The organism is Streptomyces sp. NBC_00846 (genome assembly GCF_045207325.1).
In the GTDB taxonomy this organism is placed as follows: Bacteria; Actinomycetota; Actinomycetes; order Streptomycetales; family Streptomycetaceae; genus Streptomyces.
Window position 1 is genome coordinate 2,010,093 of sequence record NZ_CP108846.1, and the last position, 56,788, is coordinate 2,066,880.

52 protein-coding genes, 1 tRNA gene, 3 pseudogenes and 1 riboswitch (2 of these 57 only partly in view) are annotated in these 56,788 nt (G+C 69.9%); of the genes and pseudogenes, 31 read left to right on the forward strand and 25 right to left on the reverse strand.

The features are described from left to right. Nucleotides 1-333 carry the 5' portion of a nuclear transport factor 2 family protein gene (locus OG936_RS09305; protein WP_406493837.1) on the reverse strand. It extends 72 nt beyond the left edge of the window, so 333 of the gene's 405 nt are visible here — the first part of the coding sequence; its start codon is at nt 331-333; the stop codon falls past the left edge of the window. Between the two features lie 213 nt (nt 334-546). Here OG936_RS09305 and OG936_RS09310 point away from each other — a divergent pair. Next, nucleotides 547-648, forward strand: a pseudogene (locus tag OG936_RS09310) (glycosyltransferase family 2 protein); the annotation flags it as partial. Between the two features lie 153 nt (nt 649-801). On the opposite strand, the gene OG936_RS09315 reads toward OG936_RS09310, so the two are convergent. After that, complete coding sequence (locus OG936_RS09315; protein ID WP_266745905.1) at nt 802-1,035, reverse strand: ferredoxin; 234 nt, start codon at nt 1,033-1,035, stop codon at nt 802-804. After that, entirely contained in the window at nt 1,035-2,495 is a 1,461-nt protein-coding gene (locus tag OG936_RS09320) for an aldehyde dehydrogenase (RefSeq protein WP_383750723.1), read from the reverse strand. The genes OG936_RS09315 and OG936_RS09320 overlap by 1 nt, the downstream gene beginning before the upstream one ends. 259 nt (nt 2,496-2,754) lie before the next feature. Between OG936_RS09320 and OG936_RS09325 the strand changes: the two genes are divergently transcribed. The 7 genes from OG936_RS09325 to OG936_RS09355 all read left to right on the forward strand — a co-directional run bounded on the left by OG936_RS09325 (nt 2,755) and on the right by OG936_RS09355 (nt 10,677). Then, nucleotides 2,755-3,807 carry an MBL fold metallo-hydrolase gene (locus OG936_RS09325; protein WP_406493839.1) on the forward strand — a complete coding sequence of 351 codons (1,053 nt, stop codon included), beginning with the start codon at nt 2,755-2,757 and terminating at the stop codon, nt 3,805-3,807. A gap of 59 nt (nt 3,808-3,866) precedes the next feature. Continuing rightward, nucleotides 3,867-4,002, forward strand: a riboswitch (cobalamin riboswitch). 109 nt (nt 4,003-4,111) lie between these two features. Continuing rightward, nucleotides 4,112-5,386, forward strand: a complete 1,275-nt coding sequence (locus tag OG936_RS09330; protein ID WP_406493841.1) for a hypothetical protein — start codon at nt 4,112-4,114, stop codon at nt 5,384-5,386. After that, nucleotides 5,383-6,096, forward strand: coding sequence for an SCO2322 family protein (locus OG936_RS09335; RefSeq protein WP_406493842.1), 714 nt, complete (start codon nt 5,383-5,385; stop codon nt 6,094-6,096). Before OG936_RS09330 ends, OG936_RS09335 begins: the two co-directional genes overlap by 4 nt. Then, a complete protein-coding gene (locus OG936_RS09340; RefSeq protein ID WP_406493844.1) occupies nt 6,093-7,247 on the forward strand; it encodes an energy-coupling factor transporter transmembrane component T in 1,155 nt (384 codons plus the stop codon). The genes OG936_RS09335 and OG936_RS09340 overlap by 4 nt, the downstream gene beginning before the upstream one ends. Continuing rightward, nucleotides 7,244-8,974, forward strand: a complete 1,731-nt coding sequence (locus OG936_RS09345; RefSeq protein WP_406493846.1) for an ABC transporter ATP-binding protein — start codon at nt 7,244-7,246, stop codon at nt 8,972-8,974. Before OG936_RS09340 ends, OG936_RS09345 begins: the two co-directional genes overlap by 4 nt. Beyond that, nucleotides 8,971-9,828, forward strand: a complete 858-nt coding sequence (locus tag OG936_RS09350) for an ECF transporter S component (RefSeq protein WP_406493847.1) — start codon at nt 8,971-8,973, stop codon at nt 9,826-9,828. The genes OG936_RS09345 and OG936_RS09350 overlap by 4 nt, the downstream gene beginning before the upstream one ends. A 207-nt stretch (nt 9,829-10,035) precedes the next feature. Continuing rightward, nucleotides 10,036-10,677, forward strand: coding sequence for a hypothetical protein (locus OG936_RS09355; RefSeq protein ID WP_383750741.1), 642 nt, complete (start codon nt 10,036-10,038; stop codon nt 10,675-10,677). A gap of 65 nt (nt 10,678-10,742) precedes the next feature. On the opposite strand, the gene OG936_RS09360 is transcribed toward OG936_RS09355, so the two are convergent. Both OG936_RS09360 and OG936_RS09365 read right to left on the reverse strand, forming a co-directional pair. Beyond that, nucleotides 10,743-11,066, reverse strand: coding sequence for a hypothetical protein (locus OG936_RS09360; protein WP_406493849.1), 324 nt, complete (start codon nt 11,064-11,066; stop codon nt 10,743-10,745). 145 nt (nt 11,067-11,211) lie between these two features. Further along, nucleotides 11,212-12,381, reverse strand: a complete 1,170-nt coding sequence (locus OG936_RS09365; RefSeq protein ID WP_383750745.1) for a steroid 3-ketoacyl-CoA thiolase — start codon at nt 12,379-12,381, stop codon at nt 11,212-11,214. A 281-nt stretch (nt 12,382-12,662) separates the two neighbouring features. Between OG936_RS09365 and OG936_RS09370 the strand changes: the two genes are divergently transcribed. Then, a complete protein-coding gene (locus OG936_RS09370; protein WP_406493851.1) occupies nt 12,663-13,922 on the forward strand; it encodes a cytochrome P450 in 1,260 nt (419 codons plus the stop codon). Between the two features lie 54 nt (nt 13,923-13,976). Further along, on the forward strand, nt 13,977-14,999 hold the full coding sequence (locus OG936_RS09375) for an AEC family transporter (protein ID WP_406493853.1): 1,023 nt from the start codon (nt 13,977-13,979) through the stop codon (nt 14,997-14,999). A gap of 177 nt (nt 15,000-15,176) precedes the next feature. Here the strand turns inward: OG936_RS09375 and OG936_RS09380 are convergent, their stop codons facing one another. Next, nucleotides 15,177-17,171, reverse strand: coding sequence for a bifunctional glycosyltransferase 87/phosphatase PAP2 family protein (locus tag OG936_RS09380; RefSeq protein WP_406500381.1), 1,995 nt, complete (start codon nt 17,169-17,171; stop codon nt 15,177-15,179). A 424-nt stretch (nt 17,172-17,595) separates the two neighbouring features. Between OG936_RS09380 and OG936_RS09385 the strand changes: the two genes are divergently transcribed. Next, nucleotides 17,596-18,072, forward strand: coding sequence for a GNAT family N-acetyltransferase (locus OG936_RS09385; protein ID WP_406493855.1), 477 nt, complete (start codon nt 17,596-17,598; stop codon nt 18,070-18,072). Between the two features lie 77 nt (nt 18,073-18,149). Here OG936_RS09385 and OG936_RS09390 read toward each other — a convergent pair whose 3' ends face one another. Beyond that, nucleotides 18,150-20,195 carry a DHA2 family efflux MFS transporter permease subunit gene (locus OG936_RS09390; RefSeq protein ID WP_406493856.1) on the reverse strand — a complete coding sequence of 682 codons (2,046 nt, stop codon included), beginning with the start codon at nt 20,193-20,195 and terminating at the stop codon, nt 18,150-18,152. Nucleotides 20,196-20,519: 324 nt separating this feature from the next. Between OG936_RS09390 and OG936_RS09395 the strand changes: the two genes are divergently transcribed. Beyond that, nucleotides 20,520-21,182 (forward strand): HAD-IA family hydrolase, encoded by a 663-nt coding sequence (locus tag OG936_RS09395; RefSeq protein WP_406493857.1) that lies wholly within the window; start codon nt 20,520-20,522, stop codon nt 21,180-21,182. A 93-nt stretch (nt 21,183-21,275) separates the two neighbouring features. On the opposite strand, the gene OG936_RS09400 is transcribed toward OG936_RS09395, so the two are convergent. Continuing rightward, on the reverse strand, nt 21,276-22,010 hold the full coding sequence (locus OG936_RS09400) for an ABC transporter permease (RefSeq protein WP_406493858.1): 735 nt from the start codon (nt 22,008-22,010) through the stop codon (nt 21,276-21,278). A 267-nt stretch (nt 22,011-22,277) separates the two neighbouring features. Here OG936_RS09400 and OG936_RS09405 point away from each other — a divergent pair, with 267 nt between their 5' ends. The 3 genes from OG936_RS09405 to OG936_RS09415 all read left to right on the forward strand — a co-directional run bounded on the left by OG936_RS09405 (nt 22,278) and on the right by OG936_RS09415 (nt 24,589). Then, nucleotides 22,278-22,922, forward strand: a complete 645-nt coding sequence (locus OG936_RS09405) for an HNH endonuclease family protein (protein ID WP_266745921.1) — start codon at nt 22,278-22,280, stop codon at nt 22,920-22,922. 151 nt (nt 22,923-23,073) lie between these two features. After that, a complete protein-coding gene (locus OG936_RS09410; protein ID WP_406493861.1) occupies nt 23,074-23,598 on the forward strand; it encodes a DoxX family membrane protein in 525 nt (174 codons plus the stop codon). A gap of 307 nt (nt 23,599-23,905) precedes the next feature. After that, on the forward strand, nt 23,906-24,589 hold the full coding sequence (locus tag OG936_RS09415) for a DedA family protein (protein ID WP_406493862.1): 684 nt from the start codon (nt 23,906-23,908) through the stop codon (nt 24,587-24,589). Here the strand turns inward: OG936_RS09415 and OG936_RS09420 are convergent. From OG936_RS09420 to OG936_RS09430, 3 genes are all read right to left on the reverse strand, one after another. After that, nucleotides 24,576-24,800 (reverse strand): DUF2277 domain-containing protein, encoded by a 225-nt coding sequence (locus OG936_RS09420; RefSeq protein ID WP_406493863.1) that lies wholly within the window; start codon nt 24,798-24,800, stop codon nt 24,576-24,578. The genes OG936_RS09415 and OG936_RS09420 overlap by 14 nt on opposite strands. Nucleotides 24,801-24,861: 61 nt before the next feature. Further along, complete coding sequence (locus OG936_RS09425) at nt 24,862-26,214, reverse strand: DUF1254 domain-containing protein (protein ID WP_406493864.1); 1,353 nt, start codon at nt 26,212-26,214, stop codon at nt 24,862-24,864. A gap of 57 nt (nt 26,215-26,271) precedes the next feature. Then, on the reverse strand, nt 26,272-26,706 hold the full coding sequence (locus OG936_RS09430; RefSeq protein ID WP_383760966.1) for a hypothetical protein: 435 nt from the start codon (nt 26,704-26,706) through the stop codon (nt 26,272-26,274). Nucleotides 26,707-27,211: 505 nt separating this feature from the next. On the opposite strand from OG936_RS09430, the pseudogene OG936_RS09435 reads away from it, so the two are divergent. The 3 genes and pseudogenes from OG936_RS09435 to OG936_RS09445 all read left to right on the forward strand — a co-directional run. Beyond that, a pseudogene (locus tag OG936_RS09435) lies at nt 27,212-27,334 on the forward strand (MerR family DNA-binding transcriptional regulator); the annotation flags it as partial. A 186-nt stretch (nt 27,335-27,520) separates the two neighbouring features. Continuing rightward, a complete protein-coding gene (locus OG936_RS09440) occupies nt 27,521-27,595 on the forward strand; it encodes a 50S ribosomal protein bL37 (protein WP_015034725.1) in 75 nt (24 codons plus the stop codon). Nucleotides 27,596-28,060: 465 nt separating this feature from the next. Next, complete coding sequence (locus tag OG936_RS09445; protein WP_406493866.1) at nt 28,061-29,011, forward strand: N-acetylmuramoyl-L-alanine amidase; 951 nt, start codon at nt 28,061-28,063, stop codon at nt 29,009-29,011. A gap of 522 nt (nt 29,012-29,533) precedes the next feature. On the opposite strand, the pseudogene OG936_RS09450 reads toward OG936_RS09445, so the two are convergent. Beyond that, nucleotides 29,534-29,728: pseudogene (locus OG936_RS09450) on the reverse strand (SRPBCC family protein); the annotation flags it as partial. A 502-nt stretch (nt 29,729-30,230) separates the two neighbouring features. Here OG936_RS09450 and OG936_RS09455 point away from each other — a divergent pair. The 5 genes from OG936_RS09455 to OG936_RS09475 all read left to right on the forward strand — a co-directional run bounded on the left by OG936_RS09455 (nt 30,231) and on the right by OG936_RS09475 (nt 33,881). Further along, a complete protein-coding gene (locus tag OG936_RS09455) occupies nt 30,231-31,061 on the forward strand; it encodes a hypothetical protein (protein ID WP_406493868.1) in 831 nt (276 codons plus the stop codon). Then, nucleotides 31,058-31,420, forward strand: coding sequence for a transcriptional regulator (locus OG936_RS09460; RefSeq protein ID WP_406493869.1), 363 nt, complete (start codon nt 31,058-31,060; stop codon nt 31,418-31,420). Before OG936_RS09455 ends, OG936_RS09460 begins: the two co-directional genes overlap by 4 nt. A 324-nt stretch (nt 31,421-31,744) precedes the next feature. Beyond that, complete coding sequence (locus OG936_RS09465; RefSeq protein WP_406493871.1) at nt 31,745-32,218, forward strand: hypothetical protein; 474 nt, start codon at nt 31,745-31,747, stop codon at nt 32,216-32,218. A gap of 602 nt (nt 32,219-32,820) precedes the next feature. Next, entirely contained in the window at nt 32,821-33,117 is a 297-nt protein-coding gene (locus OG936_RS09470) for a GYD domain-containing protein (RefSeq protein ID WP_406493872.1), read from the forward strand. Between the two features lie 539 nt (nt 33,118-33,656). Then, nucleotides 33,657-33,881, forward strand: a complete 225-nt coding sequence (locus tag OG936_RS09475) for a hypothetical protein (RefSeq protein ID WP_266745934.1) — start codon at nt 33,657-33,659, stop codon at nt 33,879-33,881. A gap of 543 nt (nt 33,882-34,424) precedes the next feature. Here the strand turns inward: OG936_RS09475 and OG936_RS09480 are convergent. Then, nucleotides 34,425-34,499, reverse strand: a tRNA-Val gene (locus OG936_RS09480). Between the two features lie 235 nt (nt 34,500-34,734). On the opposite strand from OG936_RS09480, the gene OG936_RS09485 reads away from it, so the two are divergent. The 4 genes from OG936_RS09485 (at nt 34,735) to OG936_RS09500 (ending at nt 38,064) form a co-directional block, all read left to right on the forward strand. Then, nucleotides 34,735-35,499, forward strand: a complete 765-nt coding sequence (locus tag OG936_RS09485; RefSeq protein WP_406493874.1) for a DUF4097 family beta strand repeat-containing protein — start codon at nt 34,735-34,737, stop codon at nt 35,497-35,499. Nucleotides 35,500-35,570: 71 nt separating this feature from the next. Next, a complete protein-coding gene (locus OG936_RS09490; RefSeq protein ID WP_406493875.1) occupies nt 35,571-36,992 on the forward strand; it encodes a hypothetical protein in 1,422 nt (473 codons plus the stop codon). 132 nt (nt 36,993-37,124) lie between these two features. Beyond that, a complete protein-coding gene (locus OG936_RS09495; protein WP_406493876.1) occupies nt 37,125-37,724 on the forward strand; it encodes a DUF4383 domain-containing protein in 600 nt (199 codons plus the stop codon). A gap of 109 nt (nt 37,725-37,833) precedes the next feature. After that, nucleotides 37,834-38,064, forward strand: a complete 231-nt coding sequence (locus OG936_RS09500; protein ID WP_383761030.1) for a zinc ribbon domain-containing protein — start codon at nt 37,834-37,836, stop codon at nt 38,062-38,064. Between the two features lie 33 nt (nt 38,065-38,097). Here OG936_RS09500 and OG936_RS09505 read toward each other — a convergent pair whose 3' ends face one another. The 4 genes from OG936_RS09505 to OG936_RS09520 all read right to left on the reverse strand — a co-directional run bounded on the left by OG936_RS09505 (nt 38,098) and on the right by OG936_RS09520 (nt 43,734). Next, on the reverse strand, nt 38,098-38,757 hold the full coding sequence (locus tag OG936_RS09505) for an O-methyltransferase (protein ID WP_406493878.1): 660 nt from the start codon (nt 38,755-38,757) through the stop codon (nt 38,098-38,100). An 81-nt stretch (nt 38,758-38,838) separates the two neighbouring features. Further along, entirely contained in the window at nt 38,839-39,717 is an 879-nt protein-coding gene (locus OG936_RS09510; protein WP_406493880.1) for an HAD family hydrolase, read from the reverse strand. Next, nucleotides 39,714-42,395, reverse strand: coding sequence for a phosphoribosyltransferase (locus tag OG936_RS09515; protein ID WP_406493881.1), 2,682 nt, complete (start codon nt 42,393-42,395; stop codon nt 39,714-39,716). The genes OG936_RS09510 and OG936_RS09515 overlap by 4 nt, the downstream gene beginning before the upstream one ends. Before the next feature lie 175 nt (nt 42,396-42,570). After that, nucleotides 42,571-43,734, reverse strand: a complete 1,164-nt coding sequence (locus OG936_RS09520; protein ID WP_406493883.1) for an HpcH/HpaI aldolase/citrate lyase family protein — start codon at nt 43,732-43,734, stop codon at nt 42,571-42,573. Between the two features lie 230 nt (nt 43,735-43,964). Here OG936_RS09520 and OG936_RS09525 point away from each other — a divergent pair, with 230 nt between their 5' ends. Continuing rightward, nucleotides 43,965-44,870 carry a TerD family protein gene (locus OG936_RS09525; protein WP_406493885.1) on the forward strand — a complete coding sequence of 302 codons (906 nt, stop codon included), beginning with the start codon at nt 43,965-43,967 and terminating at the stop codon, nt 44,868-44,870. A 78-nt stretch (nt 44,871-44,948) separates the two neighbouring features. On the opposite strand, the gene OG936_RS09530 is transcribed toward OG936_RS09525, so the two are convergent. The 6 genes from OG936_RS09530 to OG936_RS09555 all read right to left on the reverse strand — a co-directional run bounded on the left by OG936_RS09530 (nt 44,949) and on the right by OG936_RS09555 (nt 49,731). Further along, a complete protein-coding gene (locus OG936_RS09530; protein ID WP_406493887.1) occupies nt 44,949-45,683 on the reverse strand; it encodes a Tellurium resistance in 735 nt (244 codons plus the stop codon). Between the two features lie 178 nt (nt 45,684-45,861). Next, a complete protein-coding gene (locus tag OG936_RS09535) occupies nt 45,862-47,007 on the reverse strand; it encodes a DUF475 domain-containing protein (protein WP_406493889.1) in 1,146 nt (381 codons plus the stop codon). Nucleotides 47,008-47,078: 71 nt separating this feature from the next. Next, entirely contained in the window at nt 47,079-47,654 is a 576-nt protein-coding gene (locus tag OG936_RS09540) for a TerD family protein (protein WP_383761043.1), read from the reverse strand. A gap of 203 nt (nt 47,655-47,857) precedes the next feature. Continuing rightward, nucleotides 47,858-48,433, reverse strand: coding sequence for a TerD family protein (locus OG936_RS09545; protein ID WP_406500382.1), 576 nt, complete (start codon nt 48,431-48,433; stop codon nt 47,858-47,860). Nucleotides 48,434-48,621: 188 nt separating this feature from the next. Then, a complete protein-coding gene (locus OG936_RS09550; protein ID WP_093895495.1) occupies nt 48,622-49,080 on the reverse strand; it encodes a peroxiredoxin in 459 nt (152 codons plus the stop codon). A gap of 213 nt (nt 49,081-49,293) precedes the next feature. Further along, nucleotides 49,294-49,731, reverse strand: coding sequence for a DUF3052 domain-containing protein (locus OG936_RS09555; RefSeq protein WP_093895494.1), 438 nt, complete (start codon nt 49,729-49,731; stop codon nt 49,294-49,296). Between the two features lie 467 nt (nt 49,732-50,198). Here OG936_RS09555 and aceE point away from each other — a divergent pair, with 467 nt between their 5' ends. Further along, nucleotides 50,199-52,940, forward strand: coding sequence for a pyruvate dehydrogenase (acetyl-transferring), homodimeric type (gene aceE / locus OG936_RS09560; RefSeq protein WP_406493892.1), 2,742 nt, complete (start codon nt 50,199-50,201; stop codon nt 52,938-52,940). 66 nt (nt 52,941-53,006) lie between these two features. Here the strand turns inward: aceE and OG936_RS09565 are convergent, their stop codons facing one another. Both OG936_RS09565 and OG936_RS09570 read right to left on the reverse strand, forming a co-directional pair. Then, the gene (locus OG936_RS09565; RefSeq protein WP_406493894.1) at nt 53,007-53,396 is read right to left on the reverse strand and encodes a peptidase inhibitor family I36 protein; all 390 of its coding nucleotides are present in this window, start codon (nt 53,394-53,396) and stop codon (nt 53,007-53,009) included. Between the two features lie 176 nt (nt 53,397-53,572). Beyond that, on the reverse strand, nt 53,573-55,183 hold the full coding sequence (locus OG936_RS09570; protein ID WP_406493895.1) for an MFS transporter: 1,611 nt from the start codon (nt 55,181-55,183) through the stop codon (nt 53,573-53,575). Nucleotides 55,184-55,441: 258 nt separating this feature from the next. Here OG936_RS09570 and OG936_RS09575 point away from each other — a divergent pair, with 258 nt between their 5' ends. Further along, the gene (locus OG936_RS09575) at nt 55,442-56,077 is read left to right on the forward strand and encodes a TetR family transcriptional regulator (RefSeq protein ID WP_383761087.1); all 636 of its coding nucleotides are present in this window, start codon (nt 55,442-55,444) and stop codon (nt 56,075-56,077) included. A 358-nt stretch (nt 56,078-56,435) separates the two neighbouring features. Next, nucleotides 56,436-56,788: the beginning of an alpha/beta hydrolase gene (locus OG936_RS09580; protein ID WP_406493896.1), read on the forward strand. 868 nt of this gene lie beyond the right edge of the window; 353 of the gene's 1,221 nt are visible here — the first part of the coding sequence; the start codon lies at nt 56,436-56,438; its stop codon lies beyond the right edge, outside the window.

Sequence of the window (56,788 nt, forward strand, 5' to 3'; positions counted from 1 at the left end):
GTCCGCGAAGTACTGCGTCTCGTGCACCACGTGCCCGTGGGCAAATTCCATAATGCTCACTGAGCGGCTGGGCACCCCGTCGTACGTGATGACGCACTCGCTCACCCACAGATCCCCGCTGCCGACGATCCGGTGAACGGTGAAGTGCCGACTGGCCGGGTGCCCGCCGCGTTGCGCCGAAATCGTCGCTCGGCCCCGGAATCGTTCACCTGACTGGGGGTAGTCGAGGATCGCGTCCGCAGCGTAGATGGCGTGCTCGGCTTCGGTATCCCCGCGTTCCGATGCCCGCCAGTGTTCCTCGAGTGCGGCCCTGGTCCGCGTATCAGGATCCATCGCATTGTTCCTTCTGCAGACGACCGGAGCGATCCGGGGACCTGGTAACGCTTCGAGGCTTCCCCCAGGATGCTGGGCCGTTGAACGTCATGGGCACCGGTAACAGCGCAGACCGCCCGACGCAGCGACTGGCTTCAGGACAGCTGCGGATCAAGATCGGACAACTCATGATGCATGGAGATGCCTGGCGCCCGGTCCGGCGACACGTTCAGGGGCGGATTCCTCGAAGGCGTACGGACGCCGTGCCCGCCCCGGCGGCCGATGCGCCGGCGCACGGTCTGGCGGATGACACGGCTGGGTCGCCCACCCGTCATCCGACCTGATGGACGACCCGGAACCGGTCAGCTCAGGAAACGGACCGACCGCCTCGCCCCCGACCTGGCCTGCATCGACCGCACAGGCCCACGCTCAGACGGATCGTCATGCGCATCGGCTTGCGACCCGTCGCCGCCTCGTCCGCTCCTGCGCCTACTCCTCCGGCGGGAAGACGGCCTCCCCCGAGCCGATCAGCGTGATCGTGATCGCCTCGACCGGGCACCCCTCGGCCGCGGCGAGGATCGTCTCGTTGGCGTCGGTCTCCGGGGCCGACGGGTGGGACTGCCGGGCGGAGTCCAGCGTGAATCCGCCCGGTGCCTGGTTCACGCACATCCCGGAGCCGATGCAGACCCCGCGGTCGACCTCGACGTTCCAGCGGTCCCCCATCACGCCCCCTCGTATCCGGCCGGCAGGTGAATCATCTTGTGCTCGAAGTACTCGGCGTATCCCTCGGGGCCGAACTCCCGTCCCATCCCCGAGTTCTTGTAGCCGCCGAAGGGGCCGAGCATGTCGAGGCTGAAGGTGTTCACGCTGTACGTGCCCGTCCTGACCCGACGGGCGACGTCGATGCCGCGCTCGGTGTCGGCGGTCCAGACGCTGCCGCTGAGGCCGTAGTCCGAGTCGTTGGCGATCCGTACGGCCTCGTCCTCGTCGCCGTACGGCAGCAGGCAGATGACCGGACCGAAGATCTCCTCACGGGCGACGCGCATGGAGTTGTCGACGTCGCCGAAGAGGGTCGGCTCGACGTACCAGCCCCGCTCCTGGGAGGCCGGGCGGCCGCCGCCGGTAAGGATCTTGGCGCCCTCGTCCTGGCCGATCCGGATGTAGTCGAGCGAGCGCTGCTGCTGGCGTCGCGCGACGAGGGGGCCGAGTTCGGTGGCGGGGTCGAGCGGGTCCCCGACCTTCAGCGCACCCGCCGCGGCAGCGAACGCCTCGGCCGTCTCGTCGTAGCGGGAACGCGGCACGAGGATGCGGGTCTGGGCCACACACGCCTGGCCGTTGATCATCCAGGCGAAGGGGACGATGCCCGCGACGGCCGCGTCCAGGTCGGCGTCCGGGAGGATCACGGCGGCGGACTTGCCGCCCAGTTCCAGCGTGACGCGGGTGAGGTTGCGGGAGGCGACCTCCATCACCCGGCGTCCCGCGGCCACGGACCCGGTGAACGACACCTTGTCGACGCCGGAATGCCCGACCAGGTACTCGCTGACCTCGCGGTCGGCCGGCAGGATCGAGAGCACCCCCTCCGGCAGCCCCGCCTCGGCGACGATCTCGGCCAGGATGTAGGCGTCCAGAGGGGATTCGGGCGAGACCTTGAGTACGGCGGAGCAGCCGGCCAGCAGCGCGGGCGCGAGTTTCGCGGCGGCGGTGAACTGCGGGACGTTCCACGGCACCACGGCCGCGACCACCCCCACCGGCTCCCGGCGCACGAGCAGCGGCCCGAGCGCCCCGTCCCGGCGCTCCTCGTACGAGAAGCCGCGGGCGACGGTGATCGCCGCGTCCCACACCATCATCGCGGCGAGCGCCTGCACCATGACACTCGACGTGTACGGGGTGCCGTTCTCCGTGCTGATGACCCGGGCGATCTCCTCGTACCGCGCGGCGAACGCGTCCTTGATCCGGGTGATCACCGCGATCCGTTCGTCCACGGTCATCCGCGGCCAGGGCCCGTCGTCGAACGCCCGTCGGGCGGCGGCGACGGCTCGGTCCACGTCCCCCTCGCAGGCATGCGGCACCCGGCCGATGACCTGTTCGGTGTGCGGGGAGATGACCTCGATGACATCCCGGCCCAGCGGATCGACCAACTCCCCGCCGATGAAAAGTTTTCCGTGTTCGACAAGCTCGGTCATGGCTGCTGCCTCCCGCGGCCCGGCACGTTACCCGACTCATTGTCTGACTCTGTGTCAGAACTGATACCAGTTCCAGTTCCAGGAGTCCACGGCCGCGACGAAGCCCGCCCGGGCACAACGGATCGCCCCTCACCGCCCACGGCGCACGACGTGTGCGCACCACCTACGGACAGTCGACCGGCTACTACTGAAACAAGTTCTGGTTACAGTGGGCGCGACGTACCACAACTGCACGCCGCCGAGAGAGAGATGGGGCCCCATGACACAGGTGACCGCGCAGGTGACCGACCACGGCGGGGGCGTGCACAGCATCAAGGTCCCCATCCCGGACAATCCACTCGGCCACACCCTCGTGCACGTCCTCGACACCGATCGCGGGCCGGTCCTGATCGACACGGGTTGGGACGATCCGGAGGCGTGGGACACGCTCACCGCCGGGCTCGACGCCGTCGGGACGGGTGTCGGTGACATCCACGGGGTGGTCATCACCCACCACCACCCCGATCACCACGGGCTGTCCGGGCAGGTCCGTGAGGCGTCCGGGGCCTGGATCGCCATGCACGCGGCGGACGCGGCGATCGTGCGCCGGACCCGGGAGTCGGAACCGGGTACCTGGCTGAAGTACCTGGTGGCGAAGCTCACCACGGTCGGTGCGCCCGAGGAGCATCTCGCGCCGTTGCGGGCCGCCGCGGCGGACGGGGGCCGGATGCGGACCCTGCCGGGGCTGCGGGCCGCGCTTCCGGACCGGGAGATCGTCCCCGGGGAGCTTCTCGATCTGGCGGGGCGCACGCTGCGGGCCATCTGGACGCCGGGGCACACGCCCGGCCATGTCTGTCTGCATCTGGAGGAGGAGCATCCGGGCAATCTGCCGGGGCGGGGGAGGCTCTTCTCGGGCGATCATCTGCTGCCGGGGATCAGCCCGCACATCGGGCTGTACGAGGACCCGGACGACACGACGGTCACCGACCCCCTCGGCGACTACCTCGACTCGCTGGAGCGCATCGGCGGGCTCGGGGCCGCGGAGGTGCTGCCCGCCCATCAGTACGCGTTCGCGGATTCCGCGGGGCGCGTACGGGAACTCCTGGACCACCACGAGGACCGGCTGACCGGGCTGCTCGCGCTGCTGGCCACACCGCTGACTCCGTGGGAGCTGGCCGAGCGGATGGAGTGGAACCGGCCCTGGGAGCAGATCCCGCACGGTTCGCGGAACATCGCCGTCTCGGAGGCCGAGGCGCATCTGCGGCGGCTGGTGAAGCTGGGTCGCGCGGAGGCGGTGGCGGGGAGCGAGCCGGTGACGTACATCGCGGTGTGACCACCCGGCTACGGCGGCAGCGGGCCCGCGCCGCCACCGGCCCGGAGTCCGTCCGGAGCCGCCCGGTAGAGTGTGCGAGTCGTCATCATGCCCGTTCAGGGGGAAGCCGGTGCAAATCCGGCACTGACCACGCAGCCGTGAACCGTCGTCCAGGACGGTGAGTCGGAATGCCCTGTCCGCGGTCGTGACCGGCTCGCGGCCACCGGAACCCCGGTGGTCGGCACCGTCGAGGTATACGGGGCCGGAGCCTGGTGCGTGAGCGTGCCTGTGCCCGGATCCCCCCGCAGGAGAGGCCCCGCCCGCCATGACCGTACGCCGCAGAGCAGCAACGCTCGCCGCCACCGCCACCGTGCTCTGTGCGGCCGCTGCCCCGGTCGCGATCGCAGCGCCGTCCCCGTCGTCCTCGCCGTCCGCCGCACTGCCGTCCGGGCTGTACGGCACGAAGGACCCCACCTACGACGGTGTCTGGCGGCAGTCGCTGGCCTTCCTCGCCCAGCGGGTAGAGGGCGTCACGCCCGCCGCGAAGGCGGTGGACTGGCTGATCGCCCAGCAGTGCTCCAACGGCGCCTACGCCGCGTACCGGCCCGACGTCTCCCAGCCGTGCACCGACAAGACCATGCTGGACACCAACGCCACCGCGGCCGCCGTCCAGGCGCTCGTCGAGGTGGGCGGGCACCGGGAGACCGTGAACGACTCGGTCCGCTGGCTGAAGTCCGTGCAGAACGAGGACGGCGGCTGGGGCTACGCCGCGGGCGCGGCCAGCGACGCCAACTCCACCTCGCTCGTGATCGGCGCCCTCGCCCGGCAGGGCCAGCGGCTCGGCGACATCACCACCCCCGGCGGCAAGACCCCCTACGACCCGCTGCTGGCGCTCGCGATCCCGTGCGGCGGCAAGGACGGCGGTGCCTTCGCCTACCAGCCCGACAAGGCCGGGAAGCTCGCCGCCAACGCGGACGCCACCGCGGCCGCCGTGCTCGGCACGATGGGCAAGGCCCTGGCCGTCGGGAACAACACCTCCTCCAAGGCGCCCAGCTGCCACCCCGGCTCCGGTCTCACGCCCGAGCAGGCCGCCCAGAACGGCGCCCACTTCCTTGCAGGTGCCCTCGCCACCAGCGGTCACCTCGACCTGGCGCCGATGCCCGGCGCCGCCGACTCCACCCCGCAGCCCGACTTCGGCAACACCGCGGACGCGGTCGTCGCGCTGTCCGCCGCGGGCCACCAGGACGAGACCGCCAAGGCCATGACCTGGCTGAAGAAGAACTCCGGGTCCTGGGCCGAGCAGGGCGGCCCGGCCGCCTACGCGCAGCTGATCCTGGCCGCGCACGCGGCCGGCGCCGACGCCCGCCACTTCGGCGGCGTCAACCTCGTCGACCGGCTGAACGCGACCGGCCCCGCGCCCGCGGCGATCACGACGCCCGACCCGACCGCCGACACCGGGTACGTGGCGACGGAGAAGGACGAGGTCCACAGCGGCGACGACGTGATCGGCGGTGTGTGGTGGTACGTCGGCATCGGTCTCGTCGTCGGTGCGGGCGCCGGCTTCCTGATCAGCGGCCGCCGGAAGAACCGGCAGCTGTGAGGCGGGCGGGAAGGACCGCCGCTCTCCTGGTGGTCCTGAGCGCCGTCCTGGCCGTGCTCGGCGCGGGGACGGCCCAGGCGGCGGGCTACCGGTACTGGTCGTTCTGGGAGGGCTCCGGCACCGGCTGGACGTACGCCACCCAGGGCCCGTCCCTGGTCCGGCCGGACGACGGCGCGGTGCAGGGCTTCCGCTTCGCCGTGAGCAAGGACTCCCAGGACGCGGCGAAACCGCGCCACTCCCCCGACTTCGCGAAGATCTGCGCGGGCACCCCGGCCAAGGACGGCAGTAAGCGGGTCGCGCTGGTCATCGATCCGGGCACCGCGGCGGACGCCCCGGCCGGCGAGACGCCGCCCGCGTCGCGTACCGCGTGCGCACAGGTCGCCCCGGACGCCAGCACCGCGGAGGCGCTCGCCTCGGTGGCCAAGCCGCTGCGCTACAGCAGCGCCGCGCTGCTCTGCGCCATATCCGGGTATCCCGGCTCCGGCTGCGGCGAACAGGTCTCGGGCGACGGGCACGGGACGCCTGCCGCCTCCGGATCCGCGGCTCCCGCCGAGTCCGCCAGGTCCTCCGCTTCCGCCGCCGGCGGCTCCAGCGCCTCCGGTGGATCCGGCGACTCCGGTGGCGGTCCGTCCGTCGGGGTGCTCGTCGGTGTCGGCGCCGTACTCGTCCTCGGCATAGCCGCGGTCGTACAGGCCCGCCGCCGCGGATGACCGCCCCGACCACCGGCCCGGTCCGGCCGCGCCGCCCGCTGCGCGCCCCCGGGGCGACCCGTAGCAACGCGCTGCCCGCCGGGGCCTGGTGGCTGTGGGCGCTCGGCCTCGCCACCGCCGCGTCCCGGACCACCAATCCGCTGCTGCTCGGACTGCTGGTGGCGGTGGCGGGCTATGTGGTCGCGGCGCGGCGTACGGACGCGCCGTGGGCCCGTTCGTACGGGGCCTTCATCAAGATCGGGCTGTTCGTCGTCGGTGTGCGGCTGGTCTTCTCCGTCTTCCTCGGTTCGCCGATCCCCGGCACGCATCCGCTGTTCACCCTCCCCGAAGTGCCGCTGCCCGACTGGGCGAAGGGGGTCAGGATCGGTGGCCGGGTCACCGCCGAGCAGCTGCTCTTCGCGCTGTACGACGGGGCGAAGCTGGCGACCCTGCTGATCTGCGTCGGCGCGGCGAACTCGCTCGCCAACCCGGCCCGGCTGCTGAAGTCGCTGCCGGGTGCGCTGTACGAGGCGGGGGTCGCCGTCGTCGTCGCGATGACGTTCGCGCCGAACATGGTCGCCGATGTGGTGCGGCTGCGCACCGCACGGCGGCTGCGGGGCCGCCCGACGGGCGGTATCAAGGCGGTCCTCCAGATCGGACTGCCGGTCCTGGAGGGCGCGTTGGAGCGGTCCGTCGCGGTGGCGGCCTCGATGGACGCGCGCGGATACGGGCGCAGCGCCCAGGTCCCGCCCGCCGTCCGGCACACCACGAACGTCCTCACGCTCGGCGGGCTGCTCGGGGTGTGCGCGGGTACGTACGGGCTGCTGGCCGCGCAGGGCGCGGTGTACGGCCTGCCGCTGCTCGTCGCCGGGCTGGTGGCCGCGCTGGCCGGACTGCGGCTCGGCGGGGCCCGCTCGGTCCGTACCCGCTACCGGCCCGACCGGTGGGGTGCGCGGGCCTGGCTGGTGGCGGGTTCGGGGGTCGCCGTGGCCGTGGCGATGATCTGGGCGGGCGGTGTCGACGCGGAGGCGCTGCGCCCCGGCGTCGTGCCGCTGACCGCGCCGGTGCTTCCGCTGTGGCCCGCGGCCGCGGTGCTGATCGGGCTGCTGCCCGCGGTGGTGGCGCCCGTGCCGCCGTCGCCGGGCGCCCCGCGTTCCAAGGAGATCGAGTGATCCGGTTCGAGCAGGTCTCGGTGCAGTACGAGGGGACGGAGCGGCCCACCCTCTGCGGGGTCGATCTGACCGTGCCCGAGGGCGAGTTGGTGCTGCTCGTCGGCCCGTCCGGGGTCGGCAAGTCGACGCTGCTGGGCGCCGTTTCCGGTCTCGTGCCGCACTTCACCGGCGGTACGCTGCGCGGCCGGGTCACGATCGACGGGCGCGACACCCGTACCCACAAACCACGTGAACTCGCCGATCTGGTCGGCACGGTGGGCCAGGACCCGCTGTCCCACTTCGTCACCGACACGGTCGAGGACGAGCTGGCGTACGGGATGGAGTCGCTGGGGCTGGCTCCCGGCGTGATGCGGCGGCGGGTCGAGGAGACCCTCGATCTGCTGGGTCTGGCCGGGCTGCGCGACCGGCCGATCGCCACGCTCTCGGGCGGCCAGCAGCAGCGGGTCGCGATCGGCTCGGTCCTCACCCCGCACCCGAAGGTCCTGGTCCTCGACGAGCCGACGTCCGCGCTGGACCCGGCGGCGGCCGAGGAGGTCCTCGCCGTGCTGCAGCGGCTGGTGCACGACCTGGGCACGACGGTCCTGATGGCGGAGCACCGGCTGGAGCGGGTGGTGCAGTACGCGGACCAGGTCGTCCTGCTGCCGTCGCCGGGCGCCGCCCCGGTCATGGGAGCGCCCGCGGACATCATGGCCGTCTCCCCGGTCCACCCGCCGGTCGTCGCACTGGGGCGGCTGGCGGGCTGGGAACCCCTGCCGCTCTCGGTCCGCGACGCCCGACGCCGGGCGTCGGACCTGCGCGAGCGGCTGGCGCGGGCACAGCTGCCCGCCCCGTCACCCGTGCCGGCCGGGGCGGCCGTGGCCCCGCTGCCCTCCGCCCCCGCCACCACCCGCGTACGGCGCGGTGTGCTCGCCCGGCTGCTGGGCCGCGGCGCACCCACCACCACCACTTCCGAGCCGGTCGTCGTGGATGCCCCGGCGCGGGTCGAGCGGCTCGGCGTACGGCGCGGGCGCGTCGAGGCGCTGCGCCGGGTGACGCTCGCCGTCGCGGCCGGCGAGACCGTCGCGCTGATGGGCCGCAACGGTGCGGGCAAATCCACCCTGCTGGCCACGCTCGTCGGCATGGTCGAGCCCACCACGGGCACCGTCCTCGTCGGCGGCCGGACCCCGCACCGTACGCCGCCGCGCGACATGGTGCGCCGGGTCGGGCTCGTACCGCAGGAACCACGCGACCTGTTGTACGCGGACACGGTCGCCGCCGAATGCGCGGCGGCCGACGCCGACGCGGGCGCCGCCGCGGGCAGCTGCCGCGCCCTGGTCTCGGAGCTGCTGCCCGGCGTGCCGGACGACACCCATCCCCGTGATCTTTCCGAGGGTCAGCGCCTCGCGCTCGCCCTGGCCGTCGTGCTGACCGCGAGGCCCCCGCTGCTGCTCCTGGACGAGCCGACCCGCGGCCTGGACTACGCGGCGAAGACCCGGCTGGTCGGGGTGCTCCGCGGCCTCGCGGCCGAGGGCCACGCGATCGTCCTGGCCACGCACGACGTCGAGCTCGCCGCCGAGCTGGCGCACCGGGTGGTGATACTCGCCGACGGGGAGACCGTCGCGGACGGGGAGACCCGGCAGGTGGTCGTCTCCTCGCCGGCCTTCGCCCCGCAGACCGCGAAGATCCTCGCCCCGCAGGAGTGGCTGACCGTGGCGCAGGTGCGCGGCGCGCTGGGAGCCGCCTCGTGAGCGGGAACCGGACGCGGCCGGTAAGGCTCGGGCCGCGCGCGATCGCCGCGCTCGTCCTCATCAGCGCGATCGGCGTGGTCGCGTTCGGCTGGCCGCTGCTGGCCGGTGCCGACTCCGGCCTGGCGCACTCCCAGGACGCGCCGTGGCTGTTCGCCGCGCTGCTGCCGCTGCTGGTCGGCGTGGTCGTCGCGATGATCGCGGACTCCGGCCTCGACGCGAAGGCCGTGGCGATGCTGGGGGTGCTGGCCGCGGTCGGCGCCGCGCTGCGCCCGCTGGGCGCGGGCACGGCGGGGCTGGAACCGATGTTCTTCCTGATGGTGCTGAGCGGCCGGGTGCTGGGGCCCGGCTTCGGCTTCGTGCTGGGCTCGGTGACGATGTTCGCGTCCGCGCTGCTCACCGGCGGGGTGGGGCCGTGGATGCCGTTCCAGATGCTGTCGATGGGCTGGTTCGCGATGGGCGCGGGCCTGCTGCCGGGCCCGGACCGGCTGCGCGGACGGGCCGAGCTGCTGATGCTCGCGGTGTACGGGTTCGTGGCGGCGTTCGCGTACGGCACGGTGATGAACCTGTACGGCTGGACGATCGTGCCCGGACTCGGCTCGGGGATCTCCTTCCACCCCGGGGACCCGCTGCCGCAGAACCTCGTCCGCTTCCTCGCCTATTGCACGGCCACGTCGCTCGGCTGGGACCTCGGCCGGGCCGTGCTCACCGTGGTGCTGACCCTGACCATCGGCGCGACGCTGCTGAAGGCGCTGCGCCGGGCCACGCGCCGCGCCGCCTTCGAGGCCCGGGTCACATTCGACGCCCCGGCGAGTGAGGACTCCCACAGGCCCTCGGTCCTCGACGAAGCGGGGTAGTAGTCGCCGGACCGGGTACCGGCCCCCAGCAAATGGACAATTTCATATAACTTGGCGAGCTTAATTACTCGTTGGTCCATTTAGGCGCTTTTTGGCCCGCTGTCCGTGCCCGTCGGCCGCCGAAGCGTTGTCACGTACGTGGAACCTCGTGAATTCTGGGATCGGAACACTGTTCTGGCGGAAGCTTTTTGCGCCAGCGACGAACGCATGCGCCTGGCACAGGCGTTGCTCGACGAGGCGCAGGCGGAGCGGAGCAGGATGCTCGCGGCGTTCGCCGTCACGGTCGGCGACGACGGCTCGATCGCTGACTTGATGGGCCTGAACGAGCGCGAAGTGCGATTGGCACGACGTACGGTGGGCCGCGGTGACGCGCGGTCCCTCGCGGAGGAGCTCCTGAACCGGCCCGTTAAAGCGGTGCGGGTGGTGGCGGACGAACCTCCTTCCGTACCCGAGGCCCCCGTACCGCATCCGCGCGAAGAGGCGCCCGTCGCACCGCTCGTCGCGCCGCTCGCCGCATCACCGGATACGCCACCGGTCCCGGCCCCGGCCCCTCTCCCGGTGCCGCCCGCCGAGGTGGACAGCCCCGTCTTCTGGTCGCCCAGCATGGACTCCGTGCTGCTGTGGAGCTGGGAGTCCGGTCTCGACGTACAGACGGTCGCCGCCGAACTCGGCCTGGACGTACGGGCACTGCTGACGCGCGTCCAGGAGCTCGCCAACGACGGACGGCTCACGCTCTCGACCCCGGTCCCCGAGGTGCCCCGGTCCGGGCGCCATCGCCGCCAGCACGAAGAGGGATACGCCACCCTGTTCGGCCCCACCGCCACCTTTCCCACCCACGTGCCGTACTGAGCGGCACGTCCGCCCCTCGCCGCGGCGGCATGGATCCGACCGGCGGCGCCCTACCGCCCTCGGGTTCAGGACCGCGCGGCGACCGCGTCGCACCACCGCACGATCTGCGGCCCCGACTTCATGTATGTCGCGTTGTGGTCGGTCGAACCGTCGTTGACCCTGCCGTCGAACAGGGCGGGCATCGCGGCGTGCTCGATGTCGTACGGGCCCGAGACGGGGGTGATGTCCAGCAGGGTGCCTCTGCCGCGCGCCTCGGCCGAGCGGGACGACACTCCGGTCGCGTCGGTGGGCTGTCGGGCGGCGACCGGTGCGGTGCCGAGTGCGGCGAGGACCACCACCACCGCGGCCGTCACCCTTCGGCGGGCGGCACGGCGACGCTCGCGGCCCAAGTGGTGGTGTTTGTGCGGTTGGTGTTGTCCATGGCCATGACGCTATGCAGCCGCACGCGACGCCGGTACCGGCCTGGACACCCGGCCGGAGGTACACCTGGCAACACCTCCGGTCCGGGGCCCTGCCCGCCGGACGGGCCGCGCGTCACAGTCGCTGGATGATCGTCCCCGTAGCCAGCGCGCCGCCCGCGCACATCGTGATCAGTGCGAACTCCTTGTCGCGGCGCTCCAGTTCGTGCAGGGCCGTGGTGATCAACCGGGCCCCGGTGGCGCCCACCGGGTGGCCGAGCGCGATGGCGCCGCCGTTGACGTTGACCTTTTCGAGGTCCTGTCCGAAGACCTGGGTCCAGCTCAACACCACCGAGGCGAAAGCCTCGTTGATCTCGACGATGTCGATGTCCTTGAGCGACATCCCGGCCTTGCCGAGCACCGCGCGGGTCGCGTCGACCGGTCCGTCGAGGTGGAAGTGCGGGTCGGCGCCGACCAGTGCCTGTGCGACGATCCGGGCGCGCGGCTTGAGCTTGAGCGCGCGCGCCATCCGTTTGGACGCCCACATGATCGCGCAGGCGCCGTCGGATATCTGCGAGGAGTTGCCCGCGGTGTGGACCGCGGTGGGCATGACCGGCTTGAGCCGGCCGAGCCCCTCCATCGTGGAGTCCCGCAGCCCCTCGTCCCGGTCGACCAGGCGCCACATGCCCTGTCCGGCCGCCTGTTCCTCCTCGGTGGTCGGCACCTGGACCGCGTACGTCTCCCGTTTGAACCGTTCCTCGGCCCAGGCGACGGCCGCACGCTCCTGCGAGATCAGCCCGAGCGAGTCGACGTTCTCCCGGGTCAGTCCGCGTTTGCGGGCGATGCGTTCGGCGGCCTCGAACTGGTTGGGCAGGTCCACGTTCCACTCGTCGGGCCAGGGCTTGCCCGGTCCGTGCTTGGAGCCGCTGCCCAGCGGCACCCGTGACATGGCCTCGACGCCGCAGCTGATCCCGATGTCGATGACTCCGGCCGCGACCATGTTGGCGACCATGTGGGAGGCCTGCTGCGAAGAGCCGCACTGGCAGTCCACGGTGGTGGCGGCGGTCTCGTACGGAAGGCCCACGGTGAGCCAGGCGTTGCGGGCCGGGTTCATCGACTGTTCGCCGGCGTGGGTGACCGTGCCGCCGACGATCTGTTCGACGCAGTCGGCGTGAATGCCGGTGCGGCCGAGGAGTTCTCGATAGGTCTCGCCCAGCAGATAGGCGGGATGCAGATTGGCGAGCGCGCCTCCGCGCTTGCCGATGGGCGTGCGTACGGCTTCGACGATGACGGGTTCCGCGGCCATGAGCTCGTCCTCTCCTCGCACTTCCGCAGGGGCGTCCCGGCGCCCGCGGAAGGAACTAGTACGCGTTCTAGTTCTCCATGCAGTCTTATGAGGCTTACCCCCGGTACGCAAGGGTCGTGCACGCACCTTGCGTCCACTTCATGCCGGCCTCACCCACTCTTCACGCAACAGATCGGGCCACCCCTCTTGCCAGTTGTAGAACTCGTTACTACCTTTCGGTCAACTTCTGATGGGTCGTCAGACATCTTTCGGGCGGCTCTCGGACCGACCTGGAGTTGCCGATGCCCTGCCCCCATCTGCCCGAAGGGTTCGACTTCACCGACCCCGATCTGCTCCAAGCCCGCATACCGCACCCCGAGTTCGCGCAGATGCGGCAGACCGCACCGGTCTGGTGGTGCACCCAGCCGGCCGGTATCTCCGGTTTCGACGACGAGGGCTACTGGGTCGTCACCCGGCACGCGGACGTCAAGTACGTCTCCACACACCCCGAGTTGTTCTCCTCGAACACCAACACCGCGGTCATCCGCTTCAACGAGTCGATCGACCGCGACCAGATCGAGGTCCAGAAACTGATCATGCTCAACATGGACCCGCCCGAACACACCCGGGTCCGCCAGATCGTTCAACGGGGTTTCACCCCACGGGCGATCCGCTCCCTGGAGCAGGCCCTGCGCAGTCGCGCCCGCTCGATCGTCGAGACGGCACTCACCGCGGCCGACGACGACGGCTCCTTCGACTTCGTCACGAACATCGCCGTCGAACTGCCGCTCCAGGCCATCGCCGAACTCATCGGCGTACCGCAGGAGGACCGGTCCAGGATCTTCGACTGGTCGAACAAGATGGCCGCGTACGACGATCCGGAGTACGCGATCACCGAGGAGGTCGGCACCGAGGCAGCCATGGAGATCGTCTCGTACTCGATGAACCTGGCGGCCGCCCGCAAGGAGTGCCCGGCCAAGGACATCGTCTCCCAGCTGGTCGCCGCGGAAGGGCAGGGGAACCTCTCCTCCGACGAGTTCGGCTTCTTCGTGATCCTGCTCGCCGTCGCCGGCAACGAGACCACCCGTAACGCCATCAGTCACGGCATGCACGCCTTCCTCACCCACCCCGACCAGTGGGAGCTCTACAAGAGGGAACGGCCGGAGACGACCGCCGAGGAGATCGTCCGCTGGGCCACCCCCGTGGTCTCCTTCCAGCGGACCGCCACCCAGGACGTCGAACTGGGTGGGCAGCAGATCAAGAAGGGCGACCGGGTCGGGATGTTCTACTCCTCGGCCAATAACGACCCCGAGGTCTTCGAGAACCCGGAGACCTTCGACATCTCCCGTGATCCCAACCCGCACCTCGGCTTCGGCGGCGGCGGTCCGCACTTCTGCCTCGGCAAGTCCCTTGCGGTGATGGAGATCAACCTGATCTTCAACGCGATCGCCGATGTGATGCCGGACCTGCGGCTGGTCGGCGACCCGCGGCGGCTGCGCTCGGCATGGCTCAACGGGATCAAGCAGCTCCAGGTCAGCACCGCCGTCGACGCCGCGCACTGACTGCGCTTCCCCGCCCGAACCCCCGGCGGGGAAGCGCACAACAGCGCGAGGATCATGGCGGGCATGCACGCCCTGCTCTCCGCCTTCGCCCCCATCTGGATGCTCACTGCGATCGGCTACACGGTCGGCCGCAGTGGTCTCCTCGGGGAGCAGGCGGAGGCCGTGCTCGGCCGGTTCGTCTTCCATGTGGCCATGCCCGCCGCCCTGTTCAGCATGGTTTCCGGGGCGCGTCTCGACGCCTTCGCCAACTCCTCGATGGTGGCCTTCGCGGCAGGTACGGCGCTGGTCTGCGGTCTCGGCTTCGTGGCCTCGGGCCGGCTCTTCGGCCGGGGCACGGCCGACCGGGCGATCGGCAGCATGGCGTCCGGCTACGTCAACTCCGCCAACCTCGGTATTCCGGTGGCGGTACAGGTGCTCGGCGACGCGTCGTTCGTCGCTCAGATCATCCTGTTCCAGGTGCTGTTGGTCTCTCCGGTGATCCTGACACTGCTGGACACGGGGGCGGGGGCAGGGCCGGGCGCGGGCTCCGGGAAGGGATCGGTGTTCCGGCGGATGCTGACCATGCCGGTGCGCAACCCCGTCATCATGGCCTCGCTGCTGGGTGTCGTCGTCTCCGCGCTCGGACTGCGACTGCCGCACGCCCTCGCCCACTCCTGCGACGTCCTCGGCGCCGCCGCCGTACCGACGGCCCTGATCACGCTGGGGCTGTCCCTGAACGTCCGCCCGGCGACCGGGGTTCCGGCAACGCAGCGCGCGGAGCCCGGCAGTGAGCGTGCGGAGCCCGGCGGGACCGGGGTGCGTACGAAACGTGCGGAGGTCGTCGTGGCCGTCGCGCTCAAGACGCTGGTCCAGCCCCTGATCGCCTTCGCCGTCGGCGGCCCGCTGCTGGGTCTGCCGGACCATCAACTGCTGGCCGTCGTGCTCTGCTCCACGCTGCCGACCGCTCAGAACGCCTTCATCTACGCCCAGCAGTACGGCCTGGACACCCGCCTGGCCCGCAACTCCGTGGTGGCCTCGACGGTGGTGTCCATGGCAACGCTGTCCCTCGCCACCTGGGCCCTGGGGACGTCCTCCTGAGCCGTTCGGCCCCGCTGAGCCGTTCGAGTGGCGGACCCGGGCCGATGGGCGGATGCGGGTCGGGCGGCGATCCATGCCGAAGGGGTGACGGAACGACAGTTTCGTCCCGGCGCCCTTCGGCGTCTCAGGGCTTCGTGCGCCCTGCCGACTTCGTGAGCCCTGCGGTCCTCGCGCGCCCTACAGGCCCTGGCTCTGATGCTGCTTGCCGGCCACCGCGTCGCCCGTCGGTCTCGGTACCGGCACGGAAACGGCCAGGTCGTCGTGCGGTTTCGCCGTCGTCGGCACAGCCGGCAACCACAGTTTCCGGGGCCCCGACAGGACGTGGGTCAGCCCGAAGCCGAGCGCGACGACAGCCGCACCGCCCACCGCGTCCAGCACCCAGTGATTGGCCGTGGCAATGATCGCGGAGACCGTGAACAGCGGGTGCAGCAGCCCCAGCGCCTTCATCCACGGCTTCGGGGCCAGCATGACGACGACCACGCCGCACCAGAGCGACCAGCCGAAATGCAGCGAAGGCATCGCCGCGTACTGATTGGTCATCGCGGTCAGCGCTCCGTAGTCCGGCTTCGCGAAGTCCTGGACGCCATGGACCGTGTCGATGAAACCGAGCCCCGGCATCAACCGCGGCGGGGCCAGCGGGTAGAGCCAGAAGCCGACCAGCGCGAGAAGCGTGGCGAAGCCGATGGAGCTGCGGACCCAGCGGTAGTCGGCGGGGCGTCGTACGTACAGCACCCCGAGAATCGCCAGCGGCACGATGAAGTGGAACGTCGAGTAGTAGTAGTCGAAGAAGTCCTTCGGCCAGCCGGCCTCGACGACCGCGTGGTTGGCCCAGTGCTCGATGTCGATGTGCAGCCACTGTTCGAGGGAGTGGATCTGACGGCCGTGGTGTTCGGCGGTGGCGCGGCCCGCCGTTGCCGCGAGCCTGACCTGCGCGTACGCGGAGTACACGACCCTGATCAGGAGCAGTTCCAGCAGCAGGTTGGGCCGGCTGAGCACCCGCCGCCAGAACGGCAGCAGCGGAACGCGGCGCCAGCGGGCCGGAACCGGGACCGCGTAGTCGGTCGGGATCGGCCGCTGCCAGTACGGCGAGGTGCGCGGCAGGAACGGTGCCGCGCAGGCCGCGCCGAGTGCCACGATCAGCAGTACGTTGTCGCGCAGGGGGAAGACCGCGGCCACGTTCGGCAGCAGCATCTTCCCCGGCAGCGTGATCACGAGCACCACCACCGCCGGCCACACCAGCCGGTCGGAGGCCCGCTTGCCGACCCGGCCGACCACGGCGAGCAGCACCCACAGCAATTGGTGCTGCCAGGCGGTCGGCGAGACCGCGACGGTGACGCAGCCGGTCACGGCGACGGCGAGCAGCAGCTGCCCGTCGTGGGCGTACCGTACGGCGCGACGCAGCCCGAGGTAGCAGACGGCGGCCGCCAGCACCACGAACAGCACGATTTCGAGCGGGCCCGCCAGACCGAACCGGAGGAGCGCGCCGTGCAGGGACTGGTTGGCCAGGCTGTCCGGATTGTCACCGAGCCCGGCGCCCGCGACATGGTGCACCCAGTAGGCCCACGAGTCGCTCGGCATCGCGGCCCAGGCCAGGGCCGTGCAGGCGGCGAACACGGTGCCGCCGGTCACCGCGGCCCGTCGGCGGCCGGTGAACCAGAGCAGGACCGCGAAGAGCAGTACGGTCGGCTGGAGCGCGGCCGCGATCCCGATCAGGAGGCCCGAGGCGCGTTCCCCGCGGACCGCGAAACAGGCCAGCAGCACCAGCAGGACCGGCAGGATGCTGGTCTGCCCGAGGTGGAACGTGTTACGGACCGGCAGGGACAGCATCAGCAGGCTGATCGCGACCGGGGCGGCCAGCAGTGAGGTGCGGCGGGCGACCGGGCCCGGCAGCGCGCGGGCGGCGACGACACCCAGGGCGGCGACGAGCAGCAGCGAACCGAAGGTCCAGGCGACGCCCAGGCCCTGTTCCGCCGTCCGGGTCAGTGGCTTCAGCACGAGTCCGGCGAACGGGGTGCCGGTGAACCGGTCGCTGTCGTACAGCGAGCCCGTCACATGCAGGACGCCGTTCTCACCGATCCAGGTCTCCAGATCGGTGAGCCGTTCCCCCGGCGGCTGCCGCAGCACCACCGCCATCTGCCGTACGGCCAGAGCGGCCACAACCAGCCAGAGCAGGGCCCGGGCGGCCCCGGTCCTCGCCCCCGTCGCCGCGTCTCCGCCCACACTGTGCTCCGCATTCGCCACGCTGAGCCGACCCTCCCGCCGTTTCTGTGCTCGTCCCTCGACCTGGGCGTGCTGAGAAACCTTCGCATTGCGCTATGGGGTAGACACAATCAACCCCCTCTTCGCCTGACTGTCATCCTCCTTTTTCGAAAGAACGACCGAAAATCCACTCATGCCGGGACGGTCCGGGCCTGTACGAGCCGGTCCCGGCCGACGCCCCCGGCCGGGACCGGAACCGGAACCGGATCGGTGGTGTCCGCGTCCTTTCCCGTGCAGGAGCGGGTTGTGGTCCTGCGAATCCGACGGCACCGGCCGGTGGTGACCGCGCACCAAATGGGATCGCTCCTGCGATCACGCTCAAGTCAGAATGACCGGCATGACCTGGACCACGACCCCCGAACCCTTCGGTTCCCCCGATGCCGCGCTGCTGCGCCGGGACTACTACGCCGAGGTCGCCGGCCGCTACTGGGGGCGGCCGGCGACCGCCGAGGAGATCGACGAGGGGCTCACCGACGACGGCGCCGACCGGCTCGTTCCGCCCACCGGCCAGTTCGTCGTCGGCCGGTTCGAGGGAAAACCGGCGGCCTGCGCCGGGCTGCTGGTGGTGGACGCGGACATCGCGGAGGTGACCCGGGTGTTCGTACGCCCCGCATACCGCGGTACGGGCGGCGGCGGGCTGCTCCTGACGGCCGTCGAGAGCGCGGCGCGCGCCTTCGGCATACGCGCGGTCAGGCTCGACACCCGCAATGACCTCGTCGAGGCACGGGGGCTGTACGCCAAGCACGGCTATCGGGAGGTCCCGGCGTTCCACCGGCGGCAGTACGCGGAGCACTGGTTCGCCAAGGAGCTCTAGGGTCTTTCGTTTGGATCACGCCGGGCTCGCATGGCCGGCGTGATCCAAACGAATGACCCCAGGTGTCTACGGACGACTCACGCGGGTCCGGCCGCGTGGTCCCGCTTCGGCTCGGGGCTGTGGGGCCGTTCCCTGGTCGACCCGCCCGTCTCCGCGGTCAGCTCCGTCACGAGCCGTACCAGGTCGGTCGGCCGCTCCGGCCCCCACCAGTCGCCCAGCAGCTCGGCCATCGAATCCTCACGGGCCTTCGCCAGCTCCACCACGGCTTCCTCGCCGGTCTCGGTGAGCACCAGCTGTATCCCCTCGCGCCGGACCAGTCCGCGCTCCTCCAGCTGACGCGCCGCCTCGCTGATCACCCGCAGCGGAACCGGGCTGACGTCGGCGAGCATGGCGGGTTCGACCGTGCCGTGCCGCCGTATCCGCAGCAGCATCCAGCTCGCCGCGGGCAGCAGGTCCAACCCCGCCCTCTTGGTGATCTTCACGTAGATCTCGCGGCGGCCTTCTCGGGTGGCGAGCACCGAGAGGGCCCGGGCGCATTCGTCGTATGAGGACCGCTCGACCGGGTTCGTCGCCAGGGTCTCGGTGGGCTCCGGGGCGGTCACCGAGCCGCGCAGCTTGTCCTCCTTGAGGAACCAGGCGAAGGCGAAGGCGACCACGACGACGGGTGCCGCGTACAGGAACACGTCGGTGATCGAGGTCGAGAATGCGTGGAGCACCAACGGCCGTAGCGTGGGCGGCAGTTTGCCGATGGAGCGCGGATCCGAGGCCAGCCCCTCGGCGCCGGCCCCGGAAGGCAGGGTGCGGCCGGCCAGCACCGCGGTCAGTTTGTCGATGAGCCGGTTGGTGAAGATCGTACCGAAGACGGCGACGCCGAACGAGGCGCCGATGGAGCGGAAGAAGGTGGCTCCGGACGTGGCGACGCCGAGATCCTCGTACGTCACGGCGTTCTGCACGACCAGCACCAGAACCTGCATCACCAGGCCGAGCCCGGCGCCGAAGACGAAGAAGTAGGCGCTCATCTCCCAGGTGCTGCTGGTCTCCGTGAGCCGGTGCAGGAGCAGCAGCCCTATCGCGGTGATACCGGTGCCCGCGACCGGGAAGACCTTCCAGCGGCCGGTGCGGCTGACGATCTGCCCGGACGCGGTCGAGGTGAGGAGCAGGCCGGCCACCATCGGGAGCATGTGCACACCGGACAGCGTCGGCGTGATGCCGTGCACCACCTGCAGGAAGGTCGGCAGATAGGTCATCGCGCCGAACATCGCGAAACCGACCACGAAACTGATGACGGCGACGAGGCTGAAGGTCCTGATCCGGAACAGCTTCGGCGGAATGACGGGCTCCGCGGCGCGGCGCTCCACCTGCACGAAGGCGATCAGCAGCAGCACGCTCAGCACGGCGAGACCGATGATCTGTGGCGAGCCCCAGGCCCAGGTGGTGCCGCCGAGCGAGGCGGCGAGGACGAGGCAGGTGGCGACGGAGGCGATGAGGAAGGTGCCGAGGTAGTCGATGGTGTGCTTCGTACGGTGGACCGGGATGTGCAGGACCGCGGCGATCACGATGAGCGCGACGACGCCGACCGGCAGATTGATGTAGAAGACCCAGCGCCAGCTGAGGTGTTCGGTGAAGAAGCCGCCGAGGAGCGGCCCGAGGACGCTCGTCGTACCGAAGACCGCACCGAACAGGCCCTGGTACTTGCCTCGTTCGCGTGGCGCGACGATATCGCCGACGATCGCCATCGAGAGCACCATGAGTCCGCCGCCGCCAAGGCCCTGAAGTGCGCGGAAGCCGATGAGCTGCGGCATGTTCTGGGCGACACCGCAGAGCGCCGAGCCGATGAGAAAGATGACGATGGCGGCCTGGAAGAGCTTCTTTCGTCCGTACTGGTCGCCGAGCTTGCCCCAGAGTGGAGTCGCGGCGGTCGACGCCAGCAGGTAGGCCGTGACCACCCAGGAAAGGTGTTCCAGACCGCCGAGGTCGCTGACGATGGTCGGCAGCGCGGTGGAGACGATGGTCTGGTCGAGTGCGGCCAGAAGCATGCCGAGGAGCAGCGCACCGATGGCCACCATGACCGACCGCGTGGAGCGGCCCTCGCCGGGGGCCGGGGGGCTCGGATGCTGGGCCATGGAACATCTCCTCGGGTCCGCTACATCCCCATCCTGGCCGTTCCGCACGGTTATGGCCTGCCGAACGGGACCGGTGGGAGTCGGCTCGGGAGCCGCGCGGGCTACGGCGACCTGCGGGCGGCATCCGGCCCGACGATCGCGATCCACCCGGATTGGCTTTCCCGGACAGGTCTTTGTATCGTGATGGAACAAAGTAGCCTCCGCCCGCCACCCCCTGACCGGCGGGCGAGGCTGCTTGTTTCTCTTTCCTGCGACATGTCCCCCTCGCCCCCTCCCCCTTATTTCTGCGTTTCCCCACCCCGTTCCCCGCTCTGGAGCACGCCCATGCCGGCCACCGTCCTCACAGCTCGCGCCCTCCTTCTGGACATGGATGGCACCCTCGTGAACTCCGACGCCGTCGTGGAGCGCTGCTGGCGGCGTTGGGCGCTGCGGGAGGGGCTGGACCCGGAGGCCGCACTCAAGGTGGTTCACGGGCGGCAGGGGTACGCCACGATGGCGGTGCTCCTCCCGGACCGCCCCATGGAGCAGAACTACGCGGACAACCGGGCGATGCTCGCCGAGGAGACCGCCGACACCGACGGCGTCGTGCCCGTCGCCGGCGCGCCCGCTTTCATGGACGCGATCGCGGTGCTCCCGCACGCCCTGGTCACCTCGGCCGACGCCGCGCTGGCCCGGACCCGGATGACCGCGTCCGGGCTGCGGATGCCCGCCACCCGCGTGACCGCCGAGAGCGTCGGCGCCAGCAAGCCGGACCCCGAGGGCTTCCTCAAGGGAGCCGCCGAGCTGGGCTTCGCCCCGGCGGACTGCGTCGTCTTCGAGGACTCGGAGGCGGGGATCGCGGCCGGCCGGGCGGCGGGCATGCGCGTCGTGGGTGTCGGCCCGCGGGCCGCGGCACTCTCCCCCGACGCGCACGTCGAGGACCTGACGCGCCTCCGGGTGGAAGCGGCGGCCGACGGTTCGATCCGGCTGCACATCAGCGCGCGATAGCCACCCTTCGGCAACCCGGCCCCAGCACCCCGAACTCCGGCCCCTGATCCCTGACTCCTGGCCCCCGCCTCGGCGCGACCGGTCCCGCGGGCCTCAGTCCCGGTGCAGCCGCCCCCGTGCCACCAGTTCGAGCATGACGGCGACGGCCACCGCCTGTACGGCCATCAGCGCCACCAGTACGAACAACTGCACGGCCCCCGCCTGCACCGGTGAGGCGCCGCCGAGCAGCATGCCCACGAAGGCGCCCGGCAACGTGACGAGCCCCACCGTCCGCGCCTGATCGAGCCCCGGCAACAGCGCGTCCGCCGCCACGGGCCGGGCGATCTCCAGCCTCGCGTCACGGTCGAGCAGCCCGAGCGCCATCCCCGCCTCCACCTCCCCCCGCCGGGTCGTCAACTCGTCGAGCGCCCGCCGCCCGCCGAGCACGGTCGCGGTCAGCGCACCCCCGATGAGGATGCCGGCCACCGGGATCAGCGCGATGCCCCGGACCTCGACGAGTCCGGTGAGCAGCAGCAGCACGACCACCGGCACGACCCCCGCCCCGATCGGCACGGCCGCCCACCACCAGGTGCGATTACGGGTGATCCGGCGGCCCGCGGTCCGCACCGCGACGACGTACATCAGCGCCACGAACCCGAGCAGCGGCGGCAGCGAACGGACCACCCAGCCGATGAGCAGGGAGACCGCGGCGAGCTGGACCGCGGCCCGCAGCCCGGCCAGCAGGATCTCGCGCGACCGTCCGAGCGAGGCCAGCGCGGCGACGGCCACCGCCGCCACGAGCAGCAGGGCGAGGACGACCCCGAGCGTGATGTCGACCGGAAGCAGCACGCCGTAACTCTACGGCCGGCCCCACCCGGATCACGGGCACGAACCGACCCGCCCCAGAGGCGGATTGCCGTCGCATCAGCACGTACGCCCGCACAGATGGGGACGTACGCCCCCATGCTCCAGCCCTGTCGGTCAGAACCCTTGATGTGACGTGCCCATGTCGCCACCCTGTTACCTGGCGCCCACCCCACGGAAACCTGGCGCCGCCACGATGGCCGGGCTCTACGGGTCACCCATCCAAGGTCCCCCCACGTCAAGGGAGTTCGCATGTCAGGTATCTACGCGCGTCGCATCGCTGTCGTCGCCGCATCCGCCGCCCTCGCCGCAACCACCGGACTGCTCACCGCCCCCACTGCCCAGGCAGCCATGCCCACCCCGGTGTCGGCATCGACCGCCCGCACCTACCTGAGCCAGCTGACCGTCTCCGCGGAGGGCTCGTCGACCGGTTACAGCCGCGACAAGTTCCCGCACTGGATCACCCAGTCGGGCACCTGCAACACCCGCGAGGTCGTCCTCAAGCGCGACGGTACGAATGTGCAGCAGGACTCCAGCTGCGCTGCCGTCAGCGGCAGTTGGTACTCGGAGTACGACGGCGCCACCTGGACCGCCGCCTCCGATGTGGACATCGACCACATGGTCCCGCTCGCCGAAGCCTGGCGGTCGGGCGCCAGCAGCTGGACCACCGCCCAACGACAGGCGTACGCCAACGACTTGACCCGACCTCAGCTCATCGCGGTCACGGACAACGTCAACCAGTCCAAGGGTGACAAGGACCCGGCCGCCTGGCTGCCCCCGCGCACCGCGTACCGCTGCACGTACGTGCGCGCCTGGGTGCACGTGAAGCACTACTACAACCTCACGGTCGACTCGGCCGAGAAGAGCGCCCTGCAGTCCGTCCTCAACGGCTGCTGAACCCACCCGCCCCTCCCCCGTCGTTCCACACCGTACGGAGCCGTGCACGCCGCACGACTCCGTACGCGTATCCCGGGAAGGGACCGGGGAGGGCCCCCTGGAGGGCGCGAGGACAGCGCGGGCGGGGAGCCACCGGCGCGTTTTCGGCCGAGTGCGGCCACTGACGACGAAGACCCGCGCGCCCGGCGCGCCCCGCGCACCCGAGGAGCGGCAGCGACCAGGGCCTGGCGCGGGCGAGGCGCACCGAGCACCCCGGGAGCCCCTCGCCCGGCCCGGAGCAGAGGCGCGCAGCACTGCATCGCGGGAGGGCCGCACATCCACCCGCGTCCTTCAGCTGACCTGCGCACCCCCGCGCGCCCGTTCACGAGGGCCCGGCTGGTACGCGGCGGTCGTCCAGCTCGTCGGCGGCAGCCTGGTGGTGCTCGGTCTGGGCGCCCGCGTCGCCGCCCTCGCCTGCTCCGGCTCCATGGCGTACGCGTACTTCAAGGTCCACCAGCCCGAGGCACTCTTCCCGCTGCAGAACGGCGGCGAGCCCTCGGCCGTCTTCTGCTGGGCCTTCCTCCTGCTGGTCTTCACCGGCCCCGGCGTGCCGGCCCTGGACCGACTCTTCCGCCGGGGCGGCGCGGAACGCGCCGAGGACCGCGCACACGAGCAGGCACCGGCCGTGACGGCCTGACGGCCGCCATGGCCTGACCAGTGCAGGACCGGCCCGTCCGCCTGCGGGCCGGTCCGGACATCACCCACGGTCCGGTCCGCACGTCACCTACACCGCTTGCACCGCACATCACCTACACCGCCTGCACTGCCCGCATCTCCCACGCCGGAACCCGGGCTTCCCATTTGCGGGCTTACGTGAGCTTCCCAACATCATCCGTATTTATAGATCACCGCAAGAGTGTCAGGCGTACGCTGTAGAGCTGGCCCTGCCGCTCCTGCCGCTCCCCTGCGACGTCGCGGCGTTGTTCCTGATCGGGGAGTAGTAGGTGCTTGAGAGTATGGGTGCGCTGACCGGCAGCCCATGGATCTATGCTGTGGTCGCCCTCTCGGTGCTCCTGGACGTCTTTCTGCCCGTGCTGCCCAGCGGAGTCCTGGTGATCGCCGCAGCCACGGCAGTCGCCGCCGGTTCGACGACCGTCGCGGGGACCGCTTCCGCGACGAACGCCGCCGAGCAGGTGTCCCAGGTGCCCTCGCTCCTCACGCTGATCCTGTGCGCCGCCTCCGCGTCGGTCCTCGGCGACCTCGTCGCGTACCGGCTGGCCTGGTGCGGCGGCGAACGTCTGGACCGGGCCATCGCCCGTTCCCGCCGCCTCACCTCGGCACAGGAACGCCTCGGCGCCGCCCTCGCCCGGGGTGGCGGCATCCTCGTCATCATTGCCCGCTTCGCCCCGGCCGGCCGCTCGGTCGTCTCCCTGGGCGCGGGCGCGGCGCATCGCAAGGTCAAGGATTTCCTGCCCTGGTCGGCGCTGGCGGGCGTGGCCTGGGCCGGCTACAGCGTGGGCCTCGGCTACTTCGGCGGCCAGTGGCTCGGCGCGACCTGGGTGGGTACGGCCGTCTCGGTCCTCGCCCTGTTCGCGGCGGGGGCCCTCGCCGCGTACGTCATGCGCCGCCCGGCAGCCGAGGCGGCCGCCCGGACGGCGGCGCCCGCGCCGGCCACTACGGCTTCCTGACCGCACCCCGTATCTCCAGACCGTCCAGCAGTCCGGCGGTCGCCCCGGCGATCTCGTCGACGGCGCGGTCGAACACTTCCTGATTGTGCGCGGCCGGGGCGCGGAAGCCGGACACCTTGCGTACGAACTGCAGGGCGGCGGCCCGGATCTCCTCCTCTGTGGCCTCTTCGGGGAGAGCGGGCGGTCGAAGGGTCTTGATGCTGCGGCACATGACTCCAGTGTGACCCGTCCCACTGACAACGGCCGGAACCCGGCGCGTCACCTCTCGCCCCTCACCGCGCACCGCTCCGTTCGACGGCGGGGATCTCGTACGTACCGTCGAGGATCTCCTGCCCCGGTACATAGAGCCTCAGCACCATCCAAAACTCCCCGCCGGGCGCGGGCAGCCAGTTCGCCGCCGCGGCCGGGCCGGCCGGGTGCTCCCTCCCGATGTGCAGCGTCAGCGACCCGTCCTCCTCGTATACGAGACCCGGGGTGCGATCACCGATCGAGGACCGGCCGGCCGGGTTCCCGGCGAGGCGGTGGCCCTGCGTGGCGTACGCGGCCAGGGACCAGAACGCCCCTACCGGCGGCTGCCGCTCGAAGCGCAGTACGTAGGAGCGGGCGCCGTTCAGCCGCTCACCGTCGGCGTCGCGGTACGCGCGGGCGTACACCGCCTCGTAGCCGTGACTCCCCCACAGCGCGTTCCGCGCCGCCACCGCCCTGGTCAGGTAGGAGGCTTCCCGGTCCACGATCCGCCACTGCGGGGAGTCGATGGTCCCGACGCCGTACCGGTCGAGGTTGTAGTCGAAGAGATGCGGGTCCATCGCCCAGTCCCCGTCCGCCACCGGGGGCCGGCTCGCCTCCGCCACCCGTGCCCTGCCCCGTACCAGGCCCTCGGTCAGTGCGTGTACGAGTCCGGGGCCGGCGGACACGTACGGCGACGGCCCCTCCTCCAGCAGCCCCAGCGGCTGGAACCGGTCCTGATACGCCTGGTCGGCCGCGGCCGGCGGGAAGTCGGCCATCCACACCCTGAGCTGCTCGAAGAAGCGCAGCGACTCCGGTACGTCGGGGGCGGGCGCGGGCAGGCCCGTGCGGTGGGTCCCGGGTTCGACGTGCGTGAGGGCGAGCCGGGCCTGAAGCGCGCGGACCCGCTCCCTGTCGTCCGGACCGTCGCAGGCGTCGCGTCCGATGACGGTGACGACGGAGGTCGGCGCGTCGATCACCCCGCGCACCCCATCGGGCACATGGCCCGCCCAGCCTGGCGGCACGACGAGCCAGTCCCCGGCCTCCGTACCGGTGGCACGGCGGCCGACGTACGCGAAGTTGTTGGTCCAGGCGTCCACGAACTGCAGCACGTAGTACGCACCGTCCGTGTCGGGGACATGGAAGAGAACCGGACCGCCGGAGAGGTCGAGATGGGCGAGGGAGTGGATCGTGTGGTCATCACCGACCGACGCGAAGTGCGCGTCGGGGGCCACCGGCCGGCCGGCCTGCGCGAAGTGGTTGAAGGGGGCGGGCGGCAGCGCGCCGGAGCCCGTCTGCATGAAGTCCTCGACCGTCGACAGGTCGTGGACCAGCGCACAGCCGTAGACGTACGCCTCGGCGGCAAGAGCGACGTGTTCTTCCGCGTTCTCCTCCGGCATCGCAACCCTCTCCCTCTCCCGTTCCCCCATGGCCCACTCCCTCACGCACCCGCTTCCTCAGATGACCGCCTTCGCGGTCGCCGTGCACAGGGCCCAGATCACGAACGCGTCGATGGCGATGGAGACGATCGCCCAGACCGGCTGGTACGGCAGCCAGATGAAGTTGACGATCAGGCTGACGGAGGCAAGCACCACACCCGTGGCACGAGCCCAGACGGCGCCCTTGAGAATGCCCCAGCCGACGCATCCGAGGACGATGCCGAGGACGAGGTGGATCCATCCCCATGTGGTCACATCGAACCTGAACGTGTAGTTACTGACGTGCGCGTAGACGTCGTCGGTGGCGATACCGGTGATGCCCTTGATCACGCCGAGGACGCCGTCGACGAGAAGCAGCACGCCGGCGAACATGACTCCGCCGGCTGCCCAGGGGTCCATTTCTCCCTGATCGACAGTACGGGCCGGGCCGGGCGTGGGCGCTGAGCGTGCCATGGAAACTCCTAGGCCGGAGCGGGACTGCGAGACAGAACCGACCCTGCGTGGCACCTTTCCGGGCGTCCACCCGGACGCGCCCGAACGGGTGAGGCGCCGAGAGGTGCCGTCGGCCGGGCTACGGTGCCGGGTACCGCGACACCTTCGCGATCCGGCATGTGACCTTGCCCGGGAGCTTCCCCGGCCCCTGCGCCTTTCCCGCGACTTCTGCCCGGCGTCCAGGTCGGACGCCGACGCGAGCTCTCCGGCGTGGCGCCTACCGCCCCCGTCCACGAACTCCACGAACTCCACGAACTCCACGAAGACGATGCAGGACGCCCGTGCACCGGAACGGTTGACGATCTCCACCTCCACCGCGGGCCACCGCATCACCGCGTCCAGCTCACAACCGGTGACGATGAGCCCGGTGCGGGACTCCCGCGCAGGCGGCGGGTGGCCGTAGGACACGAATCCCTCTACGGGACGGTGAAGTTGGTGCGGATGACAAGGGAGAAACGAGTGGGGCATGAACGGCGAAGCGCTCTGCTCGATCGGTGACCTGGCCCGGCGCACCGGGCCGACGGTCAAGACCATCCGGTTCTACGCCGACCACGGAATCGTGCCGCCGACCGACCGCACCCCCGCCGGCTGCGGTACGCACAGCTGCTCGCGGTGATCAACGCCCGGCCTCCCCCCGGACGATCCGGCACCCTCCCTCGCCTGGTTCGCCGACGCGTTGCGCGCCCGGGCGGCCCGGCACCTCTGATGCGGCTGCACCGGGTCGAACCTAGACTGACGAACGCCCGAAAAGTCATGAATAAGGGAGATAATCACCATGGCCAAACGAGGAAACAAGCGCCGCGCCCGCAAGAAGAAGAACGCCAATCACGGCAAGCGCCCCAACGCCTGATCCGGCACAGAGCACGCCCTCCCCTCCCCCCCTGTCGGCTGCACGAGCCACCCACCGAGCCGCCCAGGAGTCCCTGGCACGCGCGGGTGACCGTGCGGCCGACGCACGCGGCGCGGCCCGGGAGACGACGCCCCGGTACGGAACGACCCCTCGCCCGAACGGAGAGGTGCCCCCTGCCGATCCTCGGGGTGCCGTGCCATCTCCCCGCAGGAGCGGGTGACCCCCTGGCCCCACTGCCCGTCAGAACCGATGCCCCCAGAGCGAATCCACGCTGTAAGCGGTCGCGGTCGGCAGTCGTTCCTCCGCAACGGCCGACGCCCGCACGGGCATCGGCGAACAATACGAAGTACATGGTCGCGGCAGCGAGTTCGACGCATGTGGCATGGTCTGTACTTCTGGGCAGAGAAGGTGAAGTGGGCACGTCCCGGAACATCGCGCACGCCTCAGGGCGAAAGGAAGAACCACATGGCACAACCCCTGACTGCCGCACGGGTCATATCCGCTTTGCGAGCGGAAGGCGTACACATCGTAGAAGTCGGTAACTGGCGTGCGCACAACCGGAATCCGAAGGGGCCGTGGGGTCCGGTCCACGGGTCGATCGTGCACCACACGGTCACCAAAGGCACCGCCTCCACGGTCCGCATCGTCCGCGACGGCTACGCGGATCTGCCAGGTCCTCTGTGCCACGGGATGATCGCGAAGGACGGCCGGGTACACATGGTCGGCTGGGGCCGCGCCAACCACGCCGGTGGTGGCGACCCGCGTGTGCTGGAGCAGGTCATCGCCGAGTCCTACGGCACCCGCCCGACCCCGCCCGCGAAGGGCAACGCGAACGGAATCGACGGCAATGCGCGCTTCTACGGCTGGGAGTGCGAGAACCTCGGCGACGGCAAAGACCCCTGGCCCAAGGCGCAGTACCAGGCGATTGTCCGCGTCCAGGCCGCGCTGTGCCGGGCTCACGGCTGGTCGGCGAAGAGCGTGATCGGCCACCTGGAGTGGAGCGCGGACAAGGTCGATCCCCGCGGCTTCACGATGGTCAGGCTCCGGACCGATGTAGCCGAGCGGCTGAAGCATCCCGCGAGCTGGGACCCCGGCTCCGACCAGGAGGAGGACCCCATGGCGGGGATCACCAAGAAGGACATCTTCGACGCCGTATGGAAGACGGACGCAATCGGCGGACCCTCCGACGCGGCGGACCGCGAATCGAATCCGACGTGGCAACCGCAGAGCATCCTCAAGGACATGCAGGCCCGCATCCGGCGCATGGACAAGACCCTGGCCGCCCAGTCCGCCGCGATCACCGCACTCGCGGGCCAGGTCGGCACGGGTGCGGACACCGAGACCATCGTCGCCGCGGTCCAGGCCGCCATCAAGGACGCCGTGATCACCGTCGACATCCATTCGGAGGGGGCCTGACCGAGGCCCACGGCGGTGAGCAAACCACGCGGCGGCCTCACCCGGCGGCCGTCCCGATATTCACTGCCGCGTTCCGGCCCGCCACGGCGGAGCGCACCGTGCGAGCCGCTCGCAGCCCCTGGTCACGGCGCTCCTGGCCGCACTGACTGCGATCAGCGCGCATTGCGACGCGACAACCGCTGCGCGCTGACCAGATCCGTGTCATACGAAGTCGCGTACGCCACCACCTCTGGCACGGACTTCATCGTCGACGGGTGAGCGAAGCGCGCTGCTGTCCGGCCCGGGAGACCATGCCCCCTGTTCCTGCTACGGCCGGGGCAGGGGGCGGCTTCGTACGTCCGGGGTCAGCCAACCACTGGCTCGGCCCCCTCCGGCCGAGCGCGTCTCCACGGCGATCGTCGCCGCGGTTCGAGCGGTCTCCACCGCTCGAACCGGTTCACGCTCAGCCGCCGCTGTCGCCTGCCGAGCCGTGTACACCCTGCGGTCGCGACGGGCGCTCTCCGCGGTTCCGGAAGGTACCCCTCAAGCGCTTCCACCGTGCTCGCGTGCCGCGATCCGGGCCAGCTTCGTCAGCATCATGCCGTTTCGGACCGCAACGACGTAATCCACAGGGAGCCCGTGCATCCGGGTGCCGGGACCCCGGAGGGGGTGCCAGTCGAGGGTGAATAGGGTGTTCTCGCCCCAGGGGACCAAGTTCATGGCGATGCGGGCTGCACCGGCTCGCCCCCCAGCCTCGTGCGATCGCACCTCACGCACAGTCCAACGGGTCCAGACGGGTGGTTCGAACTGCCCTTGGCGAGAGATCGGGGCCCGCACGCCGGCTGCGAATCGGACTGACTCCTCGCCTGCCCGCAATAGCCCGATGCAGGCCCCGATCTCCGAGGCTCCCTGGTGGCAGAACCATGGGCGGAGTGGTCGCCGAGGTCTCTTCGGTCGGCCCCTCGGCTGCCTGGAGCCGCCGAGGGTCGGGGGTGGTTGCGATGGTCGCTCTACCCCGCTGCAGTACCGCCTGTCTCGTGGTGATCGCGCGGCGTCCCAGCGGTTGGTTGCCGCCCTCTCCGACCGTGAATTGCCTTTCGGAGGAGGCGCTTTGGGTGGGACGGCGCGCCACGTGACTCTTGACTGCCATGTACTTTGCATTGCAAAGTTAGTGTTCGGCGGACGGCCATCCGGTGGTTCGCCTCGCAGCGTTGCCGAAGCCCGACCACAGGGGGAAATCATGGGAACACCCGCACTGAGCGGCGCGGAGTCCGAACCGAGGGCGCACGCGGCCGGCCTGTTGGCAGCGACGGAAGGCCTGCGGGTCAGAACCCGCACGCAGCTGAACGGCTCCTGGGTCCCCCTCCTCGGCTTCGGCCTCCTCGCGCTGGCGGCCGCTCCGGTCGCCAAGTACGCCTTCAACTTTGGAGCCCACGGACGCAACATCGCGTCCTATCCCGCCTTCGCCTACGCCGAACTGACCGGCCTGTGTGTCGTCCATGAGCCGGGAACTCCCTGCCTGAAGGGCGAGTTCGACGGCGCCGTCCTGCGCTTCGCGGCCTGGGGCATGTGGTTCGCGCTCCTCCCCCTGGCGTGGTTCGTCTTCGCCCGTTGGTATCGCCTGCGTGGCGAGACTCGGGGCATCGTCCCCCGCCGCAGGATGTGGGTTCGTGCAACCGCGGCAACTACCGTGGCGATCGCGGCAGCACTGGCAATGCTGCTGTTCGGCAGGAACCAGCCGTGGGAGGCCGAACTGTTGGAGAACAGTTACGCCTCCCCGTGGTACCTGGTCGGCATCGGATTCCTGGCCCTCGGCATGGCCGAACGCAGCTGGATCGCCGCAGCGGCCGGCACCACTCACGCATTGCTGCTCACTGGCTACCTGGGAGCTTCCTCGGGCACTGGATGGCTCCCCTGGGCGCACTCCGCCCACCCAGGCTGGACCGACGGACCGCAGGCCAAGGCGCTCCTGCTCGCCGCCATCCTGCTCCTCGCCGGTCTGTCCGAGTGGACGACGGCCCACCGCCGAGCCGCGCCCGACGCCGCCGGTGCGCGTACGGTCATCTCGTGAGCGCCGCTACGCCGGACGACCAGCAAGGACTGCATCCGACTCAGGCGCTGGACGATACGGTCCACCAGCGCGTGCGGCTCGGCATCCTCACCGTCGCCCACGAAGCCGACCGGGTCGAGTTCGGCTTCCTGAAGAAGCAACTGGCCGTCACCGACGGAAACCTCTCCCGGCACCTGAAGGTGCTTGAGGACTCAGGCCTGATCACCATGGAGAAGGGCTACGCCGGTCGGCGCCCCCGAACATGGATCACCCTCAGCCGCAAAGGCGCACAGGCCCTGGACACCGAACTTCGCGCCCTGCGGGCACTCGTCCTTCGCCTGGAAACTCCCCGCCCCGTGCCCGGCCCACCCGATATGTGATCACCACTTCAGGGGCGAGGCGGGGCGAGTTGGGGGCCGACCTGCCAGATACCGACTTCGGTGTTGCTGGCTGTGGCCCCTGCCGGGAGCCGCAGTTCCCCGTGAGTCCCCGCCGGAACACCGCACGCCGCCTCCTGCACGACGGCAATGAACGTACCCGGCTCTGGCCCACCGAAGCGAGGGCACAATGACGTGATGTTGGTGTTGCCGGGGATCGGCGTGGCCCTGCCGGCCGGGGCCGGGACGCTCAGGTTCGGGATGCCCCCTAATGAGGTCGGTGTGATGCTGGCGGCGGCACCCAGGTGCCATTGGGGAATGCAGTGCATGTCGTTGACACGCGCCGACTACGCAGAACTCCGTCACGCCCACGACGCATGGCTCTCCGGAGTGCTCTTCGACCCCGCGTGGAACGCCATCGCCACCTTTGGCGACGTGGTGCTGACCGTCGCCGGAGGCGGGCCCGGTCGTACCGACGCCCTCTCCGGTATCAGCATCGATGTCGGTACGTCCGTGGGTGCGTCGGCAGCGACTCCTGTGGTGTGGGACGGTGTCGACCTGTTCGGGCACCCGGCCCAGGACGTCGTGTCCGTGCTGCCGGAATCCAGCCGTCCGTCTTCTCCGACGGCTGCCGATGTGACGGCGGAACCGCTGGGGCTGTGGCTTCGCGGGCGGTCATCAGCCGTCGACCGGTGGTCGCAGCTGGTCCTGCTCAGCACGCCTACCGGGTGGGAACAGTGCTGTGCAAGCACTTTCACGTGTACGAAGGGAGGAAACGGCCTGGTGGGGATCAGGCCCTAGCCAGAACGAGCTGCGCAACGCGGCACACACCCTGCCCCGGGCGTAGGACGGCCGTAAATATCTGTACAGAGCTGGGGACGTTCACGTGTACGCCGACACACGCCAGAGTTCCGCCAATACCGGCTCCGCGAACTACCCCGAGCCGCCTCGCTCGGACACCGCGTCAGCGATCCGGTCCGAGCACAGGCCAACCGCCTCGCCCGCGACCGCCTCGTCGCGGAGGACGCCGTCGGCGCCGCCCACCGGCCCGGCATCCGCGTGATCGAAGTCGACGGTTCACGCGATGCCGATGCGATCGCAGAGATTGTCGCCGACCGCTTCAGCCCCTACCTCCCGCGCCGACACCGCGAGGCTTGATCACCACAGGCATTCAGACAGTTCCCATACCCGACGTCACCATTACACGTCGTCCAGAACATCCAGCGCGAGGCAGTGAGTCACCCGGACCGCATGCTCGAGCGGCGCCCCGGCCGTGAGTAACGCCTGCCCCTTGATGCCTGTGGTCGCTCGTATTGCCCGTTCGGGTGCGTATCTCGTGCAGGTTCTAGCCCAGATGTCCAGGCTTGGCCTCACAATGTGTCTCCTCGTGAAGGTGAAAAAGCATGCCGACGTACGTCACCTTGTTGAGCTGGACCGATCAAGGCGTCCGAAACTACAAGGACACCGCAGAGCGCGCCGAGGCCTTCGGGGCAGCGGTACAGAAGCTCGGGGCGAAGCTTCTGAGTATCTACTGGACCGTCGGTCCATACGACCTCGTGGCCATCGTCGAGGCGCCCGACGACGAAACTGCCACGGCAGCACTCCTGCAGCTCGGTGGGGTGGGCAATGTCCATTCCACGACTCTGCGGGCCTTCGGCCCAGAGGAGATGGAGCGCATCATCGCCAAGGCGGCCGGCTGACGACCCACGTCGTCCAGGACACCCAGCGCGAGGCCGTGAGTCACCTGGACCGCATGCTGAAGCGGCAGCGTCCCGACCGTGGGTGACCGCACCCGTTGATGTCAGAAGCAGATGTCAAAGGCCCCCAACCATGATCGGTTGGGGGCCTTCGCGCTGGTGGGCGCGGACGGTTTCGAACCGCCGACATCTGTTTTGTAAGCCTGGCGCCGATCACGAACGTGTCCTCGCTGGTCACCAACCGTCTGGGGCGCCTGAGCCTGCTAACGGGTATCCACACCGCGACTCGCTCCAGTTGACCGCGGCTGACCGCTCGATCTGGCACGGATATGGCACGGTCACCTTCTGATCCGTAGCTCTAGCGAGATCGGCCAGCGACGACCATTCCGGCCGCTACGAGGCCCCGGAGAGACGGTAGCGGACGGGGGCGGTTGCTGGGGTTGCGGTACGGCGCTGCTGTACTTCTACGGTGAGCTTTGAGCGGCCCGGCCTGCCACGTAGTCTCGTTCTCTCCACACGGCAAGGACGGGGGCGTTCACTCGATGGCGAAGCCGGTACGTGTAGCACTGGGGGATGTCTGGCTCGAGTGCCTGGTCTGCCAGGGTGACCTGTTCCGAGAACGGGGTGTCCTGCTCAACAGCGCTGGGATGGAGTTCCTGAAGTTGGCCTGGGCTGACGAAAAAGCCACGGGCCTGATCTGCTGGCGGTGCGGATACGTACACCTGTTCGTCAACAAGGACATCGAGTTCTACCGAGCGGATAAGTGACGGAGATGCGCCCTTTGGGTCGCTTCGTCGAGCTTCCATCCTCACCTCCACCCACCACTCTCCCCAGCTCCCATCCCGTCCGCCTTCGATCGACCCACACACCGTGGAGCGGGCGTGGTTCAGGGCGTCAAGGTGGAGCGCGCCACTGTACGAACGACCTTGACGCCCTGGGCCGCGACTGCTCGGCTCTGCCTGGGTCGAAGGTGGGCGGGATGGGAGCCCACGACGCTCGCCACGAATTCGCCGGCACTCGCGAACGGCCCCCCGTCCATCCCGGAGTCTGAGCGCCCCCGCCGGAGGCATGTCTTGAAGCCGCGGGCTTGGTTCTCGACTCAGGGGCCGTAGTTCGCTGCGGCCCCAGGGGCCCGGCCTGGGCGCCGAAGGCGCAGAGGGCCGGGCACAAGGGGCCAGCCCGCGCCTTGCGCGGGCACTTGAACCCGTAGAGAAGGTTTCTACTCACGCTCAGCGCGACGACCCCGAGGGACTGCCGTCACCTACTACCGTCAACGCCCCCGCAGCGGCTCGCTGCGGGGGCGTTCTGACTGGTGGGCGCGGACGGTTTCGAACCGCCGACATCTGCTTTGTAAGAGCAGCGCTCTACCCCTGAGCTACGCACCCGTGGATGAGGCAACAGCGTACATGGACTACGGCCCACGGTCACAAACGGTGCCGGGACAGCAGTGGACGGCAGTGGCCCGGGTGGTCGGGGGCGTGGTGTGGCCGAGGTGTCGTGCGGGGGATATCCCCACCCCTCATACGGTAGCCGTCCGGATTCTGCCGGTGAGACGGCGTACGTACGGTGAAGGGCACACCGTCGGGGACCACCCGCCGTACGACTTGGGGGAAGTTCATCGTGGCACACCGTACCCGCACTCTCATCGTGTCCGCCGGAGCCGTGCTGCTCGGTTTCGGCCTCACCGGCTGTGGCGGGACGGATGCGAAGGACGCGCCCGCCGAGCACAAGTCGTTCGCGCTCAGTGGGAAGACGCTGACCATCCATTCCGGGCAGTCGACGCTGGAGCTCGTACCGGCCGATGTACGGAAGGTCGAGGTGACCCGTCGTGTGGGCGGGTGGGTGGTTCTGGGGAACGGGCCCGATCCCCAGTGGAAGATGCGGGACGACACGCTCACGCTCAAGGTGAAGTGCAGCGCGATCATCAGCGACTGTGCCTCGGAGCACCAGGTGAAGGTGCCGCGCGGCGTGGCGGTGGTCGTCGACGGGGACAACGGGAAGATCGTCGCGTCCGGCTTCGACACTCCGCTCACCCTCCGCGCCGACAACGGGAAGGTGACCGTCCGGGACTCCAGTGGGCCGCTCAGGCTGGAGAGTGACAACGGGGGCATCGTCACCGAAAGGATTTCGGCCAAGTCCGTGTCTGCGCGGTCCGACAACGGCATGGTCCGGCTGGGGTTCGCCTCGGTGCCGGATCTCGTGGACACCGTCAGTGACAACGGAGGGATCACCATCGACCTGCCGTCCGGCTCCGTGAGGTATGCGGTGGACGCGGTCGCCGACAACGGAAGAGTCTCGGTGGACGCGCCACGCAGCGACGACAGCACCCACGTGGTCAAGGCTCGGAGCGGCAATGGTCAAGTCACCGTCCGAAGCGTGAACTAACGGGCCCGTGTGTTCGTTCTTACCTGGTGGGAGAATGTACCGGGCAGAGCGAAACGGCACGGGAGAGGGATGTGACGGCGACACACGCGCGGCCGCAGGCGAGAGCGGGTGGGAGTTCCGCCGTCGAGGGTGTCCAGGGTGCCGGGGGTATCGGGGGCGCCAGGGCTGCCAGAGGCTTCGGGGATGTCCTTGTGCTGATGTTGCTGCCGGTGCCGCTGATCGCCGCCGCGCTGCCCGCCGCGTTCGCCGGTGGCGGTACGCGGCGCTGGTTCGGCGGGCGCGGGGAGAGTCAGCGGGCCGACGCCCAGGCCGCGAAGGACGCCGCCGCTGCCGCCTTCTACGAGCTCGACACCGCCCAGCGCGATCTGCGGATCTCGATCGAGACGATCACCGCGGTGGACAGCTCGCCCGGTGCACGCAAGGCCGTGGACGATTTCGCCGCGCTCGGCCGGCGGATCGACGAGGCCAGCCATACGTACATCACCGCGGTCGACGCACACGACCTGGACCGGGACGATCTGGAGTCGGCCGTCGCGGCCCGTGCCAGGACCGAGCTGACCACCGCCAAGGACGAGCTGGTTCGCGTCAAAGGCGACCTGGACCGATTCGCGCAGGGTCTGGGGCCGTTGCTGGGCAACGCGGAGACGCAGCTCGCCCGGCTCGCGCCAGCCGTGGAGCGGGCCCGGCAGGCGCTCCTCGGCGCGAGCAATGCTCTCGATGCGGTGCGGGCGTCCGGACTGCGAGCGGATGATCTCGCCGCGCGACTGGCTGCCCTCGCGCCCGAGCTGACCAAACTCAATCAGGGGGCCGGCCGCCATGGCGTTGCGGAGACCTTGCAGCGTGCCGATCGGGTGCTGCGCGACGCCGAGGCGGTGCGGGCCGAGGCGGCACGGCTGCCCGAGCGGGCCGCCGAGATCGACCACCGGCTGGTGTCGTTGCGTACGCGTGCCCAGGCGCTGACGACCCGGGCGGGCTCGGTGGAACCGGTGCTGAGCGAGCTGCGGCGGCGGTTCTCGGCCGCGTGCTGGCAGGACCTCCAGCCCGTGCCGAAGCAGGCGGCGAGCAACGTGCGGCAGGCGGAGGAGAAGCTGAAGGAAGCCGCCGCGGCGCGGGACGAGCAGCAGTGGGCCGACGCGACCTCCCGGCTGAGTACGGTACGCGCCCTGCTGAACGCCACGGACGAGGCCGTGTCCGCCGCGGGCGACCGGCTGCACCGGCTGAACGACGTGGCCAAGGACCCGCAGGAGGAGATCCAGCGGACGCGGTTCGCGGTCCGGGATGCCCAGCGTCTGGCCATGGCCGGGCGCCACACGCCCGAACCGCGCCACGCCCGCCCGCTGGACGACGCCGTGGCCCGGCTGGATCGCGCCATCGCCGGACTGGAGGAACGCCATCCGGACTACTGGCACTTCCTGACCGAGACCGAAGCCGTACGGCACACGGCCGCGCGGGTGGTCTCCGACATCCGCGAGGAGCGCGGGGCGGGCGCCTGAGCTGTACGGGCTCGGTCACGGGCTCTGAGCGACCCGAGGAAGGGGAGGGGGCAGGAACGGGCTTTCCGGTCTTCTGATGTGCGGCGGCGACACCGCGGGCGGATCCTGGTAGTACGCCTGAAGGAGACCGACATGGCCACCCATGTACTGCACGCCCCCGGACGGCCCAGCCCGCGCCGCCGTCGCAGGACCACCCCGCTCGACAGGCACCTGCCCGTCGATCACCGGCTCAACCGCGTCTACCGGGTCGGCGCGGGGCTGATGGGACTGGTGCTGCTCGCCTTCGGAATCCTGGGGCTGATCGACGAGATCGGCTTCTTCAGTACCGGTGGAGCCACCGTCGCGGGTCTCAACACCAACGGCGCCCTCAGCGTTCTGTCCATCTGTGTCGGCCTGCTGCTGTTCATCGGCATGGTGATCGGCGGCAACATCGCCTCGACGCTCAACATGATTCTGGGCATCGCCTTCATCCTCAGCGGCTTCATCAATCTCGCCCTGCTCGATACCGGCTACAACTTCCTCGCCTTCCACCTCCAGAACGTGCTGTTCAGCTTCGTGGTCGGACTGATGCTGATGGTCTTCGGGATGTACGGGCGGGTCAGCGGCGGCCTTCCGCACGACAATCCGTACTGGCAGGCCCGCCACCCCGAGGAGGCCGAGCAGGAACTGCGGAGGGTCCGGCAGGCCACGGCAGCGGCAATGCCGGTCGTCCCTCGCCCTGACCACCCGTAAACGCGGGACTCGTAGAGCCATGCTCCGTAGACCCGTGATCCGTAACCCGGGTCTCGTAACCCTTACTTCGTCCCGGTCCGTGCTGGACAGCCTGGGCTAGCCTGGGCACATGCCTCGTTACGAGTACCGCTGCCGCTCCTGCGGAGACACGTTCGAACTCAGCCGCCCGATGGCCGAGTCGTCGGACCCGGCCTCCTGCCCCGCCGGGCACGCCGACACCGTGAAGCTGCTGTCCACCGTGGCCGTGGGCGGGACGTCGGCCAAGTCCGCGCCTGCCGCCCCGTCGGCCGGCGGTGGTGGGGGCGGGGGCGGCTGCTGCGGCGGGGGTTGCTGCGGCTGAGAGAGCGGGTGGCCGGGGCCGCCCCGCGAGGCCCTACCGCTTACGGGAGAGCGTCAGGCCGTCGGACACGGTGAGCAGCACGCTGTCCATGCGTGGATCGGCGGCCACGTGGTCGTTGAATTCCTTGATCGCCGCCGCGCCGCCGGTCGCCTGCGGGTCGGTCACCCCGCCGTGGAAGAGCACGTTGTCCGTGACGACGAGGCCGCCCTGCCGCATCCGGGGCACCAGTTCTTCCCAGTACGGGATGTAGTTGCCCTTGTCCGCGTCGAGGTAGGCGAGGTCGATGTGCGGCTCGGCCGGCATCGCCCGCAGTGTGTCGAGCGCCGGGGCGATACGGAGTTCGATCCGGTCGGCGACGCTCGCCTTCTCCCATGCCTCGCGCCCGTACGCGGTCCACTCCTCCGAGATGTCGCAGGCGATCAGCCGCCCGTCCGCGGGCAGCGCCTGTGCCATCGACAGGGCGGAGAAGCCGGTGAACGTCCCGACCTCCACGATGTACCGGGCTCCGGTCAACCGGACGAGGAAGGCGAGCAGCGGCCCCTGCTCCTCGGCGGACTGCATGCCGGCGTACTCGGGCAGGCGGGCGTACGTGGTCTCGATGAGCTCGCGCTGCACCGCGTCCAGCGGTGGATTGTGCGCCAGCATGTACGCGTACAGCTCGTCCGTGATCTTGGTTTCGTTGCCCTTGGACATCGCTGCTCCTCGTCGGTCGTACCGGGCGGACGGGCCCGGGCTCTTCTCCGTTCCCGTCCCGGCCCCTGTCCTCACATACTGCTACCGCCTGCCGGACGAGGGCGTCCGCGACGGGCCCGAGGCCCGCAGGAAGTGCCGCAGGATCTCCTCGCCCGCAGCCACGCCGCGCTCGGCCGTGACGTCGACGTGCGGGGCGCTCCAGCCGGTGTCGGCGAGTTCGCCGTGGGCCGGGCGCCAGGCGTGGTCGGCGGCGAGGAGCAGGTCGGCGTCGAGGAGGCTGTCACCGGCGGCGAGAGTGAGCGTGGCACCGGTGCGTCGGGCGACCTCGTCCATCGCGGCGCTCTTGGTGAGCGGGCCCGGCACGGCGTAGATCTTGCGGCCTTGGAGGGAGACCGTCCAGCCGCGGGTCTCCGCCCACTGTCCCAGCTCCTTGACCCAGCCCTCCGGCAGCAGTGAGCGTTCCACGACAAGGTAGGCGAAGAGGTCCTCGGCGACCCGTTCCTTGAGCAGCCACGCGGGGTCGGCCGCGGCCAGGAGATGGGCGCGGACCTCGGCGAGCGACGCGCATTCGTCGGCGAGCCGGCGGGCCACCCGTGTCTGCCAGTCGGGGTCGGACACCCCGTCGACCAGGAGGTGTCCCCCGTTGGCGCAGATCGCGAACCGCGGTGCGGGGCCGGGGAGATGGATGCGTCCGTACTGCTCGCGGGTGCGGGTGGTCGTGGGGACGAAGACCGTGGAGCGGGCGAGCTCGTCGAGCAGCGTCGCGGCCGTCTCGGTCAGGTAGGAGAGCGGCTTGTGTTCGTACACCTCTACGCAGAGCAGCCGGGGGGCCTCGGCGTCCGGCATGGGGAGCTGGAGCGCCGCAGCCGAGTAGATCAGGGTGCGGTCGAGGTCGCTGGCGACCAGCGTCACGGGGGCGGAAGAGGTGGGGGGAGCAGTGGAGGCGGCCGGGGTGGTCACTTCGACTCCACCGCCTTGCCGTCCGCGCCCGTCGCGCCCCTGGTGTACTTCGGGTGGATCAGCCCGACGCAGGTGTACGGGAGTTCGCCGACCTCCTCGATCGGTACGCCCCGCTGCTCGGCCAGCAGACGGATGTGGTCCAGGTCCGCGCCCGCGCCGCGCTTGGCGAGGATCTTCCACGGGACGCGGCGCAGCAGTACGCGGGTCGTCTCGCCGACGCCCGGCTTGACGAGGTTCACGTCGTGGATGCCGTGCTCCTCGCTGATGCGTTCCACCGCGGCCCAGCCTTCCCAGGTGGGCGCGCGGTCGGCCGCGAGCAGCTCCTTGACCTCGGCGTCCACCGCGTCGGCGACCTCGTCGAAGTGGGCGGCGACGGTGTCGAGGAAGTGGCCGGACACATCGGCGTCCGAAAGCTCCCGGTAGAACTTCGCACCGTGGAAGTCGTCCGGGCCGACCAGGTCGGAGCGCAGGACGGTCCGCGAAATCAGCCCGGAAACGGTTGAGTTGAGACAGGCGGACGGAATGAGGAAGTCCTCACGGGTGCCGTAGGTGCGGACGCATCCACCCGGGTCGGCCAGGACCGCGATCTCGGGGTTGAAGCCGTCGAACTCGGCGAGCGCCACGGCAAGTTCGCGGGTGATCGCCCCCTTGCCGGTCCAGCCGTCGACGAAGACGACATCCGCCGGATTGTGGTGGGCGGCCAGCCAGCGCAGCGCGGTGGCGTCGATGCCGCGCCCGCGGACGATGGAGATGGCGTAGTGCGGCAGGTCGAGCCCGTGCCGGTGCCGGGCCCAGTGGCGCATGAGTACGCCGACGGGGGTGCCGGCTCTGGCGAGCGAGACCAGGACGGGGCGCGGTGTCCGCTCGGCGAGAACCGTCTCGGTGACGGTTCCCACGGCACGGGCGACGCGGGCGGCCGACAGCTCCAGCGCGGCCTTGAAGAGGCCCTGGTACTGGGCGGACGGCTGGTATTCGACGGGCAGCGACTCGGCGTAGTGCGCGCCACCGCTCTGTATCGCCTCCTCGCGCTCCTCGGTGGGCGCCTCCAGCTCCGTGTCCGAGAGGTCCTGGAGCAGCCAGCCGACATCGTCCGGTGCGTAGGAGGAGAAGGCGGGGCCACGGAGGGGCTCGGGCAGCATGGGGGGTTCCTGCCGTTCGGAGACGTACGAGGGGAGGTCCGACACGACGTGTACGGGAAGGCTTGACGCGACGTGTACAGGAAGGTCCGACGCCGCGTGCGCGGAGAGGTCCGACGCCGCGTGCGCGGAGAGGTCCGACGCCGCGTGCGCGGAGAGGTGCGGCCGGGCCTCCGACGGGACGTACGACGGAACGACCGCGAGCAGGACGTGGTCGGTGTGCGCGGCGAGTTGCGCCAACAGGCCGTCGGTGGCGTGGAGTTCGGGGGTGTCGGCGGTGGAGTCGACGGCCACGACCACGGCATCGAAACCGGCGCCCGCGACGTTGTACGCGTACCGGTCGCCGGGCCCGTCGGCCGGGTTGTCGTGGGCCGGGAAGACCAGCCGGCTGCGTATCGCGTAGCCGGGGTCGTCCACGGCGAGGACGGGGGAACGCGTGGTGGTGGAGTAGCGCACCTCCGCGTCGATGTGGTCCTCCAGAGCCGTGCCCAGGCGGAGGGGCGCGTACATGAGCTCCTCGAAACCGAGGAGCAGTACGCGGCGGGCGTCGCCCAGTGCCGCGGCGACGCGGGCGGCCATGGCCGGGAGCGCCGGCTCCAGGGCGGCCCGGTGGGCGGGGGTGAAGCCGTGCCGTCCGCCGTCGGGCACGTCGGCGGGCCACTGGAGATCCACCCGGGTGCACGGCCGGCGAACAGTCCGGGCGACCACTTCCGGGGCCCCGGAACCGGCCGCTTCCGGGCTCGCGGCGGCAGCGCTCTCCTGTGCGGCAACCAGCGCCCGGCCCTTCTCCAGGACGCCCTCGGGGAGGGCGACCGTGCCCGAGCTCCTCGCCACCAGGTCGACGCGCGCGCCGATCTCCGCGGCGAACTCGGTCAGCCGTCCCCGGTCGGCCGCGGACCGCATGTCCACCAGGGCGACGATGACGTACCGGCTCCGCGGGTACCGCTCGTGCAGCGCCCGGACGGTGTTGAGCACGGTGTTGCCGGTGGAGAACTCGTCGTCCACCAGCACCAGGGGCGCGTCCGCCACGGGCGCGCCCGGGCCTGCCGGGTCACGCTCGCCCGCCAGCAGGTTCGGGTCCTCGGGGAGCAGCAGGTGCGACGTGGCGTGCGAGTGCGATTCCTCGAAGCCGCCCGCTCGCGCCACGCCGTCGACGGGGCGGCGCGTCGAGTGCAGGTACGGTGCCACGCCGAGCCCGTCGGCGACCGCGTGGCCGAGACCGGTGGCCGTCTCCGCGTAACCGAGCACGACCGCCCGGCGGGCCTCGGCGTCACCGAGGAGTGCGTGCACCCGCCGGCCGAGCTCGAAGCCGGCGCCGTACACCACGGAAGGCTTCTGCGGCACGTGCTTGCCGAGCACGTTGGACACGAGCAGGTGGGCCCGCTTGGGGTTGCGGCGCAGGGCGAGGCCCAGCAGCTCTCTCAGCTCCCCGTCACCGTCGGGCTTTCCGTCGCCGACGAGGTCGACACCCAGTCGCTCCGCCACCCAGCTGCCCGACCACACCACGTTCGCCGTCTCTTTCCTTGCCGCGCGCTCGCTCATCGAGACACGCTCGTTCCACGAGGCCCACGCCCGTACCCACGCGCTTGCACGCGCACTCGTGATCGCACAAGCACGCGCGCTCGCGCTCTCACTCGCGATCCACGAACCGCGCTGCCCCCACAGGCCCCACAGGCCCCGCCCGCCTCGAAATACCCGCCCGCGCCGAAACGCCCGCTCATTCGGCGACGCCCGCGGCCAGCAGATCCACGAAGCCGACATCTTCCCTCGCCACGCCGAAGACCTCGGCCCGTTGCAGGGTCCGCTCGGCCCAGGCGCGGTGCGGCTTCACTTCGTTCATCTTGTTCGTGTACACGGAGCGCAGGACGCCGCCGCCGCCGCGTTCCGGCCGCAGGATGTCCTGGGCGTCGCTGAATTCCTCGTGGCTGACCACGGACAGCGCGTGCACGGGCGCGACGTGCGACGGGTGGATGCAGGTCTTGCCCAGCAGGCCGTTGGCCCGGTCGAGCTCGATCTCGCGCAGCAGCCCGTCCAGGTCGTGCTCGATCAGTGCCGTGCGCAGTTCCTCGGCCCGGCCCTCCAGGAAAGGGCTGCGGCGCAGCTGGGGTTTGAACATGCGCTCCTGGAGCCGGAAGTACTCCCACACCGGACCGGTGATCGTGAAGCCCGTGCCGTCCGCGCGGCCCAGCACATTGACCACGTCGGCGATGACGGCGCCGACGATCTGCACGTCGTACGCCGTCATGTCGGGCGCCCTGCGGAGCCCGTACGCCGAGCAGAAGTCGGTGACGCCGAGCCGCAGTGCGAGCACCCGCTCGCGGTACTTGTCGACGGTGCGGGCTATTCCCTGGAGTGTTTCCGCGCGGGTCTCCAGATGCAGCAGCTCGGGTGATTCGAGAACCGGCATCCCGAACAGCCTCTGCCCACACGCCTTTTCGGCTTTGACGAGCGCTTCCATGAAGGGCACGCCACGCTCTTCTGTGAACTTGGGAAGTACAAAACCAGACAACAAACGGACCGTGGAGCCGAGCCGCTGCACCAGATCCGTGATCTGGTCCGGTTCCCGGACCCGGATAAAGAGCAGGGGCGCCTCCGCGCCCCGCGCGGCGAGGTCGGCGAACTGCCTGACCAGGTTCTCCTCGGCGTCGACGACCTCGGAGTCGTCGATCGAATCCTCCAGGCACAGCACCATCGAGACGACCCCGCGTCCGGCCTGCTTGATGACGTCGTCAGCAAGTCTCGGCCTGGTGGCAGGGCTGTACAGGGTCGCTCCCAGGGCGGCCGAAAGCGTGCGGGCCGACGAGCCCGCGCCGAACTCGCACGGCTCCTGGAAGAACAGACCCTCTCGCACAGCGGGCGCAATATGCCCGAAATGACGCATGTGATTCCCCCGAACTGTCTGATCGACCGGAAAACGTATGGCCGGTAATAGTACGTACGGGCGGGTGTCGACAGTTCCCCACGTGCATGAATTCCGGGTAACTCGTCCATTTCCCGACGGGTCGGCGCCCTGCGGACGACGTGGTTCCGACGTGGTTCCGCCGCACTGCCGAGATATCCGGTGCGCCCCCGCGTTGTCCGCGCAGGCAGCCAGCAGGCAGGATGACGGGCATGACGCACGCGATGGTGAAGGGCTCGAACGTCCCTCTGGACGCCTTGGCCGTACGGGCCGTGCTGCACTGGACCCCGGGCACCGGGGTTCCGGATGTGGACGCCTCGGCCCTGCTCCTCGGAGCCGGTGGCCGCGTGCGCTCGGACGAGGACTTCGTCTTCTACAACCAGCCCCGCCACCCCTCCGGCCTGGTACGACGGCTGCCGAAGCGCAGTGCCCCCGAAGGGCTCACGGACAGCATCGAGGCCGACCTCGGCGCACTCGACCCCTCGGTCGACCAGGTGGTCGTCGCCGCGTCGTCCGACGGAGCCGCCTTCGCCCAGGTGCCGGATCTGCGCATCCTGCTGTACGACGCGGCGTCGGCGGGCGGGGACCCGCTCGCCGTCTTCGACGTGCGGCCGGAGACCGGCGAGGAGACGGCAATCATCTGCGGCGAGCTCTACCGGCGCGGCGATGGCTGGAAATTCCGGGCCGTGGGACAGGGCTATCCGACCGGTCTGGTGGGGCTGGCGACCGCCTTCGGTATTTCGGTGGACGAGGCGGAGGCCGCGGCGGAGCCCGATCCGGCGCCCTCACCCGCAGGCGCTTCTTCGCCTGCCGTGACCCCCTCGCCCGCCCCCGTGACGGCGCCCGGCTTCCCGCCGCCCTCGCCCACGTTCCCGCCCGCGCCGACGCCCGGTCCGGACGCGCAGATCACGGTCCAGCACCAGCAGCCCGCGTACGGCTACCCGCAGCCCGCAGTGGCCCAGCCGGCCCCCCCGCCCGTGCCCCAGCCCTCGTACGGCTATCCGCAGCCCGCCACCGCCCAGCCCGCCTACGGCTATCCGCAGCCCGCGGCGGCTGCGCCCGCCCCCGACCCGAACTTCGTCCTGCCGCCGCAGGGGCCGCAGTTCGTACGGGCCTGAGACTCGTACGGGTCTGATGCCCGTACCGTCCGGAGACTCGTACGGTGTCCTGAGACGTCCCGCGCCCCTTGGGACCTCTCAGGTGCGGGACTTGTAGCCGCGTCCCCACTGCATGCCCCAGCCGTACAGCCGGTCCAGCTCCGACTGGAACCCGTACACGAACTTCACCTCGCGCCGCACGATCAGCTCGTCCTTGGCGTTCTCCACCGTGAACACGGCGCAGGAGCGGGCCTCCGGGGCGTGCTCGTCGAGATCGATCTCGATCCGCGGGCCGTTGCCCGGATAGAGCGTCACCTTGGCGTGCGTACGGTCGAAGGCCGGCGTCTGGTCGTAGATGTAGACGAAGAACAGCAGCCGCTTGATCTGGTCGCGCTGGTCGAGATTGACGTAGACGGTCTCGCCCGACGGTGCCCCGAAACGGTCGTCCCCGCTGAGCCGGATGTACGGCGGTGCGTTCAGGTCGCCCATGAGGTTGCCCAGCGGCTGGACCACTCCCTTGGTGCCGTCCTTCAGCTCGTACATGCAGCCCAGGTCCAGGTCGACGTTGACCATGCCCTGGGTGTGCGCCTGGACCACATCGGGCTTGAAGAGCGTCATCGGCCGCAGCAGCCGGCCGCTCTGCCGCGACCTGCCCTCGATGTCGGACGTACGCATCCGCCAGGAGAGGTTGACCCGCAGATTGCCGGTCAGCGCACCCTGTTTGGTCAGTGAGACCGTGGCATGCCGCTTGGAGAGCACGATGGAGTTGGTCGACGCGTTGCCCGACTCGAACTGCGCCTCTCTCCGTGGCCACAGGCTGTCCCAGAACGCCATCCCCAACCCCCACACGTATCGGTAGAAACACAGGTGCCCCGGCCCTGCGGCCGCCCCGTGCGTCGCACCGGGCGCCCACATCACTGCGGGGCGGCCGCCGGGCCGGGCCCGGGTGTTCCCCGGAGAACCGTCGCCGTACGGACCGCCCCGCTGAGAGCGTTCCTCAATCCCTACCGGGTCACACCCCGGACGGGACTTCTGCCTTGGAACCCGCGTCGTCGCCCCCGCCCGCGGCCTCCAGCGCCTTGTTGCGCCGCACCGAGGACCAGAAGGACCAGGCGATCAGCACGACACCGACAAGACCGGTGATGATCTCGTTGATCTGGTACTGGATGGTGATGAGGAGGATGACGGCCAGCGCGCCGATGGCGTAGTGGGCGCCGTGCTCCAGGTAGACGTAGTCGTCGAGGGTGCCCTGGCGGACCAGGTAGACCGTGAGCGAACGGACGTACATGGCGCCGATACCGAGGCCGAGGGCCATCAGCACAATGTTGTTGGTGATGGCGAAGGCACCGATGACGCCGTCGAACGAGAAGGACGCGTCGAGCACTTCCAGGTAGAGGAACATGAAGAACGCGGCCTTGCCGGAGAGTGCGATCGCGGAGATCTTCTTGCCGGACTTCCTGGCCTCGTCCTCCGCCTCGTGCTCCCGCTCCTCCTCTTCCTCCAGCTTGTTCTCGAAGAAGCTGGAGAGTCCGCCGACGATGAGGTAGGTGATCAGGCCGGCGATTCCGGCGAGCAGGACGGTCTCCGCCTTGTCGGCGTGGCCGCCGCCGTGCTGGTGCGCGCTCGTCGCGAAGGTCATGGAAGCTATCAGCAGCACGATCAGCGCGATGCAGACCGACAGCATGTCGACCTTGCCGAGCTTGGCGAGCGGGCGCTCGATCCAGTGCAGCCACTTGATGTCACGGTCCTCGAAAATGAAGTCGAGGAAGATCATCAGCAGGAACATGCCACCGAACGCGGCAATAGCCGGGTGGGCGTCCGTGACCAGTTCCTGATAGCGCTCGGGCTGGCTGAACGAGAGATCGATCGCTTTGATCGGGTCCAGCTTGGCGGTGATGGCCACGATCACGACGGGGAACACCAGCCGCATGCCGAAGACCGCGATGAGCACACCGATCGTGAGGAAGATCTTCTGCCAGAAGGCATTCATCTTCTTCAGGATTCCGGCGTTGACCACCGCGTTGTCGAAGGACAGCGAGATCTCGAGGACGGAAAGAATCGCGACCACGCCGAAGGCTTCCCACCCCCCGTAGATCATCGCTGCGACCAGGCCGAGCGCGGTAACCGCGAACGACCAGCCGAAGGTTTTCAGAAGCACTGGCTACCCCATCGTGTGTGTAAAAGGTCTCCCCCGGGTGTGTACGGGGCTCCCCCGCGCCGTGCGCGGCTTTACGAAACGTTGACCCCGAAGTCTAGAGCGATCCCGCGCAGTCCGGACGCGTACCCCTGTCCCACTGCACGGAACTTCCACTCACCGTTGTACCGGTACAGCTCGCCGAAGATCATCGCCGTTTCCGTCGAGGCGTCCTCGGTGAGGTCGTAGCGCGCGAGTTCCTGGCCGTCCGCCTGGTTCACCACGCGGATGTACGCGTTGCTGACCTGGCCGAAGGCCTGTCCTCGATTGTCCGCGTCATGGATCGAGACCGGAAAAATGATCTTGTCGCAGTGCGCGGGTACCTGAGTGAGATTCACGATGACCGACTCGTCGTCGCCCTCGCCCTCACCCGTGAGGTTGTCGCCGGTGTGCTCCACGGAGCCGTCGGGGCTCTTGAGGTTGTTGTAGAACACGAACCATTCGTCGCCGAGCACCCGGCCCGACTGGCAGAGCAGCGCGCTGGCGTCGAGGTCGAAGTCGGCGCCCGTGGTGGATCGTGCGTCCCAGCCGAGCCCGACCAGCACCTGGGTGAGGTTGGGTGCGGCCTTGGAGAGGGAGACGTTGCCTCCCTTGGCGAGTGTGACGCCCATGGTATGTCCTCCCCGAGTCGATGAACCGATTTATTGAGCCGTCGAGCCATTGAGCTGTCGAGCGTTGAGTCTTCGCGCTACTAAGACTTCGCGCCGTTGACCCGTCCAGCGCGTCCGGCGCCGCACATCGTGCGGCGCCGGACGGAAATACATGCTGACGTCGGCCGGGCGGAGCCGTGGCGGCTCCGACCGGTCCCGCCTTCTCAGACGTTGACGCCGAAGTCCTGCGCGATGCCGCGCAGCCCCGAGGCGTAACCCTGACCGATGGCACGGAACTTCCACTCCGCCCCGTTGCGGTACAGCTCGCCGAAGACCATGGCGGTCTCCGTCGAGGCGTCCTCGCTCAGGTCGTAGCGCGCCAGCTCGCTGTTGTCCGCCTGGTTGACCACGCGGATGTACGCGTTGCGCACCTGGCCGAAGCTCTGCTGCCGGGTCTCGGCCTCGTAGATCGAGACCGGGAAGACGATCTTGTCGACATCGGCCGGAACGCCGGCCAGGTTCACCTTGATGACCTCGTCGTCGCCCTCGCCCTCACCGGTGAGGTTGTCACCCGTGTGCTCCACGGAGCCGTCGGGGCTCTTGAGGTTGTTGAAGAAGACGAAGTTGCCGTCGCTGCCGACCTTGCCCTCGACGTTCGTCAGCAGGGCGCTGGCGTCGAGGTCGAAGTCACCACCGGTGGTGGTACGAGCGTCCCAGCCCAGACCGACGGTGACCGCCGTCAGGTTGGGCGCGGCCTTGGTCAGCGAGACGTTGCCGCCCTTGCTGAGGCTGACTCCCACGAGTCCTCCCATTGGTTTCCTTGGGGGCCGGCAGGCGCCGGCGCCTCCACGTTGCGTTGGCATCCGATCAACGAATGGATCCTAGTAACCGGTTCCCGGCCAAAGCAGGCTTTTGGCCGGGTCGCCCGCAGATCCACCGGCCCGGGGCGAAGGCCACGAACCGACGGTCCCGGACCGACGGTCCCGGATCAGAGCGTGTCGAGCGCCTTGATGTAGTCGTTGAGGTCGCGCGCGTCGGGCAGACCGTTGACGACGGTCCAGCGCACCACGCCCTCCTTGTCGATGATGAAGGTGCCGCGCACCGCACAGCCCTTCTCCTCGTCGAACACGCCGTAGGCCCGCGAGGTCTCGCCGTGCGGCCAGAAGTCCGACACCAGCGGGTACTCCAGGCCTTCCTGCTCGGCGAAGACGCGCAGGGTGTGGATGGAGTCGTTGGAGACGGCCAGCAGCTGCGTGTCGTCGTTCTCGAACTTCGGCAGCTCGTCACGGAGCGCGCAGAGCTCACCCGTGCACACGCCGGTGAAGGCGAACGGGTAGAACAGCAGCACGACGTTCTTCTCGCCGCGGAAGTCGGAGAGCTTCACGGTCCGGCCGTGGTTGTCCTTCAGCTCGAAATCCGGGGCCTGGGTGCCGACCTCGATCGCCATGAAACGCGTCCCTTCGCTACGTTCACCGGGCTGGGCTGTCCGGGTGGTTCCCACCCTACGCAGAGCCCGCAGCAGGCCGTGCAGCGCCCGTAGCGGCCCTGCGACGCCCACGCGGGGCCACCCGGCGGTCGAGAAGCCCGGCGGCCGAGAAGGAAGACCCCCGGCGGTCCATGCCGTCGGGGGTCTTCGGGGCGAGTGCGCGGCGAACGCGGTTCAGCGCTTGGCTTTGGCCGCCTTCGGTGTGACCAGACGGCTGCCCGTCCAGTCCTTGCCCGCATTGATGCTCTTGGTCTGGGAGAGACCGGCGGTCTGTGCAGCCTCGTTGATGTCGCTCGGTTCGACGTATCCGTCACGGCCGGTCTTCGGCGTCATCAGCCAGACCGCGCCGCCGTCCTCGATCAGACCAATGGCATCCACCAGCGCGTCCGTAAGGTCGCCGTCCTCGTCGCGGAACCACAGCAGGACGACGTCTGCGACGTCGTCGTAGTCCTCATCGACGAGATCCTGGCCGATTGTGGCCTCAATGCCCTCACGGAGCTCCTGCTCGACGTCGTCGTCGTAGCCGATCTCCTGGACCACCTGTCCGGGCTCGAACCCCAGGCGTGCTGCCGGGTTGGTCCGCTCCTCCGCGTGGTCCGCGGTCGCGCTCACGGGTTGCCTCCTGATCATGTTTCGGAAAATGCTTCAGCCACGCGCGTGCGCGGGGCGTTGGCCGTAGTCCACACGGGAGCGGCGGATCGCGCAAGTACCCAGCCTGCGAGACCGCCTAAACGGGGACGTTCCCTGCCACGTCGCCGCACGGTCGGCAGCCCCTACCGGGGCCGACGCCACCCTCCACACCCTTTACGTCCTTCCACAGCTTATGCCGTTTCGGTCCACCATTCGGAGTCGAACATCCTTTGGGAACACTTGGACGGGTTGGGCGTAAGGTTGCGGTTTGGGCCAGCACATCCCCGCGTCGCGGACGTGATGTCCCACAACACGGCGGTTACCAATCGGTAGAGGTGACGTTTACGCCCCCGCGGTACACGATGGTGATGGCGTACATGCATACATCCCGGGGGCATGTTCTCCCGGACCAGGCCCCGTAGAGCAGCACCGAACAGCGAAGGAACAGCGTGGCTTCCGGATCCGATCGCAACCCGATCATCATTGGCGGCCTGCCGAGCCAGGTCCCGGACTTCGATCCCGAAGAGACCCAGGAATGGCTCGACTCGCTCGACGCAGCCGTCGACGAGCGAGGTCGTGAGCGGGCCCGTTACCTGATGCTCCGGCTCATCGAGCGTGCGCGCGAGAAGCGCGTCGCCGTGCCGGAGATGCGCAGTACGGACTACGTGAACACGATCGCCACGAAGGACGAGCCGTTCTTCCCCGGCGACGAGGAGATCGAGCGCAAGGTCCTCAACGCGACCCGCTGGAACGCGGCCGTGATGGTGTCGCGCGCCCAGCGCCCCGGCATCGGGGTCGGCGGCCACATCGCCACCTTCGCCTCCTCGGCCTCGCTGTACGACGTGGGCTTCAACCACTTCTTCCGGGGCAAGGACGACGGCCTGGGCGGCGACCAGATCTTCTTCCAGGGACACGCGTCCCCGGGTATCTACGCCCGCGCCTTCCTGCTCGACCGGCTGAGCGAGGCGCAGCTCGACGCCTTCCGCCAGGAGAAGTCGAAGGCGCCGAACGGCCTGTCCAGCTACCCGCACCCGCGGCTGATGCCGGACTTCTGGGAGTTCCCAACCGTCTCGATGGGCCTCGGCCCGCTCGGCGCGATCTACCAGGCCCGGATGAACCGCTACATGGAGGCGCGCGGCATCGCCGACACCTCCCGGTCACATGTGTGGGCGTACCTGGGCGACGGCGAGATGGACGAGCCCGAGTCGCTCGGTCAGCTCTCCATCGCCGCGCGCGAGGGCCTGGACAACCTGACCTTCGTGGTCAACTGCAACCTGCAGCGCCTCGACGGCCCGGTCCGCGGCAACGGCAAGATCATCCAGGAGCTGGAGTCGCAGTTCCGCGGCGCCGGATGGAACGTCATCAAGCTGGTCTGGGACCGCTCCTGGGACCCGCTGCTCGCGCAGGACCGCACGGGCATCCTGGTCAACAAGCTGAACACCACGCCGGACGGCCAGTTCCAGACGTATGCCACCGAGTCGGGCGCGTACATCCGTGAGCACTTCTTCGGGGACGACCCGCGGCTGCGCGACATGGTCAAGGACATGACCGACGACCAGATCCTGCACCTGGGCCGTGGCGGTCACGACCACCGGAAGGTCTACGCGGCCTACGCGGCGGCCAAGGCCCACAAGGGTCAGCCGACGGTGATCCTGGCGCAGACGGTCAAGGGCTGGACCCTGGGGCCGAACTTCGAGGGCCGCAACGCGACCCACCAGATGAAGAAGCTCACCGTCGAGGACCTCAAGCGGTTCCGCGACCGGCTCCACATCCCAATCACGGACAAGCAGCTGGACGAGGGCTACCCGCCCTACTACCACCCGGGCCGCGATTCCGAAGAGATCCAGTACATGCACGACCGCCGCAAGGGTCTGGGCGGTTATGTCCCGACCCGTGTGGTGCGCGCGAAGCCGCTGGTCCTCCCCGAGGACAAGACGTACGCGATCGCGAAGAAGGGCACGGGTCAGCAGTCGATCGCCACGACCATGGCGTTCGTCCGCATCCTGAAGGAACTCATGCGGGACAAGGAGATCGGCAAGCGCTTCGTGCTGATCGCGCCCGACGAGTACCGCACCTTCGGCATGGACGCGTTCTTCCCGAGCGCGAAGATCTACAACCCGCTGGGTCAGCAGTACGAGGCGGTGGACCGGGATCTGCTGCTCGCGTACAAGGAGTCGCCGACCGGTCAGATGCTGCACGACGGCATCTCCGAGGCCGGCTGCACGGCGTCGCTGATCGCCGCCGGTTCGGCGTACGCCACGCACGGCGAGCCGCTGATCCCGGTGTACGTCTTCTACTCGATGTTCGGTTTCCAGCGCACCGGCGACCAGTTCTGGCAGATGGCCGACCAGCTCGCGCGCGGCTTCGTACTGGGTGCGACCGCCGGTCGTACGACCCTGACCGGTGAGGGTCTCCAGCACGCGGACGGCCACTCTCAGCTGCTCGCCTCGACGAACCCGGGCTGCGTCGCGTACGACCCGGCGTTCAGCTATGAGATCGCGCACATCGTCAAGGACGGTCTGCGCCGGATGTACGGCGGGACCCCCGGCGAGAACGAGGACGTCTTCTACTACCTCACCGTCTACAACGAGCCGATCCAGCACCCGGCCGAGCCGGAGAACGTGGATGTCGAGGGCATCCTGAAGGGCGTGTACCGCTACAAGGCCGCCGAACGGGGCGAGATCCCGGCCCAGATCATGGCGTCCGGTGTGGCGGTGCCGTGGGCGGTCGAGGCGCAGCGGATCCTCGCCGACGAGTGGAACGTCCGGGCGGACGTCTGGTCGGCGACCTCCTGGAACGAGCTGCGTCGCGAGGCCGTGGACGTGGAGCGGTACAACCTGCTGCACCCGGCGGAGGAGCAGCGCGTCCCGTACGTCACGCGGAAGCTCTCCGGCTCCGAGGGTCCGTTCGTGGCGGTCTCGGACTGGATGCGTTCCGTACCGGACCAGATCGCGCGCTGGGTGCCCGGTGCGTACCAGTCGCTGGGCGCGGACGGCTTCGGCTTCGCCGACACCCGTGGCGCGGCCCGCCGGTTCTTCCACATCGACGCGCAGTCGATCGTCCTCGCGGTACTCACCGAGCTCGCGAAGCAGGGCCGGGTCGACCGTTCGCTGCTGAAGTCGGCGATCGACCGGTACGAGCTGCTGGACGTGACCGCGGCCCACCCGGGCGCGGCCGGCGGCGACGCGTAGGAACGGCGTATCACGGCCGAAGGGCGGCGGGACCTGCTGGTCCCGCCGCCCTTCGGCGTCCGCGGGTCAGTTCTCCCAGACCTTGAACGCCCTGACCTGGTACGGGGACCGGGGCACCCAGGTGCCGCCACCCGGATAGGTCTCGAATTCGCCGGTCTCGGCGCATTCCGCCGACTGGTACGTGGTGACCGGGCGGCCGGTGCGGTTGGCGAGCGACTGGACCTTGCTGCCGGCCGGCAGCGGGACGCAGCTCTCGATGTCGATCGTGGCCAGCTCGTGGATCTGCCGGGCGCCCGTGAAGTCCGGCTTCCCCCAGAGGCAGAGCTGGCCGCTTCCGCAGACCCCGGCCCGTACGGACCCGGGACGGACCGCGGAGTCGGCCACGGCCTGCGGGATCAACGCGGTGGCGGCCAGGGCGGTGGTGGCCAGGGCGGCGGCAAGGACGGTCGTACGCATGGAAATCAACCCCCGTGGTGATGCGAAATCAGTTGCCTGCACCCTGACCTGCGGAGCAACCCCCGGGAAAGGGGCCGCGGGCCACACCACCCTGATAGGCGACAGCCCCGCCGGAACGGTCCGGCGGGGCTGTCGTACGCGCTGTGTTGACGCCGCGCAAGCGTCATGACGAACCGTCAGATGTGTCCGGCGCCCGCGCCCGCCTCGGCGTTCGCACCGCGCTTGGTGAGCGTGGCGACCAGCGCGGCGACCACCGCGACGATGCCGGCGACCATGAATGCCGTGCTCATGCCCGACACGAACGTGTCATGGGCGACGCCCGCGATCTTCGCCGCGATCTCCGGCGGAGTGTTGGCGTCCACCGGCGGGACGCCGACCTCGACGGCCGAGGACGCCGCGTCCAGCTGCTTCGGCGAGAGGGGCGGAAGCTGCGCGGCCGTCCAGTTGCCGGCCAGCTTCGAGTCAACCTGGGAGGCCATGATCGCGCCCAGTACCGCCGTACCGAGGCTGCCGCCGACCTGCATGGCGGCCTGCTGCAGACCGCCCGCGACGCCGGAGAGTTCCATCGGGGCGTTGCCGACGATGACCTCGGTGGCGCCGACCATCACCGGGGCGAGGCCGAGACCGAGCAGCCCGAACCAGATCGACATGGTCAGGGTGCTGGTGCCGATCTCCAGCTGGGACATGCCGAACATGGCGACCGCCGTGCACACCATGCCGCCGACCAGCGGAACCCGCGGGCCGAACTTCGTGATCATGGCGCCCGCGAGCGGCGAGGCGACGATCATCATGCCGGTCAGCGGCAGCAGGCGCAGACCGCTGTCGACGGGGCTCAGACCGTGCACGTTCTGCAGGTAGAAGGTGACGAAGAACAGCCCGCCCATGAAGGCGAAGGCCATCAGCACCATCAGGACCGCGCCCGCGGACAGCGGCACGGACCGGAACATCGCCAGCGGGACCAGCGGCTCCCTGACGTTCTTCTGGGAGAAGGCGAAGACCACGAACAGGGCCACGGCAGCGCCCAGGAAGCCGAGCGTCTTGTAGTCGCCCCAGCCCCACTCGGCGCCCTTGATGAGCGCCCAGATGAGGCAGAACATCGCCTGCGAGAGCAGCACGATGCCGCCGATGTCGAAGGAGCGCGGCGCGTTCTCGGCGCGGTGGTCCTTGAGGATCACCAGGCCCAGCACGAGCGCGATCACGCCGACCGGCACATTGATGAAGAAGACGGACTGCCAGCTGACGTGCTCGACGAGCACGCCGCCGAGGATCGGACCGCCCGCGGTCGAGGCGCCGATCACCATGCCCCAGATACCGATCGCCATGTTCAGCTTCTCGGCCGGGAAGGTGGCGCGCAGCAGGCCGAGTGCGGCGGGCATCAGCAGGGCGCCGAAGAGGCCCTGGAGCACCCGGAACACGATCACCAGGGCGACGCTGTGCGAGAGGCCGATGGCCCCCGATGCCGCGGCGAAGCCCACGACACCTATGAGGAAGGTCTGGCGGTGGCCGAACCGGTCACCGAGCTTGCCCGCGGTGATCAGGGAGACCGCGAGGGCGAGCATGTAGCCGTTGGTGATCCACTGGACGTCGGCGAGCGAGGCGCCGAGATCCTGCTGGATGGCGGGGTTGGCGATCGCGACGATCGTGCCGTCGAGCGCGACCATCATCACGCCGATGGCCACGGAGAAGAGCGTCAGCCAGGGGTGGCCGCGCAGCCCCTTGGCAGGTGCGGGCACGGCGGTGTCCTGCGGCTCCCGCGACGCCTTTTCGACGGTGGTCTGACTAGTCATGCCCGGGAGATTAGTGTCAGTCACTGACAGTTGACAAACCATTTCATAAGACAGTAACTGTCACGTAGCTCACAGGTACGCTGAGCTGGGAATCTCAGGAGAAAGAGGACCATTTCCGTGACCGATGGGCAGCGGGCCGTGTATCCGACCGGGCCGTGCGGACGCCCGACGGGGCAGAGCGGGGGTCCCAGCGGGCCGCACGAGCCTCCACCCGCACCGCAGGAGCCTCCACCCGCACCGCGCGGGCGTCCGACCGGGCTGCGCGAGCGGAAGAAGCGACGCACCCGGGACGCCCTGCTGCACGCCGCCCTCGACCTTTTCACCACCCAGGGGTACGAGGAGACCACCGTCGACGAGATCGTCGACGCCGTCGAGGTCTCCCAGCGCACCTTCTTCCGCTACTTCGCCAGCAAGGAGGAGGCCGCCTTCGCCATCCAGGAGATGGTGGAGTCGCACTTCCTCTCGGAGCTGCGCCTGCGTCCCGCTTCGGAGACCCCGTTCGAGGCGCTGCGCCGCGCGGTCCTCTGCGCCTGGAACACCATCGGTGAGGCGATCGAGGCGATCGTCACGGTCGAACTCCACATGCGTACCTACCAGATGATCGAGTCGACGCCGTCGCTGCTCGCCTCCCACCTGCGACGCCACATCGATCTGGAGAACCAGATCGCACTGCTGATCGCCGAGCGCGAGGGGCTCGACGTGGAGACCGACCCCCGGCCGAGGGTCGCCGTCGCCGCGTTCTCCGGAGTGATGCGGGTGACCGGGCAGCTCTGGGGGCAGGGGCGGGACGCCAGCGTGGACTCGCTGCGCGCGCTGACCGAGACGTACCTGGACCAGCTCGGCCCGGCACTGGCCGGGAACTGGCGGACGGAGGCCGGCGCGGGGCTCGGGTAGCGCCATGGAAACTCCGTCCGGTGTGCGGTGGGCTCGGAGCGCACGCGTCGGCGCGCCGAGGTGTCGCTGTGTCGAGCCGCCGAGCTGTCGAGCGGCCGATCTGTCGAACGGCCGATCCGCTGATGTATCGACGCGCCGACGCGCAGATGTGCCGTACGCCGCATTGCCCCGACATGACCGACTTCACAACAGCCGTGCCCCGGCGGCCATATGCGACGCTCCGGAGGCACTCCGCGCGCCTGAGCGTGCGCGCCGCACCAACACAGCGTGAAACGACCGGCCCTGAATTCCCGACAGCGGGGTGATGTGTGTCACCCTGTTCACGGCTGCCGTCCCGCGTCTCCTAATGTGGGCGGAAGTGACTTCCTTCGACACCTCCCCCACGCTCACCGCCTGGCGCGCGCTGCTCGCCGTCGCGGTTGTGTTCGTGATGCTGGCGACCACGGGCTGGACCGCCGTACGTCACCAACGCTCCGACGAGCCACGGACCCTCGCACTCGCCTCGTGGGCGCGCGGCGGCGTAGCCGGTCATGCGCTGCCGGACGCCGACGCTCCGCCGGGCCGGATGGCGCAGTTCTTCGCCACGCTCACGGCCGCGCAGCGCACCGCACTCGCGGACAAGTACCCCTTGGTCGTGGGCAATCTGAACGGCGCCCCGGTCACCCTGCGCTACCACGCCAACCAGCGGGCCCTGGTGCAGGCGCAGGCGGT

What these genes read in the sequence shown, in the direction of transcription:
- OG936_RS09315 (WP_266745905.1), bottom strand. Translation starts at nt 1,035, where the DNA reads ATGGGGGACCGCTGGAACGTCGAGGTCGACCGCGGGGTCTGCATCGGC.
- OG936_RS09320 (WP_383750723.1), bottom strand. Translation starts at nt 2,495, where the DNA reads ATGACCGAGCTTGTCGAACACGGAAAACTTTTCATCGGCGGGGAGTTG.
- OG936_RS09325 (WP_406493839.1), top strand. Translation starts at nt 2,755, where the DNA reads ATGACACAGGTGACCGCGCAGGTGACCGACCACGGCGGGGGCGTGCAC.
- OG936_RS09330 (WP_406493841.1), top strand. Translation starts at nt 4,112, where the DNA reads ATGACCGTACGCCGCAGAGCAGCAACGCTCGCCGCCACCGCCACCGTG.
- OG936_RS09340 (WP_406493844.1), top strand. Translation starts at nt 6,093, where the DNA reads ATGACCGCCCCGACCACCGGCCCGGTCCGGCCGCGCCGCCCGCTGCGC.
- OG936_RS09355 (WP_383750741.1), top strand. Translation starts at nt 10,036, where the DNA reads ATGCGCCTGGCACAGGCGTTGCTCGACGAGGCGCAGGCGGAGCGGAGC.
- OG936_RS09365 (WP_383750745.1), bottom strand. Translation starts at nt 12,381, where the DNA reads ATGGCCGCGGAACCCGTCATCGTCGAAGCCGTACGCACGCCCATCGGC.
- OG936_RS09370 (WP_406493851.1), top strand. Translation starts at nt 12,663, where the DNA reads ATGCCCTGCCCCCATCTGCCCGAAGGGTTCGACTTCACCGACCCCGAT.
- OG936_RS09375 (WP_406493853.1), top strand. Translation starts at nt 13,977, where the DNA reads ATGGCGGGCATGCACGCCCTGCTCTCCGCCTTCGCCCCCATCTGGATG.
- OG936_RS09385 (WP_406493855.1), top strand. Translation starts at nt 17,596, where the DNA reads ATGACCTGGACCACGACCCCCGAACCCTTCGGTTCCCCCGATGCCGCG.
- OG936_RS09390 (WP_406493856.1), bottom strand. Translation starts at nt 20,195, where the DNA reads ATGGCCCAGCATCCGAGCCCCCCGGCCCCCGGCGAGGGCCGCTCCACG.
- OG936_RS09395 (WP_406493857.1), top strand. Translation starts at nt 20,520, where the DNA reads ATGCCGGCCACCGTCCTCACAGCTCGCGCCCTCCTTCTGGACATGGAT.
- OG936_RS09405 (WP_266745921.1), top strand. Translation starts at nt 22,278, where the DNA reads ATGTCAGGTATCTACGCGCGTCGCATCGCTGTCGTCGCCGCATCCGCC.
- OG936_RS09420 (WP_406493863.1), bottom strand. Translation starts at nt 24,800, where the DNA reads ATGTGCCGCAGCATCAAGACCCTTCGACCGCCCGCTCTCCCCGAAGAG.
- OG936_RS09425 (WP_406493864.1), bottom strand. Translation starts at nt 26,214, where the DNA reads ATGCCGGAGGAGAACGCGGAAGAACACGTCGCTCTTGCCGCCGAGGCG.
- OG936_RS09430 (WP_383760966.1), bottom strand. Translation starts at nt 26,706, where the DNA reads ATGGCACGCTCAGCGCCCACGCCCGGCCCGGCCCGTACTGTCGATCAG.
- OG936_RS09445 (WP_406493866.1), top strand. Translation starts at nt 28,061, where the DNA reads ATGGCACAACCCCTGACTGCCGCACGGGTCATATCCGCTTTGCGAGCG.
- OG936_RS09455 (WP_406493868.1), top strand. Translation starts at nt 30,231, where the DNA reads ATGGGAACACCCGCACTGAGCGGCGCGGAGTCCGAACCGAGGGCGCAC.
- OG936_RS09465 (WP_406493871.1), top strand. Translation starts at nt 31,745, where the DNA reads ATGTCGTTGACACGCGCCGACTACGCAGAACTCCGTCACGCCCACGAC.
- OG936_RS09470 (WP_406493872.1), top strand. Translation starts at nt 32,821, where the DNA reads ATGCCGACGTACGTCACCTTGTTGAGCTGGACCGATCAAGGCGTCCGA.
- OG936_RS09475 (WP_266745934.1), top strand. Translation starts at nt 33,657, where the DNA reads ATGGCGAAGCCGGTACGTGTAGCACTGGGGGATGTCTGGCTCGAGTGC.
- OG936_RS09495 (WP_406493876.1), top strand. Translation starts at nt 37,125, where the DNA reads ATGGCCACCCATGTACTGCACGCCCCCGGACGGCCCAGCCCGCGCCGC.
- OG936_RS09500 (WP_383761030.1), top strand. Translation starts at nt 37,834, where the DNA reads ATGCCTCGTTACGAGTACCGCTGCCGCTCCTGCGGAGACACGTTCGAA.
- OG936_RS09505 (WP_406493878.1), bottom strand. Translation starts at nt 38,757, where the DNA reads ATGTCCAAGGGCAACGAAACCAAGATCACGGACGAGCTGTACGCGTAC.
- OG936_RS09515 (WP_406493881.1), bottom strand. Translation starts at nt 42,395, where the DNA reads ATGAGCGAGCGCGCGGCAAGGAAAGAGACGGCGAACGTGGTGTGGTCG.
- OG936_RS09520 (WP_406493883.1), bottom strand. Translation starts at nt 43,734, where the DNA reads ATGCGTCATTTCGGGCATATTGCGCCCGCTGTGCGAGAGGGTCTGTTC.
- OG936_RS09525 (WP_406493885.1), top strand. Translation starts at nt 43,965, where the DNA reads ATGACGCACGCGATGGTGAAGGGCTCGAACGTCCCTCTGGACGCCTTG.
- OG936_RS09530 (WP_406493887.1), bottom strand. Translation starts at nt 45,683, where the DNA reads ATGGCGTTCTGGGACAGCCTGTGGCCACGGAGAGAGGCGCAGTTCGAG.
- OG936_RS09540 (WP_383761043.1), bottom strand. Translation starts at nt 47,654, where the DNA reads ATGGGCGTCACACTCGCCAAGGGAGGCAACGTCTCCCTCTCCAAGGCC.
- OG936_RS09550 (WP_093895495.1), bottom strand. Translation starts at nt 49,080, where the DNA reads ATGGCGATCGAGGTCGGCACCCAGGCCCCGGATTTCGAGCTGAAGGAC.
- OG936_RS09565 (WP_406493894.1), bottom strand. Translation starts at nt 53,396, where the DNA reads ATGCGTACGACCGTCCTTGCCGCCGCCCTGGCCACCACCGCCCTGGCC.
- OG936_RS09570 (WP_406493895.1), bottom strand. Translation starts at nt 55,183, where the DNA reads ATGACTAGTCAGACCACCGTCGAAAAGGCGTCGCGGGAGCCGCAGGAC.